Annotated in this window: 63 protein-coding genes (1 of these 63 cut by a window edge); 28 read left to right on the top strand and 35 right to left on the bottom strand. The window is 60.3% G+C overall.

The features are described from left to right. A protein-coding gene (locus M1E02_RS21545) for a hypothetical protein (protein WP_479378288.1) crosses the window boundary here: on the top strand, positions 1–96 show its 3' end. It extends 147 nt beyond the left edge of the window; 96 of the gene's 243 nt are visible here — the last part of the coding sequence; its start codon lies beyond the left edge, outside the window; it ends in the stop codon at positions 94–96. Positions 97–252: 156 nt separating this feature from the next. On the opposite strand, the gene M1E02_RS21540 is transcribed toward M1E02_RS21545, so the two are convergent. The 7 genes from M1E02_RS21540 to M1E02_RS21510 form a co-directional block, all read right to left on the bottom strand. Continuing rightward, the gene (locus M1E02_RS21540; RefSeq protein ID WP_479378287.1) at positions 253–633 is read right to left on the bottom strand and encodes a DUF4232 domain-containing protein; all 381 of its coding nucleotides are present in this window, start codon (positions 631–633) and stop codon (positions 253–255) included. 178 nt (positions 634–811) lie between these two features. Next, on the bottom strand, positions 812–1,057 hold the full coding sequence (locus tag M1E02_RS21535) for a hypothetical protein (protein ID WP_479378286.1): 246 nt from the start codon (positions 1,055–1,057) through the stop codon (positions 812–814). A 636-nt stretch (positions 1,058–1,693) separates the two neighbouring features. Beyond that, positions 1,694–2,014 (bottom strand): hypothetical protein, encoded by a 321-nt coding sequence (locus tag M1E02_RS21530; RefSeq protein ID WP_479378285.1) that lies wholly within the window; start codon positions 2,012–2,014, stop codon positions 1,694–1,696. Between the two features lie 53 nt (positions 2,015–2,067). Continuing rightward, a complete protein-coding gene (locus M1E02_RS21525) occupies positions 2,068–2,529 on the bottom strand; it encodes a hypothetical protein (protein WP_479378284.1) in 462 nt (153 codons plus the stop codon). A gap of 9 nt (positions 2,530–2,538) precedes the next feature. Then, positions 2,539–3,228: a helicase associated domain-containing protein gene (locus tag M1E02_RS21520; protein WP_479378283.1), complete on the bottom strand. Its 690-nt coding sequence runs from the start codon at positions 3,226–3,228 to the stop codon at positions 2,539–2,541. 191 nt (positions 3,229–3,419) lie between these two features. After that, positions 3,420–3,695 carry a hypothetical protein gene (locus tag M1E02_RS21515; protein WP_479378282.1) on the bottom strand — a complete coding sequence of 92 codons (276 nt, stop codon included), beginning with the start codon at positions 3,693–3,695 and terminating at the stop codon, positions 3,420–3,422. 110 nt (positions 3,696–3,805) lie between these two features. Next, positions 3,806–4,147: a DUF4145 domain-containing protein gene (locus M1E02_RS21510; protein ID WP_479378281.1), complete on the bottom strand. Its 342-nt coding sequence runs from the start codon at positions 4,145–4,147 to the stop codon at positions 3,806–3,808. A 414-nt stretch (positions 4,148–4,561) separates the two neighbouring features. Here M1E02_RS21510 and M1E02_RS21505 point away from each other — a divergent pair, with 414 nt between their 5' ends. The 5 genes from M1E02_RS21505 (at position 4,562) to M1E02_RS21485 (ending at position 7,051) form a co-directional block, all read left to right on the top strand. Beyond that, entirely contained in the window at positions 4,562–4,732 is a 171-nt protein-coding gene (locus M1E02_RS21505) for a hypothetical protein (protein WP_479378280.1), read from the top strand. 5 nt (positions 4,733–4,737) lie between these two features. Continuing rightward, a complete protein-coding gene (locus tag M1E02_RS21500) occupies positions 4,738–5,475 on the top strand; it encodes a TIR domain-containing protein (protein WP_479378279.1) in 738 nt (245 codons plus the stop codon). Positions 5,476–5,964: 489 nt separating this feature from the next. Next, complete coding sequence (locus tag M1E02_RS21495) at positions 5,965–6,534, top strand: recombinase family protein (protein ID WP_479378278.1); 570 nt, start codon at positions 5,965–5,967, stop codon at positions 6,532–6,534. After that, on the top strand, positions 6,531–6,767 hold the full coding sequence (locus M1E02_RS21490; RefSeq protein WP_479378277.1) for a hypothetical protein: 237 nt from the start codon (positions 6,531–6,533) through the stop codon (positions 6,765–6,767). The genes M1E02_RS21495 and M1E02_RS21490 overlap by 4 nt, the downstream gene beginning before the upstream one ends. Next, positions 6,764–7,051, top strand: a complete 288-nt coding sequence (locus M1E02_RS21485; protein WP_479378276.1) for a hypothetical protein — start codon at positions 6,764–6,766, stop codon at positions 7,049–7,051. The genes M1E02_RS21490 and M1E02_RS21485 overlap by 4 nt, the downstream gene beginning before the upstream one ends. A 174-nt stretch (positions 7,052–7,225) precedes the next feature. Here M1E02_RS21485 and M1E02_RS21480 read toward each other — a convergent pair whose 3' ends face one another. The 5 genes from M1E02_RS21480 to M1E02_RS21460 form a co-directional block, all read right to left on the bottom strand. Then, on the bottom strand, positions 7,226–7,813 hold the full coding sequence (locus M1E02_RS21480; RefSeq protein WP_479378275.1) for a hypothetical protein: 588 nt from the start codon (positions 7,811–7,813) through the stop codon (positions 7,226–7,228). Positions 7,814–8,207: 394 nt separating this feature from the next. Then, on the bottom strand, positions 8,208–8,837 hold the full coding sequence (locus M1E02_RS21475) for a M48 family metalloprotease (RefSeq protein ID WP_479378274.1): 630 nt from the start codon (positions 8,835–8,837) through the stop codon (positions 8,208–8,210). Positions 8,838–9,114: 277 nt separating this feature from the next. After that, positions 9,115–9,684, bottom strand: a complete 570-nt coding sequence (locus tag M1E02_RS21470) for a hypothetical protein (RefSeq protein WP_479378273.1) — start codon at positions 9,682–9,684, stop codon at positions 9,115–9,117. A 49-nt stretch (positions 9,685–9,733) separates the two neighbouring features. After that, entirely contained in the window at positions 9,734–10,042 is a 309-nt protein-coding gene (locus M1E02_RS21465) for a hypothetical protein (RefSeq protein ID WP_479378272.1), read from the bottom strand. A gap of 199 nt (positions 10,043–10,241) precedes the next feature. Beyond that, complete coding sequence (locus M1E02_RS21460; protein ID WP_479378271.1) at positions 10,242–10,520, bottom strand: hypothetical protein; 279 nt, start codon at positions 10,518–10,520, stop codon at positions 10,242–10,244. A gap of 503 nt (positions 10,521–11,023) precedes the next feature. Here M1E02_RS21460 and M1E02_RS21455 point away from each other — a divergent pair. From M1E02_RS21455 to M1E02_RS21440, 4 genes are all read left to right on the top strand, one after another. Next, on the top strand, positions 11,024–11,452 hold the full coding sequence (locus M1E02_RS21455) for a hypothetical protein (protein ID WP_479378270.1): 429 nt from the start codon (positions 11,024–11,026) through the stop codon (positions 11,450–11,452). A gap of 82 nt (positions 11,453–11,534) precedes the next feature. Beyond that, positions 11,535–11,885, top strand: a complete 351-nt coding sequence (locus M1E02_RS21450; protein WP_479378269.1) for a DUF3846 domain-containing protein — start codon at positions 11,535–11,537, stop codon at positions 11,883–11,885. 590 nt (positions 11,886–12,475) lie between these two features. Continuing rightward, complete coding sequence (locus M1E02_RS21445; protein ID WP_479378268.1) at positions 12,476–13,828, top strand: ParB/RepB/Spo0J family partition protein; 1,353 nt, start codon at positions 12,476–12,478, stop codon at positions 13,826–13,828. A 341-nt stretch (positions 13,829–14,169) separates the two neighbouring features. Beyond that, entirely contained in the window at positions 14,170–15,762 is a 1,593-nt protein-coding gene (locus M1E02_RS21440; RefSeq protein WP_479378267.1) for an AlbA family DNA-binding domain-containing protein, read from the top strand. A gap of 124 nt (positions 15,763–15,886) precedes the next feature. Here the strand turns inward: M1E02_RS21440 and M1E02_RS21435 are convergent, their stop codons facing one another. Genes M1E02_RS21435 through M1E02_RS21425 form a run of 3 tightly spaced genes read right to left on the bottom strand, consistent with a single transcriptional unit; the run spans position 15,887 to position 17,699 of the window. Beyond that, positions 15,887–16,552 (bottom strand): DsbA family protein, encoded by a 666-nt coding sequence (locus M1E02_RS21435; RefSeq protein ID WP_479378266.1) that lies wholly within the window; start codon positions 16,550–16,552, stop codon positions 15,887–15,889. After that, positions 16,549–17,376, bottom strand: a complete 828-nt coding sequence (locus M1E02_RS21430) for a cation diffusion facilitator family transporter (RefSeq protein ID WP_479378265.1) — start codon at positions 17,374–17,376, stop codon at positions 16,549–16,551. The genes M1E02_RS21435 and M1E02_RS21430 overlap by 4 nt, the downstream gene beginning before the upstream one ends. Next, positions 17,373–17,699: an ArsR/SmtB family transcription factor gene (locus M1E02_RS21425; RefSeq protein ID WP_479378264.1), complete on the bottom strand. Its 327-nt coding sequence runs from the start codon at positions 17,697–17,699 to the stop codon at positions 17,373–17,375. The genes M1E02_RS21430 and M1E02_RS21425 overlap by 4 nt, the downstream gene beginning before the upstream one ends. Before the next feature lie 485 nt (positions 17,700–18,184). On the opposite strand from M1E02_RS21425, the gene M1E02_RS21420 reads away from it, so the two are divergent. From M1E02_RS21420 to M1E02_RS21395, 6 genes are all read left to right on the top strand, one after another. Further along, a complete protein-coding gene (locus tag M1E02_RS21420; protein ID WP_479378263.1) occupies positions 18,185–18,403 on the top strand; it encodes a hypothetical protein in 219 nt (72 codons plus the stop codon). Next, positions 18,403–18,669, top strand: coding sequence for a glutaredoxin family protein (locus tag M1E02_RS21415; protein WP_479378262.1), 267 nt, complete (start codon positions 18,403–18,405; stop codon positions 18,667–18,669). Before M1E02_RS21420 ends, M1E02_RS21415 begins: the two co-directional genes overlap by 1 nt. A 36-nt stretch (positions 18,670–18,705) precedes the next feature. Further along, positions 18,706–19,230, top strand: a complete 525-nt coding sequence (locus M1E02_RS21410) for a single-stranded DNA-binding protein (RefSeq protein WP_479378261.1) — start codon at positions 18,706–18,708, stop codon at positions 19,228–19,230. 86 nt (positions 19,231–19,316) lie between these two features. After that, positions 19,317–19,571: a ParB family protein gene (locus tag M1E02_RS21405; protein WP_479378260.1), complete on the top strand. Its 255-nt coding sequence runs from the start codon at positions 19,317–19,319 to the stop codon at positions 19,569–19,571. A gap of 69 nt (positions 19,572–19,640) precedes the next feature. Continuing rightward, positions 19,641–20,003: a hypothetical protein gene (locus M1E02_RS21400; RefSeq protein ID WP_479378259.1), complete on the top strand. Its 363-nt coding sequence runs from the start codon at positions 19,641–19,643 to the stop codon at positions 20,001–20,003. A gap of 21 nt (positions 20,004–20,024) precedes the next feature. After that, positions 20,025–20,735, top strand: coding sequence for a hypothetical protein (locus M1E02_RS21395; RefSeq protein WP_479378258.1), 711 nt, complete (start codon positions 20,025–20,027; stop codon positions 20,733–20,735). A 189-nt stretch (positions 20,736–20,924) separates the two neighbouring features. Here M1E02_RS21395 and M1E02_RS21390 read toward each other — a convergent pair whose 3' ends face one another. After that, positions 20,925–21,302: a hypothetical protein gene (locus M1E02_RS21390; protein ID WP_479378326.1), complete on the bottom strand. Its 378-nt coding sequence runs from the start codon at positions 21,300–21,302 to the stop codon at positions 20,925–20,927. A gap of 525 nt (positions 21,303–21,827) precedes the next feature. On the opposite strand from M1E02_RS21390, the gene mobF reads away from it, so the two are divergent. From mobF to M1E02_RS21370, 4 genes are all read left to right on the top strand, one after another. Further along, positions 21,828–26,315: a MobF family relaxase gene (gene mobF, locus M1E02_RS21385; protein WP_479378325.1), complete on the top strand. Its 4,488-nt coding sequence runs from the start codon at positions 21,828–21,830 to the stop codon at positions 26,313–26,315. 44 nt (positions 26,316–26,359) lie between these two features. Continuing rightward, the gene (locus M1E02_RS21380) at positions 26,360–27,292 is read left to right on the top strand and encodes an AbiTii domain-containing protein (protein WP_479378324.1); all 933 of its coding nucleotides are present in this window, start codon (positions 26,360–26,362) and stop codon (positions 27,290–27,292) included. 113 nt (positions 27,293–27,405) lie between these two features. Continuing rightward, positions 27,406–28,077, top strand: coding sequence for an AbiTii domain-containing protein (locus M1E02_RS21375; RefSeq protein ID WP_479378323.1), 672 nt, complete (start codon positions 27,406–27,408; stop codon positions 28,075–28,077). Between the two features lie 73 nt (positions 28,078–28,150). Then, on the top strand, positions 28,151–29,305 hold the full coding sequence (locus tag M1E02_RS21370; protein ID WP_479378322.1) for a hypothetical protein: 1,155 nt from the start codon (positions 28,151–28,153) through the stop codon (positions 29,303–29,305). 97 nt (positions 29,306–29,402) lie between these two features. Here the strand turns inward: M1E02_RS21370 and M1E02_RS21365 are convergent, their stop codons facing one another. From M1E02_RS21365 to M1E02_RS21310, 12 genes are read right to left on the bottom strand one after another with little or no spacing between them, the layout of a single operon-like run. Next, positions 29,403–29,963: a hypothetical protein gene (locus M1E02_RS21365; RefSeq protein WP_479378321.1), complete on the bottom strand. Its 561-nt coding sequence runs from the start codon at positions 29,961–29,963 to the stop codon at positions 29,403–29,405. A gap of 36 nt (positions 29,964–29,999) precedes the next feature. Further along, positions 30,000–30,524: a hypothetical protein gene (locus tag M1E02_RS21360; protein WP_479378320.1), complete on the bottom strand. Its 525-nt coding sequence runs from the start codon at positions 30,522–30,524 to the stop codon at positions 30,000–30,002. Positions 30,525–30,551: 27 nt separating this feature from the next. Next, positions 30,552–31,139, bottom strand: coding sequence for a hypothetical protein (locus M1E02_RS21355; RefSeq protein ID WP_479378319.1), 588 nt, complete (start codon positions 31,137–31,139; stop codon positions 30,552–30,554). Then, complete coding sequence (locus M1E02_RS21350; RefSeq protein WP_479378318.1) at positions 31,136–32,200, bottom strand: transglycosylase SLT domain-containing protein; 1,065 nt, start codon at positions 32,198–32,200, stop codon at positions 31,136–31,138. The genes M1E02_RS21355 and M1E02_RS21350 overlap by 4 nt, the downstream gene beginning before the upstream one ends. Further along, a complete protein-coding gene (locus M1E02_RS21345; RefSeq protein WP_479378317.1) occupies positions 32,193–32,879 on the bottom strand; it encodes a hypothetical protein in 687 nt (228 codons plus the stop codon). The genes M1E02_RS21350 and M1E02_RS21345 overlap by 8 nt, the downstream gene beginning before the upstream one ends. Then, positions 32,876–34,699: a type IV secretory system conjugative DNA transfer family protein gene (locus tag M1E02_RS21340; RefSeq protein ID WP_479378316.1), complete on the bottom strand. Its 1,824-nt coding sequence runs from the start codon at positions 34,697–34,699 to the stop codon at positions 32,876–32,878. The genes M1E02_RS21345 and M1E02_RS21340 overlap by 4 nt, the downstream gene beginning before the upstream one ends. An 11-nt stretch (positions 34,700–34,710) precedes the next feature. Then, a complete protein-coding gene (locus M1E02_RS21335) occupies positions 34,711–36,294 on the bottom strand; it encodes an ATP/GTP-binding protein (protein WP_479378315.1) in 1,584 nt (527 codons plus the stop codon). Then, the gene (locus M1E02_RS21330) at positions 36,294–37,913 is read right to left on the bottom strand and encodes an SCO6880 family protein (protein WP_479378314.1); all 1,620 of its coding nucleotides are present in this window, start codon (positions 37,911–37,913) and stop codon (positions 36,294–36,296) included. Before M1E02_RS21330 ends, M1E02_RS21335 begins: the two co-directional genes overlap by 1 nt. Positions 37,914–37,916: 3 nt before the next feature. Further along, positions 37,917–39,410 (bottom strand): hypothetical protein, encoded by a 1,494-nt coding sequence (locus M1E02_RS21325; RefSeq protein ID WP_479378313.1) that lies wholly within the window; start codon positions 39,408–39,410, stop codon positions 37,917–37,919. Positions 39,411–39,412: 2 nt separating this feature from the next. After that, positions 39,413–40,084: a DUF8175 domain-containg protein gene (locus M1E02_RS21320; RefSeq protein WP_479378312.1), complete on the bottom strand. Its 672-nt coding sequence runs from the start codon at positions 40,082–40,084 to the stop codon at positions 39,413–39,415. Next, positions 40,084–40,443, bottom strand: a complete 360-nt coding sequence (locus M1E02_RS21315; protein ID WP_479378311.1) for a hypothetical protein — start codon at positions 40,441–40,443, stop codon at positions 40,084–40,086. Before M1E02_RS21315 ends, M1E02_RS21320 begins: the two co-directional genes overlap by 1 nt. Next, positions 40,440–41,615 (bottom strand): MinD/ParA family ATP-binding protein, encoded by a 1,176-nt coding sequence (locus tag M1E02_RS21310; protein WP_479378310.1) that lies wholly within the window; start codon positions 41,613–41,615, stop codon positions 40,440–40,442. Before M1E02_RS21310 ends, M1E02_RS21315 begins: the two co-directional genes overlap by 4 nt. Positions 41,616–41,861: 246 nt before the next feature. Here M1E02_RS21310 and M1E02_RS21305 point away from each other — a divergent pair, with 246 nt between their 5' ends. Both M1E02_RS21305 and M1E02_RS21300 read left to right on the top strand, forming a co-directional pair. Further along, entirely contained in the window at positions 41,862–42,197 is a 336-nt protein-coding gene (locus tag M1E02_RS21305) for a winged helix-turn-helix domain-containing protein (RefSeq protein ID WP_479378309.1), read from the top strand. Positions 42,198–42,389: 192 nt separating this feature from the next. Further along, positions 42,390–43,538 (top strand): alpha/beta hydrolase family protein, encoded by a 1,149-nt coding sequence (locus tag M1E02_RS21300; RefSeq protein ID WP_479378308.1) that lies wholly within the window; start codon positions 42,390–42,392, stop codon positions 43,536–43,538. Here M1E02_RS21300 and M1E02_RS21295 read toward each other — a convergent pair. Genes M1E02_RS21295 through M1E02_RS21285 form a run of 3 tightly spaced genes read right to left on the bottom strand, consistent with a single transcriptional unit; the run spans position 43,535 to position 45,370 of the window. Next, positions 43,535–44,392: a hypothetical protein gene (locus tag M1E02_RS21295; protein WP_479378307.1), complete on the bottom strand. Its 858-nt coding sequence runs from the start codon at positions 44,390–44,392 to the stop codon at positions 43,535–43,537. The two genes, M1E02_RS21300 and M1E02_RS21295, sit on opposite strands and share 4 nt — an antisense overlap. Positions 44,393–44,452: 60 nt before the next feature. Continuing rightward, complete coding sequence (locus M1E02_RS21290; protein ID WP_479378306.1) at positions 44,453–44,902, bottom strand: hypothetical protein; 450 nt, start codon at positions 44,900–44,902, stop codon at positions 44,453–44,455. Beyond that, positions 44,903–45,370 carry a hypothetical protein gene (locus M1E02_RS21285; protein ID WP_479378305.1) on the bottom strand — a complete coding sequence of 156 codons (468 nt, stop codon included), beginning with the start codon at positions 45,368–45,370 and terminating at the stop codon, positions 44,903–44,905. A gap of 291 nt (positions 45,371–45,661) precedes the next feature. Between M1E02_RS21285 and M1E02_RS21280 the strand changes: the two genes are divergently transcribed. Together M1E02_RS21280 and M1E02_RS21275 are read left to right on the top strand one after the other, a co-directional pair. Beyond that, positions 45,662–45,889: a hypothetical protein gene (locus M1E02_RS21280; protein ID WP_282331177.1), complete on the top strand. Its 228-nt coding sequence runs from the start codon at positions 45,662–45,664 to the stop codon at positions 45,887–45,889. A 227-nt stretch (positions 45,890–46,116) separates the two neighbouring features. Beyond that, entirely contained in the window at positions 46,117–47,892 is a 1,776-nt protein-coding gene (locus M1E02_RS21275) for a MarR family transcriptional regulator (RefSeq protein ID WP_479378304.1), read from the top strand. Here the strand turns inward: M1E02_RS21275 and M1E02_RS21270 are convergent. After that, entirely contained in the window at positions 47,876–48,178 is a 303-nt protein-coding gene (locus tag M1E02_RS21270; protein ID WP_479378303.1) for a hypothetical protein, read from the bottom strand. The two genes, M1E02_RS21275 and M1E02_RS21270, sit on opposite strands and share 17 nt — an antisense overlap. Before the next feature lie 378 nt (positions 48,179–48,556). Here M1E02_RS21270 and M1E02_RS21265 point away from each other — a divergent pair, with 378 nt between their 5' ends. Together M1E02_RS21265 and M1E02_RS21260 are read left to right on the top strand one after the other, a co-directional pair. Next, positions 48,557–49,339 carry a ParA family protein gene (locus M1E02_RS21265; protein ID WP_479378302.1) on the top strand — a complete coding sequence of 261 codons (783 nt, stop codon included), beginning with the start codon at positions 48,557–48,559 and terminating at the stop codon, positions 49,337–49,339. Beyond that, positions 49,336–49,632, top strand: coding sequence for a ribbon-helix-helix domain-containing protein (locus tag M1E02_RS21260; RefSeq protein WP_479378301.1), 297 nt, complete (start codon positions 49,336–49,338; stop codon positions 49,630–49,632). Before M1E02_RS21265 ends, M1E02_RS21260 begins: the two co-directional genes overlap by 4 nt. Before the next feature lie 79 nt (positions 49,633–49,711). Here the strand turns inward: M1E02_RS21260 and M1E02_RS21255 are convergent, their stop codons facing one another. The 3 genes from M1E02_RS21255 to M1E02_RS21245 all read right to left on the bottom strand — a co-directional run bounded on the left by M1E02_RS21255 (position 49,712) and on the right by M1E02_RS21245 (position 53,093). Beyond that, complete coding sequence (locus tag M1E02_RS21255) at positions 49,712–50,866, bottom strand: tetratricopeptide repeat protein (RefSeq protein WP_479378300.1); 1,155 nt, start codon at positions 50,864–50,866, stop codon at positions 49,712–49,714. 350 nt (positions 50,867–51,216) lie between these two features. Further along, the gene (locus tag M1E02_RS21250) at positions 51,217–52,284 is read right to left on the bottom strand and encodes a protein kinase domain-containing protein (protein WP_479378299.1); all 1,068 of its coding nucleotides are present in this window, start codon (positions 52,282–52,284) and stop codon (positions 51,217–51,219) included. A 209-nt stretch (positions 52,285–52,493) separates the two neighbouring features. Continuing rightward, positions 52,494–53,093: a TetR/AcrR family transcriptional regulator gene (locus tag M1E02_RS21245; RefSeq protein WP_479378298.1), complete on the bottom strand. Its 600-nt coding sequence runs from the start codon at positions 53,091–53,093 to the stop codon at positions 52,494–52,496. A 119-nt stretch (positions 53,094–53,212) separates the two neighbouring features. Between M1E02_RS21245 and M1E02_RS21240 the strand changes: the two genes are divergently transcribed. Next, a complete protein-coding gene (locus M1E02_RS21240) occupies positions 53,213–54,157 on the top strand; it encodes an alpha/beta hydrolase family protein (protein ID WP_479378297.1) in 945 nt (314 codons plus the stop codon). A gap of 223 nt (positions 54,158–54,380) precedes the next feature. Next, positions 54,381–54,953, top strand: coding sequence for a recombinase family protein (locus M1E02_RS21235; protein ID WP_479378296.1), 573 nt, complete (start codon positions 54,381–54,383; stop codon positions 54,951–54,953). Positions 54,954–55,504 lie beyond the last annotated feature (551 nt).

Genomic DNA, 55,504 nt, shown 5'->3' with positions numbered 1-55,504 from the left:
GTCTCGGTGAGAGTGGTCAAAGGATCCGAAGGCGGGACCGCCGTCGTAAAGCGGCCGTACGGTAAGGACCCCAAACCGTCTAAGGGCACTAAATAGCGCGGCTCTACCCGCCTACCTGTTTGTAGGGCCCTGAATGTCGATGCGTTCGATGGACCGTGGAAGCCGCATGCCAGGACCAAAAGACGCCTGATTTGCGGAGCTTTCATTGGACCTCGTTGGAATCCAGGAAGTTTTGGTGAACCCGGCCGGCAGTTAGGTCTGCTCGCGAAGCTTGATGTGACGCTTTGCCTTCTTGATGTCGCCCGTCCCGAGTTCAACTTGCATCGCCACACGACGTCTCATCACTTTGTCGACTGCGGCGGTGGCATGCACCACGGCATGCACCATTTCCATATCGATATACCAGGACTCCGACTCCCCTGGCTGGAGCCTGAACGGCAGACCTGGCCCAATAATCTGGTCGCCTGCGGGAGTAAATGTCGGCCCACCGATGCCGATTAGTTTCGCCGAGTACCCGCTTATCGTGACGGGAGCTCGACCGAGATTCGTAACGGTGATTCCAAGTACCTCTGGGCCGGTGAATCCTTGTTCCCTGAGTGAACGAAGGTCGCGAGGCTTTCTAGACCGGTCCACGGAACCAGCAACAACGCTATCGCGCCCGATTGCTCCATGCTTGAGAACGACACGGACCCTACGGCCCTCTAGAGCCCAGGCAGCTATCTGCCATCCCAACGACAGCACTGCCATCACGGCTCCAAAACAGGCGATGGCTAAGGTCGCAATATCTATAAAGGTGACCGGACTGTCCGGACTAGCCGCCATCTTTGAGCCTTTCAAGTTGTTCCAGTTCCAGTGCATCAGGAAGCGCATCAACTGGGAGGGTGATGGCTGGTGCCGCCGCATCCAGGAAGATGAAGTGCTGGCGGGCCATGGCGATCACCAACTGCGCTGCCGCGTCGGATCCGTGACGTTCCACGACCGGTCCCTCTGATTCTTCGGCCGCTATCCGCGTCATGACTACCGCAGCCCAGCCTGGGTGGTCGTAGAGAGGGCCCATGGCCCAACGCTACGCCACGTTTTCAATTACCAATGCGTCGGACTTTGACGACTTTGATGGTTCTGAGTGAATTGCCGTGACGTTGGATTTTAATTCAACATTCCGCCCGGAGTTTGCACATTGTTTGCCTAAAGTCATTTACAGTTGGTTTTGTCTCTCCTTCGAGACGTGGGCTGCTTCCCCTGGGAAGCCCGACACAACGAGAGGAGGGGGTGGTGATGAGAAGACATCGTCGACAAGCTTCGGGAACGCAAGAAGCCGCGAGACGCTTGCAGTCTAGGCAACTGTTGGTAAGCGTCGTCGCGGCTTTGATCAATCTTGGGAGATTGCTGAAGGACCATTTTTACTAGCCCTCCACGGTAGCGGCCCAGTTACAGCTGGGCCGTTACTTCTTTAACCTGCGTGCATACGCCAGTCTTGGCAAGTGCATGTGCTATACCGTGCCATACCGTTGTATACCACTACACAATAACCCACCAGGAATCTTTTGGAATACATATCAAGGATTATTTTCCGGGGATCTTATGTAGTTTGAGTATCTCAGTGGAATATGTGGGAATACTAACCCGCTCCTTATTGACCATGATAGGGCTGCAACTATTGCGTCAGAAAAATGGTTGAGCGTCAGTGTCTGAATTAGCGGGGGAGGTAGTTGCCGTGCCACTCGGTAGCTGCAGGGCGGCGGACCTGGTCGGCGGGTACCCAGCAGGTGTATTGGCTGCCTCGGTCGTCCGTCCAGGCGACGTCGACTTCGTCCTGTGTCCAATGCGTGGCGTACCCGTGGATTTCGAGTGTTTCGCCGTTTACCAGCGGAACCTGGGCGATCACCTGAGGTTCCTCCCCGTAGGTGAACCTGCGCACCGTTCCCGTCTGGCCGGTGAAGTCAGGCCTGCGGTCGGCGTGCTCGTACACAACGCCGTCCAACTGGAACTTGCTGTTGCTATCGAACCTGGGCACACTTCTACGCTAGTCCCCTTGCCATCGTTCCAGGCGCACCGTCGATGGCCTGTTCATCCATGGGACGGATTGACGAACAGCGGGGGATTGGGTGCGCCTTGGCGGTGTTCATACCTTTGCCATCCCAGAGACTCCCAGAATCCTTCGTTGCCGCCAGGGAGTGCAACGAAGGTACGACTGGGAAACAGTTGCTGCACGAGCTCCACGGCCCGGGCGCCAAAGCCCTGGCCACGGTAGCCGCCGGCGACTTCAATGAAGTCGATGTCAACCGCGTCCGCGAGATCTTCAGGGACGTCGTAGTCGTCAATCGGCCCGGCAGGATCCACGAGGAGCATTCGGGCTACCTCTGTCCCGGCTCGCAGGAAGCTGTAGAAGGAGTCTGCTTTCGAGGCTGCTATGACTTCGTTGGCCTGCCAGCACTCCTGGGTGAAATCTTCGGAGGCGTCAAAGGGCGAAATCACCGCGCGCCCGTCCGACGCCGGCCACACCTGCAGTACCTGAAGATCCTGCTTCACAGGATCAATCTAACCCCCCCGGACGTGCTGCGTTGTGCCCTGATCACGCATTGGTTTGCGGCCGCGGGTCCGGCCCGCCCGCCAACCAGGCACGCTTGGGTCCAGGGCGGCGACTTTCGCCGGGTCCAGCTCGCCGCGGCGTTCCTTGTAACGCTGGGTGTGGATCCACACACCGAGTTCATGCTCCAGACCGTCGCTGGTGGTTTTGTGCCGGGGCCAGTCGTGCCCGGATTCCCGGTAAGCGGCTAGGGCATCAAGGCGTTCCTGCCATCTCGCCTCGTCACCGGCCGAACGCCGCAGGTCCTGCCAGCCGGACAGGATCTTCAGACCGTCCCTGAAGGCCGGCGGCAGCGTGCCTTCCCGTGATTCCCGGCGTCGCCGGTTCAACCAGGCGGCCAGCGCCCTTTCATCCCGGTCAGAGGATTTCGCGGAGGGATATTTGCCGCTGCCCTGGACCATGGCAACGAGCTGGGCCATACGCACAAGGCCTTGCCTCGTTACCCGTCCCGGTTTCGCACGCGTGGCCGCAGCGTGCTCTTCCTGCAGGCCAGGGTGAAGCTTCCGGGCCACAGCCAGATGGTACCCAACCGTCCCGGCCGGGGCCCCGGCCTGCTCAGCGATCTGTCCGCGGCCGAGGCCGCGCCGGTACATCATCACCCACTCCGATTCCGGAGCGGCACTCCACCTCTTAGGTCTCATCAGATCATCCTGCCATCGCCCGCCGCCTGGTGGGCTAGCCCGGGGTTTACACAGTGTGGACAGGGCGGTGAAGCACGCTTGCAACGCCGACCAGGGGCTAGATTCGAGGCTGCCTACTACCAGGCCCCTGCAAGTGCGCTGGAGTGTGGCAACTGCCAGGGATCCCTTTTCTCCGCCTGAAAACGGCCGTTTTAGGCCGCCAATGTTGCCCAGATCAGAGCGGCAGTGCATATAACTAAGGCGACCGTCGCGAAGAAAAGGGCCCAAGTGGCCTTGTGGAGCCTCGCGGACATCAGCTGATCGAGCCTGGCGCGTTGCTCTATGGCCCAGACGTTGAGGAAGTCCTTTGCACCCCATTGCACGTGCACTCCGCCTATGCGACTCAGGAGCGCACTAATTCTTTTCAGCTCCTCGTCCGACGGCTCAGGAAGCTGGAAGTCGGACGGATTCTTTTCTGGTGAAGTCACGAGGAAATCTTAGACGCTCCTCAAAGTACATCTGATAGCGACAGCTAGTCTGTCTTGCCAAAAACGGCCGTTGATGTGCCACCGTCTCCGCTCCTACGGCGAGGGCGAAGTCAATCCTGCAGCAACCCCTGATCGCGGAGCAGCTGAGCTGGCATCTCGTATTCGTGCCGGATGAGGTGCCGTACGAATTTGCACAGGCCCGTCGCTTCCTCAGCGGTCACGTCGTCATAGTCCTCCGGATGAGCGCCCTCGTTCCCCAACTGGTTGAGGTGGTCGGCCCAGTCCCAGAGCGAACGATGTAGATCACCGTCATTCTTCATCTGCTTAAGGGCAGATTTCAGATGCCTCTCGCCTTTGGCCTTTTCACTGCCCTTGTCTTTGACGAACAGGTGCAGGGCGGAGCGAAACATTACTGCCGCGGCGCGATTCGCTCCCACGGCGAGAGACCGCATTCCTTCGTCGTATGCCGAGGCCACACCTTCATTGACTTGGGGGTCTAGGACTCCAGCCCCAGGCACGGGCCACCACATTAGGCCTCGTCCATTGTTGCTCGTTACGACGACAGTGCTGTTCGTGCATCCTTGGCATTGCAGGGTAGCGACTAAACGGTCGGGATATCTCCCGTTCTCGTCTACTTCGTACGAAAGATGCGTTTGGCTAGTCAGAGTGAAGCTGGAGGTTCTTCCGCACCACGGACAAGGGCCCGTAGGGTCGGATGGTGTCGGAAGTGAGTCAGGATTCGTTTGCTTGTCGGCCATCCGCCAATTTTCGCAGACAGGCAGAGAATGTCCTTCGACGAAAACGGCCGATATACGGCGGACCTGTTACTCCGCTTGTGCGGTAGAAGTCTCGCGTACTCTGCCTATATGGCTCACAACACCCCATCAACGAAAACCGACTACGAAGACTTGCACGCCACCGTGGTGGATTCGCTTCGTTACGACGTAAAGGGCGAGGTTCTGGACCACGTGGCTCACGAAGTACTGGACCGACTACGAGACAACGGACTGCCCGTCCCCGCCAAGCCTTCGGCCTAGAACCCGTGGCCAGGTCGAAGGTATTTCTTGGATCATCCAGTGAGGGAAGAGACGCGGCCGTAAGGTTGGCAGATGAGCTGGACAGCTCCGGACTGACCGAATCCACCGTGTGGACTGAGAACGTCTTCAGGCCAGGCCGACACGTTCTCGGCTCCCTTGTAGATCAAGCGAGGAAAGTGGACTTCGCAATAATGGTCCTAAGTCCGGACGATGATGTGGAGAGCCGGGATGTCACAGCTCAAGCACCTAGGGACAACGTTGTGTTCGAGTTGGGCCTTTTCATGGGAGCTTTGGGACCGGAAAGGACCTATATGGTCCTTCCTGGCGGGGTGGACTTGAAGCTTCCCACAGACGTCGGCGGAATCACTTACTTGCCTTATCAAGTCCGTGACGATAAAAACATGAGCGCTGCCTTGCGGGGTGTCGTCATAAAGATCCTCGATGAGGTCAAGTTGGCTGGCCCGCGTGACCAAAGCCCTTCTAAACATCCGCAACCTCCCGCCGCCGCATCCGTCCGTAACGTCGAAAATGATCTTAGGACCCTGAGAAGCAATCTCACCCCACAAGGCTGGACTTTCAAATGGAACGAGACGCGGACCAGGCTGACTGCAAAGAGTCCCCGTGGAACTCGGCACATCCTGAAAATGGGACAGCCCGCGAAGATCCAGGTGGCATTTGATCAATTCCTACGGGAACTTCGTAGCGGCGGTGCCAGATTCGATGCCAATCTTCGACAGATGTAGCGCTGGAGGACCTCCTGCGTCAATTTGCCGCAGGAGGCCGACGTTCCAACTTGGCATCTACCAAGGGCTCCCTGTAAAGGGCTTGCCACGTCTGATTGGTCGCCGGGATGCCATTGAGATTTCAGTTCGCTCGTTACAGGATCGCCCCGTCCCGAAGCCCGGTCCGGACTCTATCCGCCCCGGGAGCGCCACCCGGGCGCTTTCCCTGTCCACCAAACAACATGCCCTTTGGCCCAACAAGCAAACTCTACCCAAAGTTTGCGGGCAGGCTTATGCAGCGCCCGTCCTTCAGAACACGATCACGACAGGAGAAAGACTACATATCTCCCGGCCTACTCTGGCCGACGGCCCTGTGCCGTTAAACGGCGGTTTCCGAGCATAAGCGTGTGAGGCAGCGACACGCCGCCGTGCATATGCTCAAAACCGTTGCACGAAACCAAAATTGAACGAAACCGGGCAGGTAGGTTTATGAGCCGAGAGGAGCTGACAATGAGCACTATCGGCTATGCCCGGGTTTCGACCCGCGAACAGAACCCGGACTATCAGAAACACGAGCTGCTGGAAGCGGGGGCGGAGCGTGTGTTTGTAGACCACGGCGACTCCAGTCGTGTCAGAGACAGGCCGCAATGGCTTGCTTGCCTGGACTACATGCGTGCCGGCGACACGCTGCTGGTCCACCGGCTTGACCGGGTATCGGGGGAGTGGCACCTATTCCAGATCATCTCGGATCTCGGTGAGCGAGGAATCAACATCCGTTCACTGACAGAGCCAGCTATCGACACCACTACTCCAATGGGCCGGGCCTTCTACGGCATCGTTGCGGTCTTCGCGCAGCTGCGCATCGACACCATCCGTGAAAACACTATGGCAGGGCTGGCCCATGCCAAATCCCAGGGCCGCGTTGGTGGCCGGCCAACCGTCATGACACCGGAGCGGATCGAGGCAGCTTTGCTGCTGCGGGAAGAAAACAAGAACATTCAGCAGATCGCCAAAACTTTAGGCGTCGGCCGAATGTCCGTATCCCGTGCGCTGGCCAAGTTCGAGGGCGGCTCCTCATGAAGAGATTTGTCATCGGCTTCACCATGGCGCTCTCAGCATGGGTCTGCGCCGGGATCTATCTCATCCTGGCTGCCCAAGCAGTGGGCAAGGCAGCGACTCTGGGCAACGCAGCGTTCCTTGGCGACGCTGCGTTTTCGCTTGTCCTTGGTGTCGTGAGCTGGGCAGTTCTGCTCTACCTGGGGAGCCTATTCGGGATCAGGCTCCCACGAATCATGAGAAAGAAGAACCGATGAGCCGTATTGAAACCGTGTACGTGGTCAGTGAGCCACAGCCCACCGTTGAGGAATCCGTTAGGCAGCTCGCTCAGCGACTCGATAAGAATCTCAAGGATCTCGTGACAGTGTTCCAGGAGGCCGGGGACCAGCTGTGGACCGCTGAACCTGCATCACACACAGTCACGCCGGTTCCGGTCATGGAACGGCGGCCCGCGGGAATCAGGGGCCACGAGAACGTGCAGGTCACGCACTACATCGCATCTGCCCTGGTTATGGTTTTGTTTCAGAAGAGAATCGACTGAATGACCATGTGAATTCGAAGATTATTTGGCGGTGCGTGGTGTTGGTGCGGCGGACCGGCCGGTATTGGGGTCTTCTGCTGTAGGCCCGGTACTCCTATAGCTGTCCTGAGCCATGAAGAGTGGCACGGAAACTACGTCTCCCGCTGATTACTTTCACGGTTCGTGGTGCTGGTGCTAGTCACCCCATATGTCATCAACCGCAGCAAGGTCGTCCGCCTCTTTGGCTTTTTGTACTGCCATTTCGGCCTTAGCCAGTTCCAATAGAGCGTTGCCCAGGGCCTGACTTTCCGCAGCCATTTCACTCTCTGAGAAGAACGATTGAGGAAGTATGAGGCTCTGTGACCGCTGGGCGTTGTCATCGTGGATATCGAAACCGTTGTCTTTGAAGACCTTCGCAAACCTGTTCACCTTGGGGCCATACATGTAGTTGAACAGGGCAGTGCGCACATCCCAAGGCTTTACCGGAGAGTAGGTTGAAGGCTTGGGCCATTTGATTTTGGATGCAGCGCCGGCGACGTCGGCGGCAAGCTCCTCTGCCATATCCTCTAGCTCCGTCCGAAGCTTCTTCACGCCCTCAGCCCCTAGGGCTTTTGTCGCTTCTGGCTGGCCTTGGGCTATTCGCTTGGCGAAGTCCCTGGCATGGCCGGGAATTCGTTCCGATACTGCTTTCAAAAGCTCGTTTTTGCGTGCTGTGGCTTCCTTCTCCTTTGCAGAGAAATGTGCCTCGGCTTCCTTAAGTTTTAGTGCAGTCTCTTCGCTCATATGGACAAGGCTAATCGAGAGAACAGACAGGCCGTCCTTCTACAGCAGCCACAAAAGGAGAAGCTGGTGCTAAACGTGATTCTCGCTTACTTGGCCCGGTACTCCTATAGCTGTCCTGAGCCGCCAAGTTTGCGCGATCGAGGGATTGTTCGTGGGGATGGTGGTGGCCTGACTTGGCTTGTTGCGAACTGAACTTTTAGTTGGGCATGATTTTGACCTGCTCGATCACAGGCCGGGTTCCACGTGCTTGGGATTCTAGTGTTGGGGTCGCCCTGCGGGACGAAGTCCGCGCCCACGGCTGGGACAGGCCCCAGCGCGTAGCCGCCCTCCTGGCCGGTCTCGATCCTGACGCGCCAACACTCTTCTGATGCCATCAAGCCAGCCGGCGCGCGATTCAGGCAGGGAAATGTCGGCGCAGCAACTCCATCCTGCGAACGTCGCTAGGGTGATGCTCAAACATTCGCTCCCACAGACCCTTCGCCTTCTTCGTTTCTGCCACAGCGGCGTGATGTCCCAGATGCTCCAGCGCCCCCGAGATGTTCCCCTGCAAGCGGACCGAGAACAGATCGCAATCTGCCTCGTTCCTGCGCAAGAGCGCCATTATCGTGGCGATAACCGGCAGGGTCATGAGGACAGATCCTACGGCGATGAGGAAAAATTCCGGACCGCCGCCGTTGACCCCCATCGCCACGCAGGCGAGGGGGATAAACCCAAAAACCCAGAAGAACGCCCACACAATGCGCCGCAGCACTACTGCAGGGGAACGCCTTAGGGCGATATGCCCAAGCTCATGCCCAAGCAGATACTTCAGCGCAGGACCGGAAAGCCCAACCACCAGCGAAGCAGGAATCTCAATCGTTCCGTTGCCACGCAAGTTGGATACCCTAGCCGTGTCCACGCTCCCTCCAGGCAGGCTTTGAACGATGTGCAATTCAGGCACCTCACGGTCAATCTCGGCGCACAGCGATACAAGCACCGGCTGGGCGACCTGAGCTGCCCGCTGATTCACTTCAACATTGCTCACGCCGGCACCAACGACAGTCGGGACCTCAGCGGGAGCTGGAGACCGGTGCCTGCTCAGGAAGTTTCGCAGTCCCACTGTCCATCTCTCCTTCTGACAAGAATGTCCCGCCTGGGATTGGGGGAACCAGGCGGGACAAGCCCACCAATCAGCCCAGTCTGACAGTTGCAGGGCAGAAGCATGCTCGCACCCAGCGGGCCAGCAGCTTTACTCAAATGAGTAAACATTCATTTGAGTAAAGCTCGCCTCCGTCGTCGATGCTCCCCAGCTATTCCAGACCTCACTCCGGGTCGATCCAGGCCCACTTTGCTCCAGGGAAGTGCATGACGGCAGCTCTGAAGCCTGGGTAGTCCAACGGGTTGGGTCCTTCAGGCCCGGTGTTCTCCGGGTTATCCAGAATCGTTTTGCACTTGATGCCGAGCTTCCGCAGGGCGACTGCTGTCAGGTCCGGGGGGAGCATTTCATCATATTGGGCCATGGCTTCCTCGACCCCGCGCTGGATCCCGTGGCTGTCCAGGGCCTCGAAGTCCCCGACGCTGCTGTTCCTTATGGCGACGAAGACGGCCATGAGGGAGCCGTGTTCTTCGGAGCCTTCGCCCTGGATCCGCTGGACGGAAACAGCGCTGTGCTCGCCTGTTTGTTCGAGGTTAAATTCGTTCTGCACTCGCCCGGCGCGCATCAGCAGGTCAAGATTCTCTTCGCCCTCGCTGCCTTGGTTATCGAGCCATTCCTGAATATCCGGATCACTGCCTTGCCAGGCAGTGGACCATCGGCCGGGTTCAACCTCAGTCATCCCCATTTCGGCCATGAACCGTAGTTCGTCTTCTGTTGGCTCTTGCTGTCCGCTCACAGTGCCTCCCCGTAGTTAGTGCCACTGATCCTAACGTGCCAGCTGCCTCTCAGCGGGGGAGGTATTTGCCGTGCCATTCCTCGGCCGCGGGGCGACGGACTCGGTCAGCGGGTACCCAGCAGGTGTACTGGCTGCCCCGGTCATCGGTCCAGGCGACGTCGACCTCGTCCTGTGTCCAATGTGTGGCGTACCCATGGATCTCGAGTGTTTCGCCGTTGGCCAACGGTACCTGGGCGATCACCTCCGGTTCTTCGCCGTAGGTGAACCTGCGGGCCGTTTGACCGGTGAAGTCCGGTCTTCGGTCGGCATGCTCGTACTCAACGCCGTCTTTCTCGAAGACGCTGCGGTTCTCAAACATGTTCACCATCCCTCAAGGGTAGTGACGGGGAGTGGGGCTGCCTCTCGCCCACATGGGCACGGCAAAAGCTCTTCCTGCGGGCTTTTCCCGCACACTTGGGGACGACAGGGACCATCTGACCGGCTGCACACCACCGCCAGATCACCAGCTGCTCGAACCCGACCTCGAGTAGCCGGCGGTCGTGCACAGCCTGGTTGGGTTACTGTCCGCCTCGGGTTTCCTCAGTATGGATCTGCCTCAGCGCTGCAGCCATGCCGCGGACGGCTTGAGGATCCTTTTCCCACGACGGGCCACCACGCGTGCAAGCACGGAAGTTGATGACCCCCGTATCTTCAGCTGCCTGGTTTAGTTCGGCCCAGGCCTCCTGCAGCTCTGCGATCTGCTGAGGTGACAGTGGTTCCGGTTCCGGCCTGGGCGCTGCGGGCAGCTCGTAGCCAGCGGTGGCTGGGCGTTTCTTGAAAAGGCTTCGCAGGCCCATCGGATTCCCCTTGTCCTTGAGAGTGAAGTCCCGCCAGGAGCGAAAGCTGATGGGAGCTTCACTGCGACCGGCGGGATGAGCCCACGGTATCAAAGCAACGGGATTCCGCTGCGCTCCAACCCGTTAGGGGGCGTCCGCTTCGCGGCCGGCTGTTGGGTCCAGGGCGCCCCGTCGCAGAGCTCCGAACCCCCTGGCCCTCTTTGTCTACGACGTTTTCTGGTTGCTGTCCTGCGGATTTTACCTGTCCGCTCCACCCCGTCTAGCCCCGGATTCCGCAAGCTCCACCGGGGCCTGCGGTCCGAAAATTCTTTAGCCAGGGATCCTCGCTAGCTCGGATCCCGCAAGATTTTTCTGCCCTTGCCCTACGGGTAGACAGGCCTCCGTCGGCCAGAAGCAAGCAAGCTTGCCAGCAACCAAAAAACAACGGGGGAGAGGGGACGCTGGCCGGTCACCACGAGCCGCCCCACTCACCCAACTTCTCGGACAAGAAGGAGCAACACCACATGAACGCTGTAGCAACTAAGACAGTGACCACCAAGGACACCGGGGAAATCATCGAGGGCGTGACCGTGCTGGGGGATTACCACATGAACGGCGGGTACGACTGGATGGAACTCATCGAGACTGAGGGCTGGGCAGTCATCCCGAACTGGGGCTGCGACGGCTGGGACTTGGGCCAGTGGCCCTATGTCATGGTCGCTGGCATTCGGACCGCTGACAGCATCGGGAACCTGTTCGGAGTCGCCACGTACTGCGAGGGCGACGTGACCTGTGCCTACTACCGGACGCAGGCCCGGCAATGGGACGCGATCACAGAGCACGCCTTCTTCTCATGGAAGAACGGACAGGCCCAAGGCCCGGACGACCTCCCCGAGGCCGCCGCCGAGCTTCCCAGCCGGTACCGGATGCCCTGCACCCTCAACGCCGCTTAACCACCACAAAGCCGGTGCCCCGCCCAACAACGGCGGGGCACCGCACCCCACCACTATCCATGACCTGAGAGGAAACATCCTGATGACTACCTGCACCGCCCTGATCATCCCCGCCGACATGAACCAGCCCGCACGCCTCGAAACCATTGACGCGGGTTTGGAGAACCTGCAAAGCCTCGTGGCTGGGAACATCGAAGCCGTGAGCGGGGATGACTGGCACTTCTACCTCAACGAGGAAGGCAAAATCCTGGGCCTTGAACCCAACCGCCGCGCCGCGCACATGGTCCTTGAACACACCGGAATCCTCACCGACGTCTATTGCGGGAACGTCGTGTTCCTGGGCGAGACCGAGGACGGAGACGAAGGTGACGTGCCGGAGGATCTGATCGACCTCGCGCAACAACTGTTTGGCCTGCAACAGCCCGTGAGCTGACCGCAGGAAGCGGTGGCCGGTCCTTCGGGGCCGGTCACCTCGGGCGGTCCGCCGCACGTGGCAGCCGGCGCTTGTGGTCACCGGCGACGGACCGCCTATACCGGCCGTTTTAGCCGTGGCCACTTTTGGGCCGGACCCGCCCAAAATCTGACCAAACTTGGGCCACGCCTTGGAACCTTGGACAAAGAGCATGCTCGCCAGGGCTCGCACCCATTAGGGCGTCCGCTCCGCGCCCGGCTGTTGGGCGCTGCCGGTCCGTCGCAGAGCTCCTGCCCGTCATCACCTGTTTGTCTACGACGTTTTCTGGTTGCTGTCCTGCGGATTTTACCTGTCCGCTCCACCCCGTCTAGCCCCGGATTCCGCAAGCTCCACCGGGGCCTGCGGTCCGAAAATTCTTTAGCCAGGGATCCTCGCTAGCTCGGATCCCGCAAGATTTTTCTGCCCTTGCCCTACGGGTAGACAGGCCTCCGTCGGCCAGAAGCAAGCAAGCTTGCCAGCAACCAAAAAACAACGGGGGAGAGGGGACGCTGGCCGGTCACCACGAGCCGCCCCACTCACCCAACTTCTCGGACAAGAAGGAGCAACACCACATGAACGCAACACCCACGCTTGAAATGATCGACCCGGCCACCCTGACCGTTGATATCAACGTCCGCAAGGAAGCAGGACTCACCAAGGAGTTCGTAGCCAGCATCAAAGAACACGGCGTGATGGAACCCGTCATCGCCCACCGCAAGGAAGACGGCACAGTGCACGTCCTGATGGGACAGCGACGCACCCGCGCCGCCGTCGAGGCCGGACGGGAGAGCATCCCGGTGATGATCATCGACAGCCCCGAAGAAGCCGAACGCATCGTCACGCAGGTGGTGGAGAACATCCAGCGCGCCGAGCTGACCGAAGCGGACGAGGCTGACGCTTACCACCAGCTGTCGCTGATTGGTGTTTCGGCGGCCTCGATCGCCAAGAAGACCGGACGGACCAAAACCACCGTCGAAAGCGCGCTGAAAGCCAAGGCATCCGACGCCGGAGCCGCCGCCCTGGGCAAAGGCTGGACCATCGAGGAAGCGCTCATCATGGCCGAGTTCGAAGGCGACGAGGACGCAACCGAGGAACTGGAATCGGTCATCATGGACGAACCCGAGCAGCTGCTCCACGTGGCCCAGCTCCTGCGCGACCGCCGCGAAAGCGCCGCCGCCCTCACAGCTCTCATCGAGGAACTGAAAGCCCAAGGAAAGACAATCGTCGAGGATGCAGGACACTACAACGACGAAGAAAACCTCTACGTCTCAGCGGCCAACCGGGCAGACGGCGAACCGGCCACCGACGACGACGCCAACGCGTACCTGATCAGCTCCGACTACCGGGGCCAGCACAACGCTATGCCCGTCATCACCGGATGGAAGGAACTGGGCTTCACGCCGAAGTACGAACGATACGACGGCGGCACCCAAGCCCAGAAAGGTCCGATGACCGACGAGCAGAAAGCCGAACGCAAAACCCTCATTGCAAACAACAAGGCCATGGAATCCGCCACGAAGGTCCGGCGCGAGTTCGTCAAAACCCTGCTGGCACGCAAGCAGGCACCGAAAGGTTGGCAGTACTTCACCGTCCACGCCATCACCCACCACTCCGAGACGGCCAGCGGCTACGACGGGGAGGTGGCCGCTGAAATGGTCAGCGCGAAGGTCGAAGAGGAGAAAACGTGGGCATGGAACCCGCTCCGGACCCACGTGGCCAAGTCCACCGCCCGGCCCGAGTTCTCACTGATCGCGCTTGTCTGCGCAGGGTACGAGAAGACCATCGCCAAGGACTCATGGCGGTCCCCGGGACAGACCCACCGGGACTACCTGAACCAGCTGGTCACATGGGGATACACCCCCAGCGAAGTCGAGCAGATCATCATCGACAGCGGCAAACCAGCCGAGGACGAAACGGCGGCATAAGACCCCTTGCCGGGCGGAACCCCCACCGCCCGGCAAGGCCCCGCCCCACTCACCACGAGCAGGGCCCGGAACCTCCCAAACTTCGGGCGGTCCGCCGCAAAGTGCGAACCACAGCAGCCACTCACCAGCGGCGGACCGCCATTCACCGCACCCAGCCAGGATCCACACCAGGTGCCGCGCGCCAGGCAACAACGACGTTCCCGAGCAGCCGCACCAGCACCACAGATATTCAGCTAAGCTGAACCACAGATTTCCTTTGTCCGAGGAGCGGAAAAGGGCCGGCCCCGCCGGCCCTTCTTCGTTTAACGCGAATTCTAGGCTCGACGCCATAGGATCAGCGGATGAGTGAAGCAGCTGCGGATGGTCCTGATCACGCACAGCCATTTGCCTGTGACGGCGCGATCGGTGAAGAGAAGCTTTACGAGTTGCTGGCGGTGGGTGGGGAATATCCAGCCCTCGACTATAAACGAGAGCTGGATCTAGGCAGCCCAGCCAAAAAACTCGACTTCATCAGGGATTGCGCCGCAATGATGAACCTCCCGCGCGGTGGATACATCGTGGTGGGCGCCGAAGACGACGGGAGGCCAGCGATTGGGTTTTCCCCACCCACAAAAGAAATGTTTGATTCAGCGCAACTCGTACAAGCAGTCAAGGGATATGTCGATGGTGCTATCGACATTCGTGCGCAGGTTCACACTGTGTCCATAAACGGACAGCCTGCGTGCCTGGCCGTTATCTACGTAGTACCGCCCGCCGACGGATTCCCCGCTGTGATATTCAAAGATGGGACCTCTCCCGGTCCATCGGGCCCCCAGGCAAGAGTTCACTTCCGGGCAGGAAGCGTCTATACCAGGGTAGGTACGACTAATGCTTTGGTAAGGCACCAGGAATGGTCCAGGGTGCTCCACAGATTCAAAGACTTACAACGGGCTGACGCGCGGGCAGACGTTGATGCACTGCTGCACCGCTTCGTCCAGATGATGGGACCCACCCCAGCCACGGGCCCTATTCCGCCGGATCTTGACATGGACTCTGCCACTTTCACAGAGGCCGTGCGTTCAACTCTGGACGCTAAGAGTCATCCGGTCATCAAGCGGTTCCTTGGGAGTGCAAAGGCCTCCTACCGCAACAGTCCCGACATCGAACGCAAGTCCCACGTACTCAATCGGATTGCTGCTGTAGCCAGCGAGGCCGTTCTCATGGACGACCTCAAACCCGTCAGCCAGGTAGTAGACACGCTGTTCGACCTTTACAAGAGCCACCTCACAAGCCCCACACGAACCAGTGGCACGGCGGAAGCTCCAGCGCGGTGGCTCGAAATCATTCTTCGAGTGATGGCCATCGGATCGATAGCCGTTAGAGAAGGCATGTATCACGCGATACCCACACTGACACTGCGTTCAATTGGGGATGCCACGTACGCCTACCACTCTTGGATTCGTCACGGACTCACCATGGCTTCCAGAGAACGGCTTCTCGCGGACACTCACGGAGCCCCCTGGGGCGGTGGACTCATCGGCATGACGGTGGAAGTTGTCATGGAAAATCCGGAACTTCGCCCTGACATTCCAAACCAAGCTACGGAGACGGACGCAGCGGACCAGGTGCTTGACTCCCTTTGTCAGTTCGATCTTCTGTGGTGCTTCCTGTCCCTCGCTTCAGACCAGGGACGCAACCCATCGGCCGCCGCCTACCCCAGCTGCTCCGCTTACAACGAACACAGGGCCAGCCCCGCACTAATGCTCATCGACAATGACTCTGACGTCCGACGCTCCATCTTCGGTGACATCAAAGATGGGGAGATTGCCGACAGTATTGTGAATGTCCTCGAAATGGCTCGAAAGCAGTCATGGAACTTCGGCGGCTACTGGCGTGGGGCCGACGATTTACCCCTGAATGGCTTCACAAGGAAACACGCCAGCCCCAAGGACTAGAACCCCAACTAAGCCATGAGCGGAGAGGTTCCCCATGGTCTGTAAGCCTGGGCATGGTCACCCTGGGGGTGGCTGGCACGCTGGTGCCGTGACCCGGCGCAACGGCCCTCAACCTAAGCTGATATCAACGCGCCGCGTCCTCGAGCAGCTGCCTGAACTGGGCTTCGCTGTTGAGGATGAGTTTCTCTCCGTCAAGGAAGAAGGTGGGCGTGCCAGTAACGCCGAGTGCTTTGCCGTCGGCGACGTCCTGGCGAATTCGTTCCTTTGTTTCCTCTGCTGCCACCTGGGCGTCGTACTGATTTATGTCCAGGCCCAGTTCTTCGGCGTAGCCCCTGAACAGCCCGGCTTGGGAGTCCCGCTTTTCGCCCCACTGCGGCTGGGTCTCGAAGAGCTTGGCGGCCATTTCTTCGTACTTTCCCTGCTGGGCGGCGGCTTCGACGGCGAGGGCGGCGGTGCCGGAGTTCGCGTGACCCGGCAGGGGGAAGTACCGGTGGACAAACGTGATCCTGTCCCCATACTCCCGTTTCAGTTCCTGCACCAGCGGCTCGGCAGCACGGCAGGATTCGCATTCAAAGTCGAGGAACTCGACCAGCTGGGCCTTCTCCGTGGCGGGGTTCGTGACACGGTGGCTGTCCTCTCGGACCAGCTGTGCATCGGCGGTTTGGGGTGCGGCGGGCGCGGGCTTGTTGGCCGAGGCAACTGCGTACCAGATACCGCCGATGGCGAGGAGGAGCGCGAGGATGGCCCAAATGGCGATCCGGACCTTCCGTGCGGTCGAGACGGCGCTCAACGATCGGCCGGTTTCGTCCCTAGGGGCAGAGTCACGGGCGCGGGTTTGGCATCAGTGTGGCATTCCGCGCAGCAGGCTCCTTCCTGCTCCTCAGGAGCAGGAGCTGCGGAGACTGCGGGGCTGCTTGTGACTGTTGTTGGTGCGCAGCAGTCATCGTCTTCTCCGCCGTGACCATGGCTGTGCGTGTCATCAGTGTGGGGAAGGGCGCAGCAGGCGTCACCGCGCCAGGCGTTGATGCCTTCACGGACCGCGATGCCGGCGATGATCAGCGCAGCACCTGCGTCAGCCCACCACCAGCCCAGGGTGCTGTTCAGGACCAGGCCAACGAGCAAGACGGCGGAAAGGTAGGTGCACAGCAGCGTTTGCTTGGAATCGGCAACGGCCGTGCGGGACCCAAGTTCCCTCCCTGCCCGGCGTTGCGCCCAGGACAGCACGGGCATGATCGCCAGACTCAACGCGGCGATCACGATTCCCGGGGTGGAGTGCTGGGCTTCTTCCCCGCCTGTCAGTGACCGGACAGAGTCCAGGGTCACGAATGCGGCGAGAGCGAAGAACGAGATGGCAATGATCCGCAGCGTCAGGTGCTCGCGCCGTTCCGGATTCTTGGAGGAGAACTGCCAGGACAGCGCCAGGGCGGAGGCCACCTCGATGACCGAGTCCAGCCCGAAACCGATCAATGCGGCAGAATTGGCGACGTTGCCGGCCCAAAGAGCTACGACGGCTTCGATGAGGTTGTAGGTGATGGTCGCTGCGGCGAAAAGCCGGATACGGGTGTTCAGCACAGCACGACGTTCGGAACTGGGCGCCTGCAACAGTGCCGTCATGCCAAGCACTCCCCGTCGGGGGCGCAGCAGGCCGGATCAACAGCGAGGACAACACCAAGCAAATCCTTGATCGCATGGCCCAGCCGCGCGTCCGCCAGCTCATACCGGGTCCGCCGCCCGTCAGGAACAGCCACCACCAGGCCGCAGCCGCGCAGGCACGTCAGATGATTGGACATACTCTGCCGGGAAACGCCAAGAGAATCAGCGAGATCGGAAGGGTAGGACGGAGCATCTGAAAGGGCCAAGAGGATCCGGGAGCGGGTAGGGTCCGAGACCGCATACCCAAACCGGGCCAAGACCGGTGCCTGTGTGAGTGTTTCCATGGCACCAAAAGTACAGGCTTGGATGTATTCACGCAACAATGTAAAGAGCGCGCCTTGGCGACTTGACGGAATATAGAAGCATCCAAGCCAAACGCTGCCGTGTAGCCGGCCGCTGTCGTTGGGTTCTTTTCAGCCGGGACGACACACATTAGGTGGGCTGGGCCGAGTTATAGGGCGATGGCAAGGTGAACCTGTGCTGTGGTTCTAAGGCGCTCGGGGGACTCCCAGCATGGTTACCGGCGGTGACAACCACAAGCTGCAGGGCGGCGCTCAATCACCACACAACAGCCGCCTGATTATCGGAAGCGCTATGCGCGGAACGACCCGTGACGCGAACCACCAAAACCTTACAAAAGAAGTAAGCAAAAAACCCTAGATTCCGGGGTAAAACTCTTGTTTATTCAGTTGAATAAGCAGTAGAATAGAGGTACAGCAAGACGGACAGACGAACGAAACTCTCACCCATACGAAACCGAGGACTGACAATGAACACCACCACCAGCAAAGAAGAGCAGCAGCTCAACCGCCTCATTGCCTTCGGCCCGGTCCTGATCGCCATCATCACAGCCGTTGCTGTTGCCGCCATTGTTCTCTTCATTGGTGAACTGACCGCAATGGACCAGGCGCTTTCCCTCGCCATCGCCGGCATCTCAGCAGTGATCGCAGGGCCGGCCTTCTTCCTCACAGTGAAGAAGTTCTCCTGATGAGCGCCTACACGATCTACACCAAGCCGAACTGCCCCCAGTGCGACAGGACGAAGGAGTACTTCGACCGCAAGGGCATCACCTACACACCCGTGGACATCACCAAAGTCCCCGCAGCCCTCGTGTACATCACCGAGGAGCTGGGCTACTCTCAGGCGCCCGTCGTCGTAAACAACGCTGACGACCAGGACCACTGGTCAGGTCTGCGTAGGGACAAGCTCGTCCAGGCAAACATGAACCAAGCATCTCTTACCCGCAGTAACTAATCCGCCAGAACGAAACTAGAGAACAGGACAAAACCAATGTCAGGCGAAACCACCATCACCGTTATCGGCAACCTCACCTCAGACCCCGAGCTGCGCTTCACTCCGTCGGGATCCGCGGTGGCCAACTTCACCATTGCCTCAACGCCCAGGACCTTTGACCGGCAGTCCAATGAGTGGAAGGACGGGGAGACACTGTTCCTCCGGGCCAGCGTGTGGCGCGAAGCTGCCGAGAACGTGGCCGAGTCTCTGACCAAGGGGACCCGCGTTATCGTCTCGGGACGGTTGAAGTCCCGGTCCTACGAGACCAAGGAAGGCGAAAAGCGCACAGTGATAGAGCTTGAGGTTGACGAGATCGGCCCGAGCTTGAGGTACGCAAATGCGAAAATTAACCGCACCCAACGCAGCAGCCAGGGCGGGCAGGGGGGCGGTGGTTTCGGAAACCAGGGCAACACCAACCCCAGAGCACAATCGGCACCGCAGGATGACCCGTGGGCCACACCGCAGACGGCCAGCACCGCCGGCGGATGGGGTAACGGCCCCGACTCAGAACCCCCGTTCTAAAACCCATTGTCAGGGGCCGGCGAATCTGCCGGCCCCGCGGCAATTGATCGCCAGCTGATTGCTCAACAGAAGGACGATGACACCCAGTGCCCAAGAAGAATAAGTCGTTCTCTCCATACTTCACCGAAACGGACGCCGACCAGGTTCGGGCAGCTGTCCAGGAGGCGGGCCACCTCGAGGGATACGCATCCATCACCGACCTCATAGAAGCGGCAACACTTCGGGAAGTGAAACGGCTGCAGCGCAAATACAACGGCGGCAAAAAGTGGCCAGGAGTCCCCGCGGGCGCACTCCGCCCGGGACGCCGTACCCGCGAAGAGATCCGGCACAGGAATGATTGAAGGTCAGCGCCACCAGCTAGGCTGGCGGAAATTTAACCGACCGGCACGGAACCCCGAGGGAGACACACGATGACAGATGACACGCTCCGCACAGTGACAGTTGCCGACACCGCCTATGAAGCCGTCAGGGAACTGAACCACCTGACCATATCCGGCGCCATACCGGCACCGGAGGTTTACAGCATCCTGGGCAATCTGAAGCACGCAGCCGGCCACGGTATGGCACAGCTGCTCAACCAGCTCAGCCAGGGCCTGACGGCTTCCCTCACTTCCTTCGAGGTATATGAGGACGACGGCAGCGACCCCGCCGCGAGCGTGGATACCGCGAACACCGTACTTCAGGCGGCCGCAATGAAAGCGGCAGAAATAGGTGCACTGCTTGAAGAAGCCCAGCGGGCAATCACCCGCCAGGGCTACAAGACGGACGCCTGACAGCGTCGTAGGAGGGGAGCTGTGGATATTCAGAAAGCGACGCTGAGCGACGTCTGGCCCTTGGCATGGAGTTGCAGTCTGGCTTTTTCCAACGAGTCCAAGCGCCCTCTGCTGAAGGCAAGGGCAATCCTGGGGTACTCCCGCCACCTGTTGTATCTGCTGACCGCTGCCCTGGACGGCACCCTCTGGCACGACGGCCGTCGTTTTGCTGTTTCCATCGAACCGGAACGGAAGGGTATAACCCCCAGCCTGTGGGCGGCCATAGGCGTAGTGACTTTCGTCCTGTGCGCCGCTGCTTTGCCGCTTCTGCTGATTCCCGGTACGAGGGAGGAGGCCGGACGGCTCGTGTCAGTTTTGCTGATCATCTTGTCGGTGTTGGCCGGCATATTCCTTATCGGTGTCGTCGCGATTGTTCGCAGCCGGCCAATCCGCCATTTCAAGGCATACTCCGCTGTCGGGCAGTGGAAAAGGGAACTGAAACCCTCATCCCCGTACACGATCGCCTATCTGGCGATGCACCCTGACGAAGATCGAGGGGCAGGTTTCGGATTCGCCAGGGCGGCGATGAGGGAAGTTGTCCCGGCAGGCAGCGGGCTGTGCACCATCGCCAGGTCAAGCCGCCATGAACGTGCCTATCGCAGGTTTGGCTTCCATCAGCTGCCGTATAAAGGCAAGCTGACAGCTGGCATGGCAGGAACGATGCCGGCCAGGGGTGGCGGGCGGAGCACGTGAGTGCGAGGTTGTATATCGGTTTGATGCTCACTCTGTGTGGATGGGGTCTTGGCGCATGTTATCCGCAGCGCGTGTCAGCGCTGCTCTGGGACAAGTCGGCGGTGGACCCGGACGCACCGACACTGTTCTAGAACCGCAGCAGGCCTCCGACAATCCGTCGGAGGCCTTCTGTTTGATCGCTTCTATCGGTCAGGCGGCGTCATCCTGGGACGTCGCGGGGGACTCGTTCGCATCGTCAGCGGCGAGATCCAGCATCCGCTTGATCTCCGCACCGCTGAGGCCCAGCCGTGCGGCAACTGCCGCTTTACCTTCACCCGCGTCCACCATCGCGCGTACCTTTGCGGCACTACCTCGCACCGCGTTGTCCGCGTCGGCATCGGCCTTCGCCAGGATCGCCTCCGCCTTCTGCTTCGCTTCGTCCCGGATCCGGTCCGCCTGTTCCTGCTGCTCGAAAAATTCCGCCGCCAGATCGATCAGTTTCTCGTGCCGCTCGGTGAGTTCCTGGGCTTTCGCCCGCGCCTTCTCCCGTGCCGCCAACTGTTGTGCGGACTTCCGTGGTGCTGCCATTCGTGTGGGTCCCTTCCCCCTGGGTGACCGTAGACCGGACCTAACGGCTAGCGCCGGGTTAGGTCCACGGCCGGCGCTGTTCGCCGCATCGGTCCTCGCTTACGCTCGGGCTGGCCGTGACCCGGTTGCCCACACGTGGACAGCTCCGAGAGAGAGAACGTCTCTCCGCTGCCCACCCGTGGATAACCGGGTCAGCGGTTCTACACAATCGAACGCACGGTGGATAACGGAAAAGCGTGTTACCCACCGCCCATTCTCATGTGTAGAACCGCATCAAAGACTTGATGCGGTTCTACACAATCGAACGCACGGTGGATAACGGAAAAGCGTGTTACCCACCGCCCATTCTCATGTGCAGAACCGCATCAAAGACTTGATGGCCCGATCCTACCTTCTTTCAATCCGTTCCATTGGCTACCTCCTTCGTCGTGTCCGCCATTCCACAGATCAAAACCAGCCAATATCTGTCACACCTCATGCATCATTGATAAATGGGGCGGATTGGCGGGTATGGTGGGTTCCGTGATGACCGTGCACAAGCTCAGTGCCGGCGACGGATATACGTACTACACACGTGAAGTCGCCAGTGGTGATGAGCTGCGCGCCGGTAACCGTGAGCTGGGCGATTACTACACGGTTGACGGCAATCCTCCGGGCCAATGGGGCGGGGGAGGATCCTCGCACTTGGACGTTTCCGGTGAGGTCACCGAGACGCAAATGGCCGCTCTGTTCGGTGAAGGACTTCACCCGAACGCGACCGCAATGCTGGCAGAAGACCCGAAGGCGGACGTGTCCCTGGGACAGCGGTACCGCAAGCCAAATCAGAAGGACAACGAGCTTCAGGAACGGATCAACCGGGCTACCGGTGACTACAGGCGCATGAACCATCGGGAGCCTGACGCGGACAACCGGCGTCTGATCCGTACCAAGGAAGGCGCCCAGTACTTCCGTGAGCTCAACGGCCGGAACCCTTCTGACAAGGAAGAGCTGGGCAAGTTCATCACGGCTCAGACCAAGCCCGCAGCGCAGACGGTCGCCGGTTATGACCTCGTGTTTGCGCCCGCGAAATCAGCATCGGTCCTGTGGGCCATCGGGGGTGACGAGGCCCGTAAGGAGATCGAGGCCGCCCACGATGAGGCCATTGAAGAGACCATGCGTTACCTCGAAAAGGAAGCCACGTTCACCCGCCGCGGACGCAACGGCGTGCGTCAGGAGGACGTTGACGGTGGCCTGATCTACACCAAATTCCGTCACTACGACTCCCGTAACGGAGACCCGCAGCTCCACGATCACATCGTGGTCTCCAACAAGGTCCTGGGCGCAGACGGGAAGTGGTCCAGCCTCGACGGGCGGCTGCTTTACCAGTTCAATGTTGCCGCCTCCGAGATGTACAACAGGGTGGTCATGGAAAAGATCTGCGCCCGCCTGGGTGTCGGTCTGAAGGAACGCAAAGTCAACGGCGACCGCCCCGTAATCGAGATCGCCGGCGTCGATGTAGCAGCTATCGAGGCGGCCTCTTCCCGGCGCGCTGGCATCAAGCCGGTACTGGACGAACTGTCCAGCGAGTTCACCGAAAAGCACGGCTACGCCCCCAACAAAAAGCAGCTCATCGCCCTTGCCCAACAGGCCACACTGGACACCCGTCCGACCAAGAAGGAAGCCCGTCAGCTCTCGGTCCTGGTTGATGAATGGATGGAAGAACTCGGCAGCATCCCCGGTGTCGTCGTCGGACCTGCCGCCGTCGAGAAGGCCCGTACACACCGGCACGACGCGCGTACCGAGGACGCCCAGGGGGACCACCTTCCATGGATGGTCGCCCACGCCGACGAGCTCGATCCGATCATTGAAGCACAGGGCGTCATCGAGCGTCTGGAGCAGAGCCGGGGCGTTTGGGGAGAGCACCACATCAGGGCAGAAGTGACACGTCGGCTCGGATCCCGCCTAGGCGAGATGCCCATCCCCGAAGCCCTCCTGGAACAAGTCACCGCCCGCGCTACGGACCAGTTCTCGTTACGCATCACGCCCGAAACACGCACCCCTGAAATTGACGCGCTACGCCTGTCCACCGGGGCCAGCAAGTACGGCAAACCGCACTCCACGCTCTACACCTCAGCGGGGATCCTGCACAGCGAGGACCGGCTACTCACAGCCGCACAAAGCGTCGTTATTCCTGCCGCCACGGTTGATTCATTCGACGCTGCGCTGGCCCGGCAAGAGAAAACCTTCGACGCCGGCCAGCTGGCCATGGCCAAGGAGTTTGCCTGCAGCGAGCGTCTGTTGCTTGTCGGTGTTGGCCCGGCCGGCGCAGGCAAGACGACGGCACTGAAGCTTGCCGCTGACATCGTGCGAGAGGCCGGAGGCCGCGTTTTCGGACTGGCGCCAACCGCCGTGGCCGCCGCAGTGATGGGCACCGAACTGGGAGCCACGGCCACCACCATTGACTCCTTCGTGCTCGCTCACAGCACCGGCTCAAACGACGAGAAGAACACACCCAAGCCGGGGGATGTGATCATCATCGACGAGGCTGGAATGGTAGGAACGCAACGGTTCGCCGCAGCGGTAACTATCGCAGAGCAGCACGGCGCTGTGGTCCGTGCACTCGGTGATGACCAGCAGCTTTCGGCTGTGGGTTCGGGCGGTGCGCTGCGCCTGTTGAAGAACACTGTCGGCGCAGTTCATTTGGAGGACCTGCACCGTTTCCGGAACGCTGACGGCACCGCGAACGAGGCGGAAGCAGCAGCTACCTTGGCCCTGCGCGAACCTCCGGCGCATAGCGTCGATGACCCCTGGACCTTCTACCGGGAGAACCGCCGCGTCGTCGGCGGTGACGCCGAGACCATGACTTCCGAGGTGTTTGAGGCGTGGCAGAAAGACACCAACGCCGGCAAACACTCCATCATGATGGCCTTCGACAATGCCACCGTCACCGAACTGAACGCCCGCGCCCAGGCGTACCGGATCGCCACGGGGGAACTGGACCCCACGACCCCGGCCGCGTTGCTGCGGGACGGCCTGACCGCCCGCGTCGGGGACATTATTGTCACCCGCGAGAACAACCGCCGCTTGTCCACCAACAGGGGCAAAGACTTCGTCAAGAACAATGACGTGTGGAACGTGCTCGGTGCCCACGAGGACGGTTCCCTGACCGTCCGCCACCACGGCCACCAAGGCACCATAACGCTCCCAGCCGACTATGTGCGCGGGAAAACGATGCTCGGATACGCGGCAACGATCCACCGAACCCAGGGCGTCACGTGCGACACCGTGCACGCTCTGATCAGCTCCGGGCTGTCCCGTGCCCTGGCCTACGTGGCAGCGTCCCGCGGCCGATACTCGAACAAGCTCTACGGCATCGTGGGCGACGGTGAGTCCATGGAGGACGTACTGACAGCGGTGGCCGCGAACCATGACGGTAACCTCACCGCGCACGAACAGATGGACGCCGCCCGCGCCCAGGCAAGGTCGCTGCCGGAAATGTCAGAGCAGTACAAGGACATCGATGTGCAGGCCAACGAGCTGCGCATGGCGAACATCGCCCGCCGTGAACTTGGCGAAGGAGTGGCCGGGACGTTCACGAAGTCCACTGCCTGGGGAGCTATTGCCACCCATCTGCGCGCGGCCGAGAACGAAGGCTTCAACCTCGTCCACTTGCTCAAGGACAGCGTCAACGAAGAAGACTTCGGCGCATCTGAGGATGCTGCCGCTGTTCTCGCTTGGCGGGTCAAGGACCGCCTTGACCGCTGGCGCTCCCGCGCTGCCGATCCCATTCGCCGGCCCCTGGAATCAATCAGTGACGAGGCACTTGAACGGCTCGACCGGCGCGCAGTCGGTGAGCTGATGCGTGCCAAGGCTGAAGCGGCGCGCACGCCTGGTGCTGATACCTCAGACCGCAAAGATCTGGCCCGGAACTGGATGGCCGAACGGAAGGATACGCCGTGGCAGCGGCGCCTGCACGGCCACCTCAGCGACGATGACCTTGCAGCACGGCTGAACGCCGCCCAGCAGAAGGGCCGCACCGATACGACAATCAACGACCCCGCGGCCGCGCGTAAAGCACAGTGGTTGGCCTCGTCCCTGCACAAGGAACAATCGCTCCGTGAACTCATGCGCCCCGAAGCCCGCGCCGATGAAGCCTACGAACGTGGAGCGCTGAGCAACTACCGCAGGGACGAGCACGCACCCAAGGTTGAGGCAGCCGCACAGATCCAGCGCCGGATCCGCGCTGAAATCGAACTGCGCCGTCAACTGCCGGCCGTGGATGTCCCGAAAGCCGCAGCTGACCAGCTGCCGGCATGGATGGCACCTGCCGACGTCGTCACCCACGAAGACACCCCGGCACTATGGCGGAAGGAACTTGCCGCGCGCAGGGAAATCATGGCCAGCGAAGTTAACCGGCTCGGCGCCCAGCTCGCAGCCGAACCGCCGGCATGGGCCGGTGCGCTCGGACCAGTGCCCTCCGATCCTGCACGGCGGGAACAATGGCGGCAGCTCGCCGTGGAAATCTCCACCTACCGGGACATGTACCGGATCCCGGCCAGCGAAGCAGCCCCCGTCCCCGCGGATCACCAGGACAAGGGTCTAGGGTCGGAACTCACCGCGAGGATCACTGCGATGCACAAGTACACCGCGCAGACCGCCAAGGATCCCCTGTCGCAAGCTGACGCATCGTTGATGGCAGAGGCCGCCCACGTTGAGGCCGTCGTCAAGGAAACGCCAACGCCGGCAGAAAACGTTGTGGACCACCTGCAGCAGGCACGCGGCGCAGAAGCGCAGCTGAGTCCAGCACAGGAAGGCGCCGAACGCATGGCCGCACTTGCGCGAAAGGTTCGCGCCAACCGTGACAGGAACCGGGATCAGTCCGTGGACGGCTCGCCCGGCAGTGCCGAGGCTGTCAGGGAAGCCATGGAACAGATCAAAGCCCGCCGCGCAGAAGAGCAGGCCCGCCGCGATCAGAGCCGCCCCACAGATGACCAGAAACCGCGCCACGATCGTGGCCCCGGTTTCGGCCGGTAAGTCCACATACTCCGTGGGGAGACTCTTGCTGATATAAAGCTTGAATGACCACTCTGGACGCCCTAATAGACGGCCTCAGCGATGACACGCTGACTACCTCGAACGCGCTTCGCAAGTTTCTGGTGGTGGGGAAGCGGTTGAAATCGGATGCCATCGTCCACTGGGTAAATGGGGAACTGAACGGCCTGAGCGGTGTCGACATGGACGACTACCCGATCTACCGGGGTCCGCTTCAGGTTCCAGTGCAGGCACTGTTCACAGGACCTTTCGGAGCCTGGCAAAAGCACCTCATTACAAAGGAGGACGTCCCGGACGAAACCAACTTCCGTCATGTCTGGTTCAACTGCTGGTTCGACGAGTCCCTTGCCGAGTTGGAGCAGCTGGCACAGGCCAAGGGGACCCTCAGCAAGTCGTGGCCGTTTTCCGCCGTTGACCAATTCAACCGCTGGTCGGCGACGGGACGTACGCTTTCAGTGGAGATGCACCAAGTTCACTCCGTGGAGCGGATCGTAACCACGGCCCTACTTCGCGGTGTGGTTGACTCAGTCCGCAACAAGGCATTAATGCTTGCGCTGGAACTCCAAGCAGATATCCCAGGCGCTGGTGAAGTGAATGGGCCGACAGTACAGGACAAGGAAGTTGAGCGAACCGTGAACTACCACTTTGAAACGAACATCCACGGCGGTACGAACACCGTGGGTATGGGCGAGAATGTCACTCAAAACGTGACCATCACCCAAGGTGACTCCGATGCACTTATGTTCGCCCTGGAACAGCTGGGACTGGGTAGTGAAGATCGGACCGCTCTTAGCCAAGCGCTGGAGGAAGATGGCAACAAGCCGGGCAACGCGGTTAAGGACTTTTTGGGCAAGCTGGGTGCCGGTGCCATCAAGATAGCCGGTGCTGTGGCCACACCACCAGCCATAGCAGCTGTGAAGATGGCCATCACGGGCTTCACAGGAGTCCCTATCCCGTAGCTGCGTCCTGCGGGCCGGGTGCCTTGCATCACGGTACCGACTACGTCCCAGGGGTGACTGCCCTGCTCGTGTCCCGCGTCATCGTTTCCTAATGTGCGCTGCTATAAAGATGCATGACCATTCTCGATGACACCGTCAACGTCTTGGCTGGGAACTCCGATGACACCAGCTCCGCGCTCAGGAAACTCCTTGTCGTTGGAACCAGGATGCAGTCCCAACCCATCATCGAATGGTGCAAGAAGGAACTGACTGGGTATGGAACAGACCTTTACGATGACTACCCGACCTACAGGCAGCGCTTAGCCACGCCCGTCATCGTCCGCTGGACGGGTTACGGCGGCAGCATCTATGACCACCGGCTGGACAGGAAGTTGGTCCCTGAATCACTGGGAGACTTTTTCACTCACTCCTACGCTGAGCCCGTAGACGAGTTGGAAGCATCTGTTGAAGGCCTCCAGAAATACTGGCCCCTTCAGGTTGTCCAACATCTTCGCGGCCTTGCGGACGAGCGCAAAGTGCCCCTAGTCGAGGGCTGCCAAATCTACTCGGTTAAGCAGCTGCTGACTTCCGTGCAAATCAAGGGCGTTATAGCCGGCGTTCGCAATCGCGCGCTGATGATGGCCTTGGAGCTGCAGCAAGCTTTTCCTGAAGCCGGAGAACCAGGAGGGCCCACCGTGCAGGATGAGGCCGTCAGGGAAGCCGTGACCAACATCTACAACACGCACATCCATGGCGGGACGAACGCCGTGGTCATGGGCGAAAAGAACACCCAAAATACGAAGTAGTCACATTCGGAGGGCCCGGGCAACCCGGTACGCTTGGAGCTTCCGATAGAGAAGGCAGGGCCCATTGGGGGGAATGCATGGCTTTGGCCTGACCGATAAGCCACTGGCCGAGCTGTACCGGACCACGACTGGGCCGGTTGCGTACATCGATGAGTCCTACCGGGAACCGCTGCACTCTGATGAGCGGCCCTTCTATTCGATGTCTGCAGTTATCGTCGGTCGCGACCAGGGAGCCCTTGTCCGGGACGTCCTGATGGACATCCCCGGAAGTACCTATTGGCACACCACCGAGGCCTATCGCAGCGCTGCAGGGAAACGGGTCATCAAAGAGATGATCGACTACATTGCCGGCGCAGCGGAGTACAACATCGTCACGGTGCAGACACAGATCCGGAAAGACGATCCGGCCATGAAAACCGCCCGGCACGAATGCCTGGGTGCTTTGACGAAGGAACTCACCCGCGGTTCAGGTCCGAACGCCGTGCGGCTCCTTGTGATCGAGTCCCGAAACGCACGGGTCCACCCGGGCGGGGATGCTGATGACGCGCACGTGATAAAGCAGCTGCGAAGCGCTGGCAGCATCGACCGTCACGTCCAGGTTCACCACACCTCTCCGGGCAAGGAACCCTTGTTGTGGGCGGCTGACCTGAGCGTGTGGGCATTCAGACGGAACCTGGCCGTCGGGGACAAACAATGGTTCGAACCCCTGCAGGGCATCTCCACGGTGCTGCACGTGGATGGCGCGGATGTGTCCGTTAAACGAAGCAACCCCCATCTGCCGCAGCCAAGTCCGGGGGTCCAGCAGGCTGTCTCCCATGAATCCGGCCTTAACCGGGGCAGAGGGCCCGCTGTTGCTTCTGCCTCCAGTGTAGTGTTTGGCGGCTCCGAAAGCGAAGCCCTGGCGCGGATACGGCGCATCGCCGGGGCAGCTGGGAAGAACGTTGAGCAGGAGGTGACGCTTGCCGTGGCCACCAACGAACCGCGCCGCCTCGTTGAGGCTGCGAACGCCTACATCCGGCAGGCCCGACAGCCAAGGACAGGCGGCCGGCCCCGCACAGAGGACTCGATCATCCGCAGCGCAGAGACCATCATGCAACCGGCCGGCGCCGAGAGGGTCAAAGCAGCCTTAGTGCAGCTGCGGAAACAGCGTGCGGCCGAAGCTGACAACGGAGTGGCCCCCGAACCGTTAGTGCAGCAAAGAAGCCACCGCCCCGGCTATCAGCGATAGCCGGGGCGGTGGCTCCTATCCCTCCCGCAAGGGCGAGAGAGGAACGAAGGACCGGCAGGAAGGTGGGTGGGTCTGCCGGTCCTCCGAGTATGTGGGTTTAGACCTCGCTCATAAGCATGCCCGCCAGGGCCCCGCCCAACACTCGGCCTTGATTGGCCAGCGACTCAAGGCGGTCTGCGGTGAACTCCGTTGGTGTCTCGTTGATAACGAACATTCCCAGCAAGCCGCCGGAACTCTCGCTGATGCTCCGATACCAGTCGAGGTCGCCCTGGAACTGTTCAAACACGACCTTCCGGGGTGACTTGTCCGGCGAAGATGCCAGGACAAGCACCTGACTGGGCCACACGGCATATCCCCAACCGTCCGGGGCAAAGGGGAGCGGGCCGGCTTTACCGAGAAGGCTTGTGTACGGGGCGAGGCCACGGCGCTTCAGGGCTTTCCACGCCGCCCGCCCTTCAGGGCCTCGATGGCGAAGGTTTATCAGCACGCTGGGCAGCCCCGGCAGATCAACCATGTTGACCAGCGGCCGGATTGGGAAGTCAACCAGGGATTTCGTCTTCTCGAAGTTGTTGTCTTCTCCTGCCCTGATATTCATGGCGCCCCGGAGGGCGTTGGAAACAGAGTCGGCCGCGGCGCGGAAATCGTCCTCAGAGGTCATTTGTCATCCTTCGTAGATTCGTTCAATGCGCGTGCGTTAGGAGAATCTTGTTGGTTCAGGCCGGCGGGCACTGACTCCATCGGCGGTGTAGTAACCGGTGGTGTGCACGATTCCGATGTGCCACGTGTCCATCCAGTCCCCCATGGTTGCGAACCGCTCCGGTGACTTCTCGCCAATTGCCAGGACGCCGCGACCGTCAGTGAAGAGCTGGTTTACCCATTCGTCTGGATGGCGGTCACCGAAGTTACCGGCAACTACTACTTCCGGATCTTCTTCCAGGCTCCCGGGGGCCAAGCGCAGGAACCTGACGTCGCGTCCTGCGCCGACGTCGAGGCCGATGCCTTGGACGACCGGAATTTCGCTGCCCTGCTTCAAGCTCGCTAGAGGTACAAGCCCGAGGCTCTCGGTGCTGTGCCCGTAGAGTCCCCATTCAGGAAGAGTCGAGTAGATCCCCATGAGGTTCCCCAACGATGGGATTTTCACCAGTCGAACCCAAACATTGTCCATCTGCGCCAGACGCCGGATTTCGGCCAATTTAGCCGCTCGTTGCTGATCGTCCATTGTTTCCTCCAGTTGTGGTGGTGCTGGTTATGCGGGCAAATCTTCGGTGGTGTAGTCGTACACAGACCACGCCCCGTTGTGGCGGGTGAGGATCATGAAGATGTTCCTTTTCCGGTCGTCGTTTCTGAGGTGCTTGCCCGTGGTGTCGGTCCAGGACCAGTTTGCTGTCACGTTCCGGTAGGCGATGTCCTCGGTGTCTGTTCCTTCGTCGCCGTCGAGCGGGACGCCGGGGCCGATCACCGGAACTGAAACGGCCTTGAGTGGTCCCAGCTCCAGCCACAACGCCTGGGAGCCGTTGCGCTCGGGTTCAGCTGTGCGGGCGGCGAGTTCGGCGGCCATGAGTGGTTTCGCGCGCATGGCGGCCGCCGTTTCGGTCCGGTCCGTTGATACATCCCAGCTGGTGACCAGGGTTGCGAAGGCTTTCGCGACTTTGTCGGGGTTCACCCTGTCCACCTCGAGCAGCTGCTTCACGGTGGCATCGAAGGGTACCGGCTGCGGCGCCGTCGCCGGGGACGTCGCGGGCAGGGGCTCCGCGGCCGGCGTCGGCTGGGCGCACCCGGCAAGGGGCAGCACGGCTGCAAGGGCAAGAACGGTCAGGGTCTTCAGCGTTTTCACAGGACGCCTTTCGCTTTCAGGATCGGTACCGGGTCCACTGTGGGGTTGACGGGGATTGTCGGGTTCGCCGGTGTTCCGGTGAAGAATTCAAGGTGCAGGTGCCGGCCAAAGACGTTCCCGGTCGCACCTTCGGTTCCCAAGGGAGTTCCGGCGGCGACGGTATCGCCTACTTTGACCCGCAGGCTGCCCGGAGCCATGTGGTAGTAGCCGATGGTGAGCTTGCCGTCGGTGGTGGTGCCGTCCACACGTGTTCCGAACTGCCCGTCGAGGTTGTTGGCGATGGTGATTTTCATATCCGTTACGGCAACGACGGTTCCGGGCTGGCCGGGGGTGGAGAAGTCGGTCCCGTAGTGGAAGCTGGCCAGCACTCCGCCGGCTGTTCCAGGAGGGGCCGGGCGCGGGCCGTAGCCGGAGGTGATCTGGGCACCGGGCAGCGGGTGTGTCCATTTGCCGCTGAGGGTGCCGACCTGGACGCCGCCGCTGTCCCCTGCAGGGCAGGCCTGCCCGTACTTTTCCTGCGCGGAGAGCATGATCTTGGAAACGTACTCGGTTGTTTCGCCGAAAGGAGGGATGCCCGCGTACTTCTCGACCGCTCCGGGTCCGGCGTTGTATCCGGCCAGGGCCAACCTCACGGGATCTTGTCCGGCCTTTTTGGCAATGGGGTCCAGCTGCTTCATGAGCGCGGCCATGTACCTGCCTTGGGCAGGTATCGCATCCGCCGGGTTCAGCGGATCCCCGCCGTTGCCGTAGGAGGGCCAGGTGCCGGGCATGAACTGGGCAAGACCTGAGGCACCTACCACTGATCTGGCGTTGGGGTTCCAGCCGCTCTCCTGTTCCAGCTGAGCGGCCAGAACAGAGGCTGGGATACCGGAGTCTTTCGCGGCCTTCTCCACCAGGGGGCCCCAGCCGTTAGGGACTGCTTCCTGGTTGAACGCCGCACCGTTGACGCTGATGCAGGCGGCGGCCGCCGGGGATGCCCCGGAGACCGAGAACAGGGTCACCATGATCAGTGAGCCCACGAGGAGGAATGGCAGCAACAGTAGGAGCCCGGCCTTACGCATTGGCCGGCGTTCCTGAAAAGTTCTCCTGTGGATCTACGGGAGTGTTTTCGGTCAGCTGAGCGGGCTCGGCCGTTTCCAGGCTGACGAAAGCCTGGAAGTCGTTGCTGCGGGCGCTGAGTTCAAGGCCGGAACCGGTGACGTCGTAGTGCCCCTCAACGCAGTTCTTGAAGGTCATGCGGGTCTTGAAGGTTTCCATCGTCGGCCACAACCCACGGCCGAACCAGTCAATCAGGTCAAAGCTCGGCTTCTTGGACTTCGAACGATAGGCCGCCTTGTGCGCGACCATCAGCGCAGTCAACATCTCCACCGCGTCAGGGTGGCGGTACCAGCATGCAGGGATCCAGAACTCAGAGTTGGATGAGTTCCGGAGAATCCGGTTCTGCAGCCAGGTAACAAACCCGTCGAGCTCGGCCCACAGTTCCTTCCGCTTCTCCGCGTTCAGTTCCGCCCAGAACCACGGCCCGCCGGCCGGGTAGTTTGTCAGTTCCTCGTACAGGGAAGCTGCCAGTTCTTCGACTTCGCCCAGCCGCTCAAGCATTTCGGGGATGGCCTCGGCCCCCGTCATTTCTCCGGTTTGGCTGTTCACCCCTGCAGGCGGGGCTGCTGGTGCCGCGTCTTCCGGTGGCAGCCAGGCATCATCAGGCATGAATTCTTCTTCCGGAGCCGGTTCCTGGCTCATGATGCCTCCACCAGGTTGGCTTCCGCGGCGGCCTCAGCTGCAGCTGCCTGCGCGGCGTTCTCGGTAGAAATGCCTTCCTTGTCCAGGCACCAGGCTTTGGAGTCATAGAACTTCGCCTTATCGGAGCGTTCCCAGTACGGCACGACGTCGACAACGGCTTCAATTTCGCGGTACATCAGCAGGACCTTGCCCTGGGGAAGCTTGCGGATCTCATCAACCCGCATCTTCTGGTCAAGCTGCTTGGATTTGGAGATGTTCACGGTGGGTGTCCCGTCCTTGCCGGTTGAGGATGAGGTGGAGGTGTGCTCCACCCAGTGCCGGCCGATCAGGTCGGAGATCTTGGTCAGGAACTTCACGTCCGAGATGCCGCCGAAGATTGTCTTTGCGGCCGCCGAATCGAAGATCGTCTCCGCGCCTTCCTCACCCCACCGGTTCACGAGCTGGGAATAGGTCTGGGCAAAAACGGAGGTGTGGATGCCGTTGCCGCCACCCTCAGACATCATCGAAGGCAACGAAGGCAACGCGCAGGTGTTAGCGACCTCGTCAAGGATCGGAGACAAGGGGACATCGAGTTTGCCTGATGCCATGGCACCAGATTTGCGGATAGCGGCCTGAACGAGGGATTCGACCAGGGCGGTGACAATCGGGGCCGTTGAAGCGTTCATCGAGACACGGGTCAGGCAGTACAAAGTGTTCGGCGCGTCCGTGAAGGTATCGATGTTGATGCCCGGATCGTTCTCGGTGGGGCACAGCATCGAGAGCACGTTTTCGTTCTTCATCGGACCGGTGATCTTGCCCAGTGTGGTTTTGGTGTTGCCGATCGTGTCCGGGTTGTTCTGTCGGCACCATTCGTCCAGGTTCCCGGCCCAGGTCTTCACGGTTGTGGATTTCGCGCGGAGGATGTTGGTCGGCTCGTGTTCGGAGAAGTTCTGGGACCACCGCAGCACGTCCCGCATGGAACCGCCGTCCTTCAGCGCAGCCGCGTGCAGCAGCGCCTCCAGGATCATGACGCAGCCTGAATCGAAATACCGGTCAGCCGACGACGGGGCACCGGTACGTGGCATGGCGTTCACCATTGCCGCGGCCCGCTCGGACGCTATCTGCGGATCCTTGCAGCCGGCCACCATGTCCCACCGGACCTTGTTCGGGTACTGGCTCAGCCCGTCGAAGTCGGCAACGTAGACCTTGCCCAGGTCTTTGCGGATCCCCACGGTCAGCCGCAGCACGTCTGGGCGCGTGCTGGTGGTGATGACGGCCCCGACAGCGTCGGCTACCTGTCCGGCAACCATGTACGTCGTTTTTCCCCACTTGGGCGGTGCCACGGTGCATGCGGTGTCTTCGAGCCGGATGCTGATCTTCTGTCCGTCCAGCAGATAGACGGCAGGAGCGAGGGAAGAACGATCGGGACCCTCGATGCGGGCCTTGATGGCCTTCGCGGTACTCATTCCCTTCTCACCGGTCTTCGCTTTCCGACGCCGTGCACGAAGGGCTTTGAGGCCGAAGAGGGCACCGATGTAGGCAGCGATCAGCAGCACTACGAGGATGATCCAGACGGTAAGCGGCCAGCCCCACTGGTCTGCGGGGTTACCGTTCACCGCAACCGGAGAGGTAGCCCTGTCCGTTGTTATCAGCCCGATCAGCGAGCCGATGAGCGCCTTCCACGTATCCAGCCACTTCGAGAAGGGCAGACCCGTCGTCCAGACCAGGGCCAAGTGCCACAGGCCAGCGGAAAGGATGGCCAGGACAATCAGTTCCCGCTCAGTCTTCTTGACCGTCGAGCCGCCCGGGTTGTGTTTCTCCACAGAGACGTTGTCATTCATGGTCTTCCCCTTCAGGCCACGTCCGCGTAAGCGGAGTCGGTTTCGCGCAGTGCCGAATCCGTATCGGTCATTTGAACTTCCCAAGCGGAACGGACATGCTCGATCTCCACCTCGGGTGCGTCCGCACCGGACTTGAGGAGGTGGTGGCCATTGCGAAGAACCATGATGTCGTTCGCTGATTCCGGGTTCAGCCCGAATGTCCTGACGCACCACTGGGCAGCTTCAGGCTTGTCTTGCCGGAAGATGTGCACCGTCTGCGCCTCTTCGATCACGGCCATGCCCGGGGATCCTGCGGGAACGTCCGTGGCACCTTTGTGGATGTTGTAAATGTTCGACAGGCCAAGGCCACGGGAGAGCTTGATGTTGGAGCGCTGCTGAAGGGCCATCGGGCCGCCCAGGATGTGCCCGGCTTCCTCGTTGATCACGTTGGTCCGGATGCCCCGGTACTCGGGGCGGCGGACAGTGCCGAGAAGCCACAGGTTCGCCAACCCCATCACCATGGGAATGGCCGGCCCGGTGTCCGGCAGCTGGGAAATATCGAACGAAGTCAGCGTCTTGTTCAAACGGATCTCGGCGGACGTTTCGCCGTCGAAGATGGACCCGTATGTTTCCAGCAGTTCGTTGAAGCAGAACCGCATCGAGATTCCCGCTTCGTGGAGCTTTTCCAGTGTCGCTGTGCTCATACCAGCCAGACTGGCGTCAGTTGGGTCAATGATGCCGAGAAGGTCGTGCAGATCGGCGGTGGTTGGGGTTCGGGTTCCCTCGAAGTTCCGCATCATGGTCCGGTAGCCCAGGCGCAGCGCTTTCCGTTCCCATTCGTTAGGTCCGCGTCCCTCACGGATCAGGGCCGGAATGGTGTTCAGGTAGACGAGCTGGTTGTTCAACCCGTCGTCATTCACGCCCGAAATGGAGGGGTCCATGATGTTGAAAATGACTCCGGCGCCGTCCATGCGGAACCTGATGTGGTCACCTTTGAATTCCCGCACGATGGCTGAGTATTCGCCTTCGTCCTTTTCGTTCTTCTTATCGAAGACCACTGCCCGGCGGTTCCGCAGGATCAACGGACGGATAACGTACACCGTTTTGGTGTACGCGGACTTACCAGCTCCAACGTCACCGACAACCAGGACATTCGTCGAGGTGATCCGGCGCGGGGTGGAGTTGTAATCAGTGAACGGATCCTTGCTGATGGCCGTCTGCGACAGGACGTCCCGGCCCGCGGCGACGCCTTCAACACCTGTAGGTGCCGCGATCAAGGCCGTGTTAAGGATCTCCGCTTGCCGCGTCGTCGTCGGGGCGCCCTGGAACGCCGGAGCATAGAACCCGTTCTTGGCCTTACGCTCATTCACCCTCAACCTGGTGCCCTGCTCGGCGTACGGAGGCCACTCCCCCGACTCCAAAACTTCTGCCTCTTCGATGACAGGGGCAGAAAACGTTCTGACGATGCCGCCCACGAGCGGCACTCTCTGGATCCAGGAGCCCTTCGCCCCTGGATCATCGACGATGACCCTCTCTTCCACTTCAGGAATCAGAGGAAATCCCAGCTCCCGGGGTTCGGTAATGGCTTCCTTGCTGAGTTCTTCGACCGCGCCCATCAGGCCACCTTCTCTTCCTTCTCGCCACGTCCTGCAAGCTGGTTCATCATCTTGGCTCCAAGCGTCGGTGTCGCCGGACGGGTACCCCTGTAGATCGGCCACGTGGTACCGGCGGCCGCGGACTGGTACGTGTCCAGCCACTCAAGTTTCTGGATCCCGGCAGACGTTCCCGCCGTCTCTTCCAGGCGGCGGGCGGCCTCCGTCAGGCCTGCCTGTGTCCGGGCGGAAATGGTGATGAAGCCAACCCAGTTCACGCCATGCTGGCCGGTCCCCGGCATCAAGTCAGCACCGCGCGCCCTTGCGGACTTCAGGTTCACATCGGTTGCCGGATCAACCAGCTGGCCTTTCTTCTGCTTCGCGATCACCGCGGCCATGTCCCGCACAACGTCCTTTGACGCCAGCTGACGTGCCTGCTCAGCCGGGACTGTTTCCAGCTGAAAGCTCAACGTCCGTGCCCCGGAGCCGGCATTGTGCAGCAACGACAGCAGCCAGTACGGGGTCCGTTCCCCCGTCTCCATGTTCTCGGCGCTGATCATGGCCGTCCGGTGACCCCAAACGACCTCTTCACCAGTAATCGGATTGGTTCCTTTGACCCAGGTGGAGTTCCACTGGTCCTGCGACGGAAGGCCCATCTGATCGGCCTTGACGCCCGAAACCATCAACGGCGGCCGCGACGGATTCTGCTGGTGCAGCATCATGGCCACCACCGCGCGGGCGGTCAAAGGCCGTACCTGCCCCAGCTTGGCAGCACGCAACGAGCGGGCAAGGGAAGAGATTTCCGCGGCCATCAACAGCCGCCAACCATCCCGACCAGCCCCGTACCGGGCAGCAGTGGCATAGAAATCAGGAGTCAGCGGCCACCGGCCGACAACGAGGTGACGCTGCACGAACGTATCCCGGCCAGTTCGCTCCAGAACCTCCTGGTACGAGCGGACGGCCTTAGGGTGCGCATCTGCGGCCAGATGATCTTCAACCCAGGCTTCGTTCAGAGCAAGATCCGGAGGAAGGACACGCGTGATGGACTGGACTCCGCTGACAAGTTTCGATGCCGGGGCGAACCCCGCCAGCATCGAACCAAAGCCATTCTGGGCCTGATCCTGCTTGCGCTGGGACTCAGCTCCGCGCAGCTGCCCGGAGACTTCGAACGCCACTGACAGATACGGGTCTTCACCGATGGGGGCCTGCCAGGCGATCCCAGGCTTTCCGGTCCGGGCATCAAGCCAGCCCATCCCGTCGGCTCCGTCCGGACGAGATCGGACGGCGGCGATGATCCTGGCCTTTTCTTCTTTACTCGTGGCCAAGTCCGCCAGAGCGTTGGCCTCTTCCCAAGCAGCTGCGCTGTAGGGAATGAACCGGTCAGTGCCGGCCTTCTGACGTTCCTTCCAGCGCACCCGGCGCTTACGCCGCTCCCAGTAGGAGCCGCGGTGCGTCGAGGCCGTCACCAGGTAAACGACCACACCGGACAGCACGCCAACTACCAGGCCCGGCCAGCCGGTGAACATCATGCCGAAGAAGCCAACAAATACGCATCCGGCCAACCCGACCAACTGTGTTTTGGACTGGATGCCCCCGAAGAAACTCCGGTGTCCCGATTCCCCACCAATGAATCGCGTTGCCATCGTTTATCCCCTGTACCGTTCCGTTTCGTCGTCCATGCCGCCTGCTGCGTACTCTCCGCCGGCTGCGCCCAGCCGCGCGGCTTCTTCGCCAACTTCCTTTGCCTTCTCCGCGGCCGCCACCGCTCCGGCGGCCAGCAGGGTAGGTATGCCGATCGCCGCCCCTGCTCCGGTCGAGGACTCAGCGGCACCAGCGGCCGCCATACCCTCGGCACCGCCGGTAACCGCTCCACCAGCGCCGGCCTCAGCACCCGCGCCGGCTTTCGCGCCTGCACCGGCCTTGGGACCGCCACCACCCTGCATTGCTTCCGCACCCCCGCCGGCACCGGATCCGGCATCAGCCGGAGAGCCACCATTAAGCTCGCGAAGCTTGCGGACGAGAGACCCATCTTCCGGAGACGCTGCCTCCGCAGACCCTGAGCCTGAACCGCCGCCGGAACCGCCCGATTCGGCGCTGGAAGCGTCCTTGCGGTTCATGTCCTTCACATCCCCCATGCTCTGGGGTCCGTAATGCTTCTGAGGAGGACTGAACGAGGGGCCCTGCTGGCCGCCCGCACCTGACGGGATCACTGGGGCGAATTTCATCAGCATCATGGGTGCCAGACCGGCAATCATCAGAGCGATAAAGGACGCGATAAGGTTCATCAGCGTGCCAAGACCATCGGTCCACTTCATCCACGAGGCGGAAGCGGCGATCATGTTGTAGGAAATTCCCAGCATGAAAAACAGCAGTGGGTGGCAGGCGAGAATGCCAAACCACAACAGCGGAATCTTCCGAGCGAATGAGCCGTGCTTGGACGAGGTCCACCAGACCATGCCCAGCGGTGCCATGATGCCGGAGAAGTACAGCGTTACCAACATCACGGCCAGCATGAGCACCACGACGAACAAGCCGATGATCATGCAGACCATCAGCAGGATGCCCACGATTACGCCACCCGGAAGTGCTCCTGCGTCTGTTTTGAGCATCGAGTCCATCGTCGCCATCATCGAATCTGCAGAGGACGTTATGCCCCAGCCGATAAGGCTCTCGGAAAGGGCTCCCAGCGTCTTGACCAGCATCACGCCGATCATCGGCCCGAACAGTGCGCCGCCGAAGAACAACGCCGTCTTGGTGGTCAAAACCTCCAGGAACTCCTGGCCAGCGAGAGTTCCGCGGGCAACAGCGACGAACTGGACTACCAGCAGGAAGCCCCAAACGATGATCGCCAGGGCAAAGCTGATCGCGTAAGCCCTAATGAACCAGTCCACCGTGAGATCCGGCTCGGTGGCCTTCGACAGGGCGGGCAGCAGATCCTTCGCCAAGCCATGCGCACCATCACGAGTCGCCTTGAAAATCGCTCCCAACGGGTCAGCAGCGAAATTCGTAGTAGCGACAACGGCATCAGCCGCATCCTTAGCTCCGCTCACAGCGCCGACCACATTCTTGGCAGTATCAACAAGGAGCCCAGGGACTCCGGGGAGCCCGGGCTTATCTTCCATCGGAACCGCGATCATCATGGTCAGCACCCCCCAGCGAACGCAGCACCATTGGCAAAAAGCTCGTCAATGGTCCGTTCGGTTCCGTCGCTGCGGACCTTCCACTTGCCGTCTTCCCAGACCATCGTGAACGTGGAGGCGATCTTGCTGCCCAGCGGCTTCCCGTTCTGGATGTGTTCTCCGCCAAGGGTCACGCGAACCATGTCCTGGGTGCTTTCCTCAACCAAGTAGCGACCGTCTGCGAAGTTCAGAGACTCCGAGGTCAGCCCGGGGTAGGTCTTCGATGAGGTCAGTGTTTTCTCGATGTCTGCGATCTGCCCAGTGGCGTTCTGTGCCAAGACCGACGACGCGACTTTTCGGACATCCTCAGGCGTGTGTCGCGGGTAATAGCCAGCCCACCGGTAAATCCCGGCAGCGACGCTGATTGCCCCGGTTTGGGTATGGGATGCGGACTTCTGCCCGTCCAACAGGGCAGAGGCCGTGTTATCAGGACCGGCGAGGCATCCGTTAGGCGCCTCGCCGGCGCCACCAGTGGCCGCCGGAGAACTTACGGCCGGTTCGTTCGCACGAGGGTTGGCTTGGTACCAGGCGCTTACACCGCCAACCAAGGCGATTGCAACCACGACGCCGACAACGAGCCATGCCCAGCGCGGGAATCCGCGCTGGGCAGGGGCAGTTGAGCTGCGGCGGACCATTAGCCCGCCACCGCGAGGACCGCGCCGATAATGATGGCGAATCCTGCCAAGCAGGCCAGCCCGATGGCCGCGCCGGTCGCCTTCTTCTTGCCTTCAGCGTGAGCGTGGGGATTGTTCGCGTCGGCTTTGGCCATGGCTACCAAACCGATAATCAGGTAAGCGCCCGCAATGATGATGCCGAAGCCCCAGCCAACAGCAAAGAGGCGCTGCCACCATTCGGTGAACTTTCCGCCCAGGGAAGTGAAGTCGGGGACGCCGGGAAACGGGTTTGCGATCATCGGCACAGGTCCGGCCTGAACGATGGTGGAAGGGACGACGCTTGTCGACAGCTCTGCCAAGGTCGAAAGAATGATGCTCATCGGTTCTGATCCTTTTCAAAGACGTTCTGGTTGGTTTGGGCGACAACGCCAGCTGCGATAGCGGTCAAGGCCTGACGAGTTGCCGGGGCGACCTTGTCGAGCGTGAGTGCACCGCGCTCCGCAACGTGGGCGTCATAGGGGACGGAGTAGATGTGATCCTCAGCGATGCCCTTGTCCATGAACTGCTTCTTCAACCGCGACGGCTTGAACTCAGGGCGCCCGTCGGACATCATCACCACAATGGCGGTCCGTGCCAGCCGGGCAGCCTCCGGGCCTTGGTGCTCCAGGAACTCCAGCAGCTCAAGAGCCTCAGAGACGGCGTCCTGGGCAAGCATTGTCGGGATGACCAGTACGTCGGCTACCTCAACGGCAGCGCCGAACGGGCCCGAGCTGTACTGATTGCCGGTATCCATAACCCGCATCGTGAAGTGCTCATCGACGATCGAGGACACATCGAGCACGTTTTCCCGGGTCAGCGGCGGCCGCCACTTGGGCGTGGAACCGATCACCGAGGCGAAGCTTGTCTGCGTCACTGTGTAGCCCCGCAGCTGCGACTGGGTACGGACGTTGGAGATATTGGCGACCAGCTCCCCCATGCCCAGCTGAGGGTCGCCCTCAGCCCGATATGCCAGCTGGCCCTTGTCATCGGAAGTTTCAAGGATCGCCACTGACCCGCCACGGACTGCTGCCAGCACCCCGCCAAGAAGGATCGAAAGCGGCGTCTTACCAGCTGTGCCCTTCTTGTTGGCCACGAGCAGCCCCACGGCACGAGTCCAGGTGGACTGGCGGATCAGATCTTCAAAACAGCCCTGCGACGCGATTGATTCCCGCGCCTCCAGTTCCTTTGCTGACGGAGCAAAGTTGAAAAGGCGGCCGAAGAGCTGGTTCAGGAACCCCCTGAACCCGTCCTTGGCAGGCGCGACAGGGTCAGCATCCTCATCAGTCTCCGCGTCCGGCTTAGCGATCGGTTCTGTTGTCTTTGATCGAACAACAAGCGCGGCGTCCTTCTTCGGTGCCAGGACTGGAGCTACTGTCCCAACCTCATCCGGATCAACAAACGGATCCGCAGGTTCCTCGAAAGCTTCCGTGGCGACCGGCGCCGATTCGGGCCGCTCATCTGTTTCTACATACAGGTCCGAGCGCCGCGCGCCCGGAAAATTCAACTCTGTCATGGGAAAGGTCCCACCTTCCTAGTTCCCAACCCGGATCCCTTATAGGTCCGGTAACTTACAAACTCGTTGTCATGAATCCACCAGGGGCCGCCAGTCTTTAAGTGCTCTCGATGCCTCGGGACTGATGAACGCTCGCCCTCCCCTCAACGCCGCTCCAGAATTTGACTGTAAACTAAAGATGATCATTTAGCGATACACTAATTCCCAGACTAAGGGTCAACCCACATGATCGGGCAAGATAGACGCATGCCGCGCCTCATCCAGCCCAATCACCCGCAGGAGGTTGAGGCAGCCATCGAAGTTCTCGGAAACCGAGCCCACGCGGCCATCCTGCGTTACCTGCACCAGAACGGCCCGTGCACCACCGGCGAGATCCTCAAGGGAATCGTCCTGGACGGCAACAAGAAGCTGACCCGGCCCAGCCTTCAGCATCATCTGGAAGCGCTCGAAGCTACCGGGGCGGTCACTGCCGACTCCCCCGCAGGCCAACGACACGGCAAGCGCGTGAAGTACGAGGCCAATATTGATGCTGTGGAGTTCGAGATGCTTCCTGCCTATGTCAACTATCTCCGCGGTAGATGAGCGCCCGCAGTCCATAACAAGCCTGTCAAAGAGCAATACCTTCTTGTTTCCCTACGCACGTTACATGTCTGTAGTGAACATGTGCAACGCCTGTAGTGGGCATGGGTTATGCGTATATCGGGACTGAAGGGACGGTACGATGTGTGGGTTTCCGTTGTTCTGCCTTGATCGTCACTGGAGGATGAAGACCCAATGCTGACGACACGGCGCGTCCTGGCCTGCTTGGCGTTCCTTGTGCCGGCTGCCGGTCTATCTGGGTTCGCGGTCGTCATGGCACGCAGGATCGTCAAGCGGGGCCCAAAGGAATACCGCCGGGCCGAGATGATAGGAGACGGACGGCGAATCCGCATCGATTTGGACGAGTACACCAAAGCCCCGGGCGACTTCGGCGTGTTCGACCCGGCGACAGAGAAGTACACGCGAGTCGGCGACGTCACGCTGATCAATGAGGATCAAATGTACGTAGAGCGGCGGATTGATGCGCCCGGCTCCGGGACGGGATGTCTGGGGCCAATCGTCGATTGGACCCCGGATGTTTTTTTCGAGCCCTCTGCTGTCGGCGGACGCTACGAAGAGGTGGACGTGCCCACCGCCTACGGTACGGCGCCTGCATGGATGTTCGAGGGGAACACGGACGTATGGGTGATCCATATCCATGGCAGCTGGACCGACCGATCGATCATGTTCCGAGATGTCCATGCGTTCAGTTCACTGGGATTGACCTCGTTGGTTCCCACATTTCGCAGCGACGCCGAGGTCACCCCACCACAGGCGGAATCGAGTCACCTTGGGCAAACTGAATGGCGTGACGTGGAAAGCGCTGTGGCCTACGCCGTAGCTCATGGAGCCTCGCGCATCATTCTCTCCGGCTGGTCAATGGGTGGCACCATTGCCCTGCTTACAGCGGAGCGCAGCGCCCACCGGGACCGGATCGCAGGGATTGTCCTGGTAGGTCCCGTCACGAGCTGGCGAAAGACCATCACAGCAGGGGCGGCGCGGGCCGGCGTCCCGACGATTGGCGCCGGCCTTGTCATGTGCCTGCTCCAGACTCCCCCATTCGCGAAGATGCTCGGGCTGGAGGAACCAATCGATTTCAATGCACTTGACTGGGTCGATGTACCTAACCGCGTGGCAGTCCCCACACTCGTCCTGCACTCCAACACGGACCAAGAGGTGCCCTGGGAGATCTCGGAGGCCTTCCAACGCGCGAATCCGGCCACCGTCACTTTGGTTGCACTACCTGAGGCTCACCATACCCAGGAGTGGAACGCTTCGCCGCAGGCGTTTACCGAAGAACTTACGGATTGGGTCAGGAAAACGCTATTTACTGATCCCAGCTAGACCCGCGCATCGAGCTTTGTCTCAATGCGATCGATCCTGGTTTGAATAGATTCCGGGAGCGTCGTCAAGTTCGCCCGCTCGTAGTTGTGCAGAACAATAAGGCTTTTGTAGACGCCATTTTCGAGCGTTTCATTGAAAAGGTCCCACGCCGGACTGACTCGTGATCGATCCGCATTAACCCGCATCCTCAACCCAGTCAGCCACAGAGCATCGATCATCCAGAGACGCAACCTCGGGAGCTGCTTCGACAGGAAAAGAATCAGCCACCCCGCCGCCGTCAGCGAGAGGCCTACATAGAAAAGGTGGTCAAACCAAGATCCGATGGCTCGGGCGAAGGCGTCCCAGGACGAGAAATAGAACAACACCACGTACGTAATGTGGCACGAAACAGCCACCGCAACCACCAGCAGGCCCACTGAGAACGTTGCATACGGGCCCCTGGCCTTGTGCCGAAGCATATATATGATCCTGAGCACAGTGAACAACAAAGCGAACATGTACGTGCCGCTGTACACGGCAGTTGCGAGCTGATCCATCCGGGTATCAATGTAGTCCGCAGCCGTTGGAGCTTTGTCCTCAATCAGGGCGAAGCTGACAATCATGACAGGAATGCTCAGCAACGGAGCGTAGTAGGTCCACCTGACAATGGGTACGTTCGCTAAACGCCGCACGCTGTCATTGAAGAAGAAGATCGCCAGTAGCGCGAAGATGGCTTGAAGCAGGTTCGTCACGTTAACGCCACCGAGGTAGCTGTCGATAACCTCTAGCGGTGTAACCGTTCCCAGCACATAGAGCGCCGCGAGGCCGAACACCGACGCCACCCACGACGCCCGGGCTTCCGACACCTTCACCATAGCGGGGATCCGAAGGAAGCATAGGGCACTCAGCAGCCCAAAGAGCAACAGTTTCATGGTCTAGCAGAGGAAAGGATCAGGCTCGGACGAGCTGCGTGAACGGGTCTTCTTCGACATCTCGAAAGCGAAATCCTCCACCCAGCGTTCTACAGGATGATTCGGGACAGAACAGCAGCTCATGCTTTTCGCACCAGCGGCCTCCTTCAGCATCGCTTCAGAGAAATCCGGCAGAAACAAGGAACCCTGGAAGCTCTCCAGATATATGTGTCCGAGCTCGTGATAAATGCAGTGAAGCTTATACTGCGTCGAGTCTTGCGGTGGGACATAGATCTTAAAATGATCTTCAAAGTCCAACTTGAAGGCTGTCAGTGTTCCCCAGGACCCCTCTTGCTCGATCAGTTTGATCGGCTTTTCGCAGATTATGGCCAGACGCTCAAGGACCTCCGCCATTGATGTCGTGCCGTCACCGCACAATTCCCGAACCTTGTCCTGAACCGGTGGGAGATTCATTCACTCTTCCTCGTTCATCGAGGCATCGATGATTTCAGTGATTGTCCTCAGCGTTTCAGGTGACATGGCTCCCAGGTTTCTGGCGGCGAAGTTCTTCACCTTGAGCTTTCGCAACTGGACCAGGAAATCCATCCGGGCCTCAACCTCGGGTGGAGTTTCACTATTGAGATCACAGAGGTAAGCATCCGGCACCTTAAAAACGAACTCTGCGATGCCCTTCAGGAGCTCTTGATCTGTCACCAAGCTGCCAGTTCCATTGATCAAGTAGGACCACCGCGTTCGCGACAGGTGGATTCCGTGCGCCGAAAGGGCTTGCTCGACATGAGGGTAAGTGAGCGCAGTGTTGTTATCGGACTCCCAGATATCCACCAGGATGCCCATGCGATCCGCTAGCCGCTCCTTCTTCTGTTGCTGCGTAAGAAACACGCTGCGGCCCCCATTTGCCATCGTTAAAGCTCCTTCAGCCAAGGTCAGCTGCTTATGGTGTGACCACTACACAGAGCAGGCGGACAGCTGACACAAGATGTTACCTGATGCCATTCATAGCGTATAGGCCATGAGTAACTATTGAGTTGTGCATGTGCGGAGCATGTCTGTAGGCTTTCGCGTACTTGGTTTCTTGGGGGGAATCAAGTCGATGACACGTTCAGGTAACTTCGCGCATCGCAATGAACCCTGGACGTAGGAAGCATTACCATTCGGGCGACACGCCGAGCGCCGGTACCGGTATCGGGGGGAAATTAAGTGAAGGATGAGGGTATGAGCGCATACAGCCCGTACGCCACGCCGAAGCTAGACGGCAATCGAGTAGCCCTGCGGGGACGCATTTATCCCGATCAGCACAAGCGCGCCCACGAAGCCGCACAACAGCATGGGCTTTCCCTCAGCGACTATCTGGGTGCGCTCATTGACCGTGACAACGGTCTGCCTAACAAACTTGACGACGCAAACCAGGAGGCTCTGCCTATCAGTCGCATGGCCTCCTAAACGAGGAAGGCCCGCTTTCGCGGGCCTTCGACAACGTTTTCTCGTTCAGATCCTTTTCTTGGCGGATCTCGATCTGAACATCCCCAACACCCACCCAGTGGGTGGATCTTGTCGTACCCATCCATTGGAAAGGAACTGGTCCCATCGTATCCCAATCAGTTTGTGCGTCAACGCATGCCCTTCCGAGTGTCGCGAGTCAAGTCACGCCTGAACAGGCGTGGGCAGCCTTGGCACCGTTGTTGGCCGGCCAGCCGCGTGTCCGGTTGTCGCGTGATGGCGGTAAGTCGTACCCACAGAAGCATGAACGGGATCTAACCGGCGCTCTTCCCTCGTTCCCGGCCGCCGTGCGCATTTTCGGGAAAGACGGTACATGCGCTGCGATCTTCTTGGACTTTGACTCCTCCACTGGCGGCGTTGATTGGGTTGAGGCGGATGTGAAGGCCCTCCAGACGTGGCTGTACTCTTGCGGTGCACGTTGGATTGAGGACTACTCCCCCAGCGGCGGCCGCCACGTCTACGTTCCATTGGAACGGCGCGTCACCTTCTCCGAAGCGCGTGATCTTGTCGAGGCTCTGGGCACCCGGTACCGGAGCCTGGACAAGACCCCGCACCAGAACCTCAATCACGGCTGCATGCGCGTTCCTGGTTCACTCCATAAGCGTGGTGGCCACCAGGAACTCGCCATGAGCCTGAACATGGCGTACGACGTCGTCCGGCGGCCGAACAGCCCCGCCGTGTGGGCCAAGCTGAACGCGGAATTGGCGAGCGAGATTGCAGCCGCACGCGCGCTGCGCCTGGAGCAGCCCTTCACGCCGTCTACGGCTGCTGCAGCCAAGGCCCCGCACCTGACGGGTCGGATGTCCCGCGCCATGCAGCAGCTGGCCGTCACCGGGCTTTACGACGCGAACCGTTACGCCACTGATTCGGATGCCCGCCAGGCAGTCATTGTCGGAGCTGCAGCCGCCGGCCTTGAGCTCACGGACGTTGAACGCCGGATACTGCAGGGTGTTTGGCCGGGACTTGCCTCGTTCTATGCCCGGTACTCCGCCAGGAACCGTATGCCGGCCCTGCGGCGGGACTGGGCCAAAGCAGTCTCCTACCTGCACAAAAACCAACGATCCAAAGCGGGAAAGAACAATGCGCGTATATCCCCCACAAGCCCGCCTTCTACACAGCCCCTCTGGCTACAGGAGAACTCCGTTTCAACGGATTCCGATGCTGAGCATCGGTTCATCCGAACCTGGCGTAACGCGCTCAGGCTCAAGGAACCCCGCTATCAAGACTCCAGGAACGGGATGGCCCGGAGAATGATTCTGCGGGCGCTGGGAGAGGCTGCCCACATGACAGCAACACGGTTCGTTGAGTTCGGTGTCAGATCGGTCGCCGTGGCCACTGGATTGGACCACACCACCGTCGCCGGGCACCTACGGGCGCTCAGATCAGAGAAAGACCCGCTGGTAACCCTTGTAGAACAAGGACGGGGTACCAAGGGAGATCTCTACATGCTCACCATCCCGGAGGACGTGAAGCCGGCAGCCGAAGACCTGTCCTGGCGAAAAGGCAAGATCCACGCCCTTCGCCCGGTCTTCCGGGAACTGGGCATGCCGGCCGCGTTCGTTTACGAAGCTCTGGAGCACTCCCCCGAGCCGCTGCGGAGCGTTGACCTTATCCAGGCTGCCGGAATATCCAGGACCGCATTACGGGAAGCCCTGGAAATCCTGGCGGCATGGAACCTCATTGCCCGGACCAAAGGCCGTGCCTGGTCGATCGTGGCCACCACATCGCTGAAGGACCTGGCCGAGAGGTTCGGCGTACTCGAAGCCGTGGCCGTGCAACTCCGAAAATACATGGAAGACCGCACGGTTTGGAGGGAATGGCTCTCCAAACGCGCCCACACCGTCGCCGAGCTGCTATCCCCCACCGACGACTACCCCTGGGAACAATTCGAAGGCCCCCCAGATGATGTCACTCTCGTCCACTTCGCCTTCAACTCCACAGCGTAAGGCTCCCAAAACGAAACGCCAAAAGAGCGGGCAGGTTTCCCATGGTCCAGGCCGCCTCCACCTTCGCCGAGCAAGGTGCGGAGTCATCCCCCACGATCTCGCTCGCCCAAGCATCGCACTCCCCGACGGCAACGACACCCTGGTCCAGCTGTCGGTGATGACCAGCGAACGAAACAGTCGCACACAACCCGGATGGCTTCCCGTCGTTCCACAGCCAGGGAGTATCGGCGACATCGGCAACGACCGTGATATCAACATGCCGGTCAGTCAGCGACCGCTGACCCATGTTCGGTATCTTCCGTTCCAGCGGATTCGCGAGGCTATCGGCTGTCGTGTGACCGTCGGGCCCATGTACCAGGCCCTGAAGCCTTCCAGCTCCTCGGTGTGGAGCTTCCGGATCCGGCATGCAGCTCATCAACATCCGTCGCCCCAAAGTAACAGGCATAGCTCTAGGGAGGCGTTGGATTAGGTTGTATTGCAAGCATGCAATACAGATTGCATGCAATACGGTTGCAAGCAATATTGCATGCTTGCAATATTGCAAGGTCACACCCTCCGGTGTACAGTCTTGTCCCAGTTGGGTAAAACATCTTGCAATACGTATTGCAAGCCATACAGCAATACGTATTGCTTGCAATACGTATTGCAAGGCGAAAGGGAAGCGATGACGTATGTAATTGCAGTCGGTAACCGCAAAGGTGGCGTGGGCAAAACGTCTTACGTCCTCAACCTTGCACATGCTCTCCAGCTGCTCGGCCATCGCGTTCTTTGCGCTGACCTGGACCCTCAGCGGAATCTGACTGATGTGTTGATTGGCGGAAGCACCGAACCAGAGCTCACACTCTTCGACGCCCTGTATGACGAACGGCCAGGTACCCTCGGCCAAGTTGTAATGGGGACAGACTTCTCGGGCGTAGATCTGCTTCCGGGAGATGAGGCTTTGGCCAGGATCGAAGTTGAAAACATCATGGCTCCAGAAGCCCGTCTGAAGAATGCGGCAGAAGGTGCAGACCTTGATCAATACGACGTCATGCTCCTGGACATGCCACCAGCACTTGGGCGGCTGACACTCAATGGCCTTATCTATGCCAATGAGGCCAGGATTGTGATCGACTCCGAATCGTTTAGCGTCAAGGGCGCCGTCAAGTTTATGGAGTTGACTACAAGAGTCCGGGGGAGCGCTATGTACAACCCAGGGCTCGCGGAACCAAAGATAGTGGTGAACAAGTACGCGGGAACCTCTGAGCACATGTACCAGCGCCAGGCGCTTGACGCAGCCTTCGGATCCGCGGTGCTCGCCCCTGCTATCCCCAGGACAACGGCTATAGCAGACGGCCAATCGGCAAGAGTGCCCTTGAGCAAGATCTCGTCCAGGGGCGCAGTGAAAGCCGGCGAAGCCTTCACTAGCCATGCAGTTGCAATTCAAGAGGAGTTGAGCACCAAATGAGTATCAAGAGGCAGCCACAGATCCCGTCAGTTGGTGCAGCCCAAGCTCCATTGGCCAGGGCACCGCGCACTGATGTCGTTGAAGCCGTTACGGCGCCGGCTGCGCCGCAGCAGACAACAAGCGAGACAGTTCCGGTAGCGAAGAAGAGGACGGTCACCTTCACCAATCGCCTTGACCCTGATCTCCTGGACTGGCTCGATGCATACAAACAGCGGACCAAGATACCCATCGCGGCCGTTCTCGATGAAGCCGTCCGAGACTACATCGAGAAGACCACGGGCAAAAGAATCTGAGAAGGATTCCATGCTTGCAATATTGCAAGCATGGAATCTGCGGGGGAGTTCTCCTCTGGACGCTTTGGTCTGTCCGGGACTACTGGCGAAACATGTTCGCTACAGCGCTTGTAAAGTCAGCCTCGTCCAGCCTTTGTAGTAGAGCCTGCGTCTCTTGCGAGGGAGACGCTGCTGATAGCAGTCGCTCGCCCAGCACCCTGGTCTCTTTCGCAATAGGGGACTTTATCCGAGTTTCTTCCAACGCCCACAGCAGCGCTGCAGCGGCGGCGTCTGGGCGCCGTCCCGAACGGACAAGTCCTTCCACTGCCCCTCTATAAGATTCTCTGCCCTGGGTCTCATCGCCCTCTCTGAAGGCAACGAGACCCTCTGTTGCTTGGAATACGTGGTAGTCGTCGCTGTCCTGTCCTGGTAGCCCCGCCAGATGGGTTCGCGCTTCCGCTGTTCTACCCAAATTCGCTAAGGCAAAGGCGGCGTTGTTGTGGAGCATATGCTCCGTTGGATGCGTTGAGAGCCCAATGGTTGCGATTTCCAGGGCGCGCTTATAGTCCTGAGCACCCATCGATGCGTAGTAGGAACCGAACATGGCTGCACGCAGGTCAAATGGCTGGTCCAACTGCCACTTCTCGCTTTCGTCGGTGGCTTCCGTCCACCGGCCTCCATGCGCCCAGGTAATGGCACGTGCCTCATACCCGCGATCGACTGTCAGAGCGTCGGAACTGACTTGCAGGTACTTGTTTTCCGATGCCCACGCTGCCTGGGCAACCGCATTTTCGTTCGGTTCAAGCAGCGATTGGGTAAAGAATTTCTTTGCCGTCCTGTCGCTGCCGCGGTGAAGTTCTCCGGTTGCAACTTCACTCGCGAGCTCACTGAGAGCATGGGGGCTGAATCGTTGGCTGACAAGAAGCTCACGGGCGAGGCGTCCGTTCGTAGACTTTCCGAAAGCGAGCTGTGCGGTAGAAAGATTAGCGGATAGGAGCCATGGATCCGTCTTGGTTCTGTCTGACTGCTCCAGAATCCAATGCGCCTGGTCAGGATCTTCCACATGCACAAAGAAGCGCGACGCGGATCTGAGTACAAACCTGTTGTCCGGTGCCAACGCCAAGGCAATAGCGATTTCGCGTGCCGCCCTGCCGGCATTGCCCAGAATCGCGTAGGCCAAGGCCAAGTCCACGCGGGCGATAGCATTGCGCGGCTGGTCTCGGACGAACCGACGCAACCTGGACACGTTTGCCATTGCCGTCGGCCGAACCCCTAAACGGTTGAGCGGAATGTCCTCTTCTTTCACCCGGGTTCTGGCAATGCTGTGTCGGAGAACGACTGGTGCTTGGCCAGTGGCGGTGATGTATTCGGAAACGTCGTCGACTTCACTCCCGCTTATTCGGTTGCTGATGAGCGCCGAGAGCAGATCTGCCGCTATATATATGTTTGCGTCGGTCCTATATTCAAAACGGAGCCGGTCTATTTCGGGGACGGAGAGACTGGGCGGCGCAGGAGACGTCGAGTGTAGTTCACGGGTTGAAAGCGTGCTCTGAAATGTTCGCCAGCGTGGTATGACTTGTCGATTTTCGATTGGCTTTGACGCGCTCATGTTGTGCTATCTGCCTGAATCAGTGCCCTGTGGGCGAGGAGATTGATCTCAGATACCACTCTTTCCAAGGAGTAACCGGATCCTTTAGCCTTGCGGGCTGCGGGATGGCCCCTCCTTCGGGGATCCGGTTGGCAAAGGAACTCTATGATCGAGCCTAGGCGCGAGTCCACAGCTGTGGGCAAGGATTCCTTAAGGTCCTGAATGATGCGTGCGTAAGCGTCCTCCAGATAGGGAAGTACATCCAGGAACGAATCACCCCAGCTGTTCCAATGGTGCTCGCTGTCCAGCTCCTGCGACAAGAGTGCATTCATGGTTGTTCCAACAAACATAAAGGTAGCCATGCTGCCCAGCTGGTAGAGGTCTGCAGCGTAGCGTCGGACGGGTTCGTCGGGGAATGTATAGCCGAACAGCTGCTCCGGAGGAGCGTACGAACGGTCTCCAGGCATCGTCAGAACGTCATGAGCAGTTGGAGCCCCCTTGCGGAAAGCTCGACCAAGATCGGCGATCTTACCCACGTGTCGACCATCGGTTTCGTCAGGGAAGAGTAGGAAATTCGATGGTTTTAGATCCTGATGTGCCACCTCATTGGAATGCAGCTGGCGGAGGCCCACTGCTAGGTTCCGTAAATAATCCAGCATCAGGGCGTGGGTTATTTTTTCGGCTTGGCTAAGGGCAACCCTCACATCATGAGTGGCGAGTTCGAAGATGATGTAGTTGACCTCCGCAAGCAGGTACTCAGGCATGGTTAAAGTGCCGTGACTTACGGCGGTCACCACACGTGAAAGCTTTCGTGAACCACACATGAGCAGGAGATCTCTCTCTGCGAGATAGGCGCTCGTCGCTTCGTGCATGGCATCAACTCCTCGCGTTATTACCGACGCAAGGTCAAGGACTTTTAGGAAGCCCTTTCTGCCGCTGTTATGCGTAACAAAGTATCCGACGCTGAAGACGCCTCCTGTTGCGCTGGGGTCAGGTTCAATTAACGCTTCAACTGTCCACCCGCCATCCAGCACCTTGCCTTCGAGATGCATTGCAGCATTGACAGCATCGAGCTGAGAGTGCACCTAGGAGATCCCCTCTTAGAAGTTAGAACCTACGGCCTAGGTTACCGCTGGCCATTTACTTTTGGGGGAGTCTGGATGCTAGTCAAATACGACCGTTTCTGACCTATCCGCGGTGAGTCGCCGAAATCTAGCCTGTGATTCGCAGCGATAAGTGGCTTGTTTCTCGCGGCGCTGTTGGTCCTGCCGCGCGACGACGCAATGGGTCTGGACTAGCGAGGCTCGCAGCCGAGTACGCCTGAGATGAGTAGCTGCACGAGAGCGCCGGCGTCGTACTTGGTGTCGCTTGCGGCACCGATGCAGAGGTTGCCGATACCTTTTAGTACGTTGTACGCATCGACCGCCGGAGCTGCGTCAACGTACTCAAGGGCTGCCTCGAGGAGGTCACCACATACCGGTACGAGACGGCTTACGAAGTAGGTATGCAGAGCGTCGGAGCCGGCGCTGTCCCCATGGAGTGCGCCAGCGAGGCCGTGCTTGGTGACGAGGAACTCCACAAACAAAGCCACCCATGCCCGCAACGCTGCTTCGGGCGTCGGGCTCTCAGCGAGTAGTCGCGGGCCTGCCTCTGCACACGCCTCGACCTGGTGCCGGTACACCGCTACCACGAGCTCCGGACGGGTCGGGAAGTGACGGTAGATCGTTCCCACCCCGACGCCGGCCTTGGCTGCGATCTCGCGCACCGGAGCGTCGACTCCGGAGGTCACGAACACCTCTGCCGCTGCGTTGAGGAGTGCCTTCTGGCTTCGACGCGGACGGCCCACTTGCTGGGGCCGCGCAGAGTGCGACTGGTCGCTCTCGCTCTTAGCCATGTGCCCGTCCTCACCATTTCGACCGCGCGTACTTCCATTACGGAGCAGAGTTCCGTAATGTTGCGGAACGACGCTCCGATAACCAGTATCACAGAGCGCGCCTCTAGAAAGGAATTGCCATGACCTCGCTTCTCGTCGATGCGCTGGACGGCATCATCGGAACCGGCACTTCGGTCGTCTCCGTCGCTCCTGTTGCGTTGTTTGCCCCCGACCGACCGGTCCCGCTGGAAGTGCGTGTGTCCGCGCCGACTACCGGTACGAACCTCCCCGTAGTGGTGTTCTCCCATGGCAACGGCTGGAACCTCGATGGCTACGCGCCGCTCACCGCGTTCTGGGCCTCGCAAGGGTTCGTCGTGATCCAGCCCACCCACCTCGACTCACGCCGAAACGGTTTCGGGTTCGACCACCCGGTGTTCCCGACGATCTGGACCGAACGGATCGCGGATCTCACCCGCATCCTCGACCAGCTCGACACCATCGAGGCCGCCGTCCCAGGACTTGCCGGCCGCATCGACCGCAGCCGCGTCGCCGCCACCGGTCACTCATGGGGCGGACAGACCGCCCAGTCGCTCCTCGGTGCGCGGATCTTCAACGAAGCGGGCCAGGTCGGCGACGACATGTCGGACAATCGCGTCACCGCGGGCATCCTGTTCGCTGCGACTGGCGTCGGCGGCGATGACCTTCACCCGTTCGCGCAGGCAAACTTCCCCTTCATGCGCCCCTCGTTCCAGGAACTAAACTCCCCTACGCTCGTCGTGGCGGGCGACCATGACCAGTCCAAGATGTCCAGCCGCGGACCCGACTGGTTCACCGACGCTTACACGTACAGCCCCGGCGCTACCGACCTCCTCACCTTCTACGGTGCCGAGCACGCCCTCGGCGGGATTGTCGGCTACGAAGTGGCCGAGACCACCGACGAAAACCCTGAGCGGGTCGCCGTCATCCAGCGTATGAGTACCGCCTACCTTCAGACCGCTCTACATGTCGATGAGAGCAGCTGGTCCGCTGCTCGCTCCGCGTTCAGCGACAGCACCGATCCGATCGGGCGCGTTGATAGTAAGTAAATAGATGCAGTTCCGTCCCTCGCCGTGCGCCCCAGCTGCTGGCGAGGAGCCTGGCATCGGTACCCACTGGAAGGAAGACATTCCAGATGGCGTCCGCGAAGGATCGTTCGCGAGACAATTCGCGGGCCTTCTGGGGATCCGCGGGAATCGGGGACCGACTTTGTAATGGTTCCCGTGTACTCGTCTACGTAATGCTTTGCACCGTTAGTGATACGTTTTGGTGATGCGTATCGGATACGGGCGGGTCTCCACCCAGGAACAGAATCCAGAAGCCCAGCACGATGCACTTACCGCGGATGGCTGCGAGCAGGTCTTCATCGACACGGCCTCCGGGAAACTCGCCCGCCGGCCCGAGCTGGAGAAGGCGTTGCTGTCGGCGAACCGGGCAGGGGACAAGCTGGTCGTTACTAAACTCGACAGGCTTGGCCGGTCACTGGAAAACCTCATCGAGCTCTCCAAAACCCTGCAGGGACGCCGCGTAGACCTGGTGGTGCTTGACCAAGGCATCGACACATCGACTGCCGTCGGCCGGATGTTCTTCCAGATCCTCGGTTCAATCGCGGAGTTCGAGCATTCTTTGATGTCCGAAAGAACGCGCGATGGGTTGGCCGCCGCCCGTGCCCGCGGCCGGACCGGGGGACAGAAACCAAAGCTCGGGCCCCGTCAGGTCAAACTCGCCCGGGAGATGTATGAAGAAAAGGGCCCCGACGGTAAACGCGCCCACACCGTCGAGCACATCGCTCAGGAATTCGGCGTCACCCGACCCACGATCTACCGTCACCTCACGAAACCCTAAACGCGTCGACTGCCCCGGCAAGGGCTGCCTGTAACCGCTCGCCAGGCAACTCGCCTGCTGGAGACAGCCATTACTCGTCGCCATATTCTCTTAATCCCGGGCAACTTGCCGTTGCGGGACTACGGGTTGTTTGACGGCATTTCGAGACGTCCCGTGTCCGCGTCGCCACGGGGATTTGGAAGTTAGCGGGGGACTGGGCCCGGCTTGTCTCGGTAATCGATCGTATTTGAGACTGATTTCTATGACTCGCAGAACAGCACTCAGGCACCTCTGAGGGACAGTTTTGCGGGTTGGGTGAACTCGAATCCGAGACAGCGCGCTTGGATGCGATATTCATGGCGGGCAGCAGATGGAAGCTGTCGCGGTGGGACTCGCTTACGGGACGGGGATTAGGCGTCCTTTGGGCTTCCATGTAAGAAGAGGATTTAGGAAAGACAGTCCACAGCCTTCGTACTGAGCCGGCGCGCGTCGAGTGTTTCCGGGGGTTTTCAGAACCACGGACAGGCCTGATGGTTGTTCGTATTCGGTTTCGTCAGGACTGCGACCGGAGT

Source organism: Arthrobacter sp. Z5-13 (assembly GCF_056499105.1).
The sequence above is the reverse complement of the archived record's forward strand: the minus strand, read 5'-3'. Positions and strand labels throughout refer to the sequence as shown.

Coding starts and splice junctions, on each gene's coding strand:
- M1E02_RS21300 (WP_479378308.1), top strand. CDS start 42,390: ATGCTGACGACACGGCGCGTCCTGGCCTGCTTGGCGTTCCTTGTGCCG.
- mobF (WP_479378325.1), top strand. CDS start 21,828: ATGACCGTGCACAAGCTCAGTGCCGGCGACGGATATACGTACTACACA.
- M1E02_RS21520 (WP_479378283.1), bottom strand. CDS start 3,228: ATGAGACCTAAGAGGTGGAGTGCCGCTCCGGAATCGGAGTGGGTGATG.
- M1E02_RS21390 (WP_479378326.1), bottom strand. CDS start 21,302: ATGGCAGCACCACGGAAGTCCGCACAACAGTTGGCGGCACGGGAGAAG.
- M1E02_RS21505 (WP_479378280.1), top strand. CDS start 4,562: ATGGCTCACAACACCCCATCAACGAAAACCGACTACGAAGACTTGCAC.
- M1E02_RS21415 (WP_479378262.1), top strand. CDS start 18,403: ATGAGCGCCTACACGATCTACACCAAGCCGAACTGCCCCCAGTGCGAC.
- M1E02_RS21510 (WP_479378281.1), bottom strand. CDS start 4,147: ATGCGGTCTCTCGCCGTGGGAGCGAATCGCGCCGCGGCAGTAATGTTT.
- M1E02_RS21315 (WP_479378311.1), bottom strand. CDS start 40,443: ATGAGCATCATTCTTTCGACCTTGGCAGAGCTGTCGACAAGCGTCGTC.
- M1E02_RS21255 (WP_479378300.1), bottom strand. CDS start 50,866: ATGGCAAACGTGTCCAGGTTGCGTCGGTTCGTCCGAGACCAGCCGCGC.
- M1E02_RS21490 (WP_479378277.1), top strand. CDS start 6,531: ATGAAGAGATTTGTCATCGGCTTCACCATGGCGCTCTCAGCATGGGTC.
- M1E02_RS21455 (WP_479378270.1), top strand. CDS start 11,024: ATGAACGCTGTAGCAACTAAGACAGTGACCACCAAGGACACCGGGGAA.
- M1E02_RS21400 (WP_479378259.1), top strand. CDS start 19,641: ATGACAGATGACACGCTCCGCACAGTGACAGTTGCCGACACCGCCTAT.
- M1E02_RS21360 (WP_479378320.1), bottom strand. CDS start 30,524: ATGGACGATCAGCAACGAGCGGCTAAATTGGCCGAAATCCGGCGTCTG.
- M1E02_RS21365 (WP_479378321.1), bottom strand. CDS start 29,963: ATGACCTCTGAGGACGATTTCCGCGCCGCGGCCGACTCTGTTTCCAAC.
- M1E02_RS21410 (WP_479378261.1), top strand. CDS start 18,706: ATGTCAGGCGAAACCACCATCACCGTTATCGGCAACCTCACCTCAGAC.
- M1E02_RS21280 (WP_282331177.1), top strand. CDS start 45,662: ATGAGCGCATACAGCCCGTACGCCACGCCGAAGCTAGACGGCAATCGA.
- M1E02_RS21375 (WP_479378323.1), top strand. CDS start 27,406: ATGACCATTCTCGATGACACCGTCAACGTCTTGGCTGGGAACTCCGAT.
- M1E02_RS21260 (WP_479378301.1), top strand. CDS start 49,336: ATGAGTATCAAGAGGCAGCCACAGATCCCGTCAGTTGGTGCAGCCCAA.
- M1E02_RS21445 (WP_479378268.1), top strand. CDS start 12,476: ATGAACGCAACACCCACGCTTGAAATGATCGACCCGGCCACCCTGACC.
- M1E02_RS21450 (WP_479378269.1), top strand. CDS start 11,535: ATGACTACCTGCACCGCCCTGATCATCCCCGCCGACATGAACCAGCCC.
- M1E02_RS21420 (WP_479378263.1), top strand. CDS start 18,185: ATGAACACCACCACCAGCAAAGAAGAGCAGCAGCTCAACCGCCTCATT.
- M1E02_RS21325 (WP_479378313.1), bottom strand. CDS start 39,410: ATGATGATCGCGGTTCCGATGGAAGATAAGCCCGGGCTCCCCGGAGTC.
- M1E02_RS21320 (WP_479378312.1), bottom strand. CDS start 40,084: ATGGTCCGCCGCAGCTCAACTGCCCCTGCCCAGCGCGGATTCCCGCGC.
- M1E02_RS21345 (WP_479378317.1), bottom strand. CDS start 32,879: ATGAGCCAGGAACCGGCTCCGGAAGAAGAATTCATGCCTGATGATGCC.
- M1E02_RS21310 (WP_479378310.1), bottom strand. CDS start 41,615: ATGACAGAGTTGAATTTTCCGGGCGCGCGGCGCTCGGACCTGTATGTA.
- M1E02_RS21295 (WP_479378307.1), bottom strand. CDS start 44,392: ATGGTGAAGGTGTCGGAAGCCCGGGCGTCGTGGGTGGCGTCGGTGTTC.
- M1E02_RS21235 (WP_479378296.1), top strand. CDS start 54,381: ATGCGTATCGGATACGGGCGGGTCTCCACCCAGGAACAGAATCCAGAA.
- M1E02_RS21350 (WP_479378318.1), bottom strand. CDS start 32,200: ATGCGTAAGGCCGGGCTCCTACTGTTGCTGCCATTCCTCCTCGTGGGC.
- M1E02_RS21465 (WP_479378272.1), bottom strand. CDS start 10,042: ATGTTTGAGAACCGCAGCGTCTTCGAGAAAGACGGCGTTGAGTACGAG.
- M1E02_RS21380 (WP_479378324.1), top strand. CDS start 26,360: ATGACCACTCTGGACGCCCTAATAGACGGCCTCAGCGATGACACGCTG.
- M1E02_RS21265 (WP_479378302.1), top strand. CDS start 48,557: ATGACGTATGTAATTGCAGTCGGTAACCGCAAAGGTGGCGTGGGCAAA.
- M1E02_RS21495 (WP_479378278.1), top strand. CDS start 5,965: ATGAGCACTATCGGCTATGCCCGGGTTTCGACCCGCGAACAGAACCCG.
- M1E02_RS21330 (WP_479378314.1), bottom strand. CDS start 37,913: ATGGCAACGCGATTCATTGGTGGGGAATCGGGACACCGGAGTTTCTTC.
- M1E02_RS21535 (WP_479378286.1), bottom strand. CDS start 1,057: ATGGGCCCTCTCTACGACCACCCAGGCTGGGCTGCGGTAGTCATGACG.
- M1E02_RS21240 (WP_479378297.1), top strand. CDS start 53,213: ATGACCTCGCTTCTCGTCGATGCGCTGGACGGCATCATCGGAACCGGC.
- M1E02_RS21425 (WP_479378264.1), bottom strand. CDS start 17,699: ATGGAAACACTCACACAGGCACCGGTCTTGGCCCGGTTTGGGTATGCG.
- M1E02_RS21440 (WP_479378267.1), top strand. CDS start 14,170: ATGAGTGAAGCAGCTGCGGATGGTCCTGATCACGCACAGCCATTTGCC.
- M1E02_RS21460 (WP_479378271.1), bottom strand. CDS start 10,520: ATGGGCCTGCGAAGCCTTTTCAAGAAACGCCCAGCCACCGCTGGCTAC.
- M1E02_RS21270 (WP_479378303.1), bottom strand. CDS start 48,178: ATGGGTCAGCGGTCGCTGACTGACCGGCATGTTGATATCACGGTCGTT.
- M1E02_RS21305 (WP_479378309.1), top strand. CDS start 41,862: ATGCCGCGCCTCATCCAGCCCAATCACCCGCAGGAGGTTGAGGCAGCC.
- M1E02_RS21340 (WP_479378316.1), bottom strand. CDS start 34,699: ATGAATGACAACGTCTCTGTGGAGAAACACAACCCGGGCGGCTCGACG.
- M1E02_RS21430 (WP_479378265.1), bottom strand. CDS start 17,376: ATGACGGCACTGTTGCAGGCGCCCAGTTCCGAACGTCGTGCTGTGCTG.
- M1E02_RS21335 (WP_479378315.1), bottom strand. CDS start 36,294: ATGGGCGCGGTCGAAGAACTCAGCAAGGAAGCCATTACCGAACCCCGG.
- M1E02_RS21485 (WP_479378276.1), top strand. CDS start 6,764: ATGAGCCGTATTGAAACCGTGTACGTGGTCAGTGAGCCACAGCCCACC.
- M1E02_RS21290 (WP_479378306.1), bottom strand. CDS start 44,902: ATGAATCTCCCACCGGTTCAGGACAAGGTTCGGGAATTGTGCGGTGAC.
- M1E02_RS21245 (WP_479378298.1), bottom strand. CDS start 53,093: ATGGCTAAGAGCGAGAGCGACCAGTCGCACTCTGCGCGGCCCCAGCAA.
- M1E02_RS21480 (WP_479378275.1), bottom strand. CDS start 7,813: ATGAGCGAAGAGACTGCACTAAAACTTAAGGAAGCCGAGGCACATTTC.
- M1E02_RS21370 (WP_479378322.1), top strand. CDS start 28,151: ATGCATGGCTTTGGCCTGACCGATAAGCCACTGGCCGAGCTGTACCGG.